This window comes from Lacticaseibacillus styriensis, assembly GCF_030770295.1.
Taxonomy (GTDB): domain Bacteria; phylum Bacillota; class Bacilli; order Lactobacillales; family Lactobacillaceae; genus Lacticaseibacillus; species Lacticaseibacillus casei.
Genome location: NZ_CP132483.1, coordinates 633,851 through 691,179, shown reverse-complemented (window position 1 = coordinate 691,179; position 57,329 = coordinate 633,851). Strand labels below are relative to the sequence as shown.

The 57,329-nt window shown below is 48.5% G+C and carries 59 protein-coding genes, 2 tRNA genes and 1 pseudogene (2 of these 62 running past the window's edge); 31 read left to right on the top strand and 31 right to left on the bottom strand.

What is annotated here, in order from left to right; translation table 11 throughout:
* On the bottom strand, positions 1 to 262 hold the 5' end (the start) of the coding sequence (locus LACSTY_RS03180; RefSeq protein WP_087911694.1) for an AEC family transporter. 725 nt of this gene lie to the left of the window's left edge; only the first 262 of its 987 coding nucleotides appear in the window; its start codon is at positions 260 to 262; its stop codon lies off the left edge, out of view.
* A gap of 4 nt (positions 263 to 266) precedes the next feature.
* On the bottom strand, positions 267 to 1,934 hold the full coding sequence (locus LACSTY_RS03175; RefSeq protein WP_087911693.1) for a malolactic enzyme: 1,668 nt from the start codon (positions 1,932 to 1,934) through the stop codon (positions 267 to 269).
* A gap of 349 nt (positions 1,935 to 2,283) precedes the next feature.
* Between LACSTY_RS03175 and LACSTY_RS03170 the strand changes: the two genes are divergently transcribed.
* Positions 2,284 to 3,168, top strand: coding sequence for a LysR substrate-binding domain-containing protein (locus LACSTY_RS03170; protein WP_087911691.1), 885 nt, complete (start codon positions 2,284 to 2,286; stop codon positions 3,166 to 3,168).
* 79 nt (positions 3,169 to 3,247) lie between these two features.
* Here the strand turns inward: LACSTY_RS03170 and LACSTY_RS03165 are convergent, their stop codons facing one another.
* Entirely contained in the window at positions 3,248 to 4,183 is a 936-nt protein-coding gene (locus LACSTY_RS03165) for a magnesium transporter CorA family protein (RefSeq protein WP_087911690.1), read from the bottom strand.
* A gap of 83 nt (positions 4,184 to 4,266) precedes the next feature.
* Between LACSTY_RS03165 and LACSTY_RS03160 the strand changes: the two genes are divergently transcribed.
* From LACSTY_RS03160 to LACSTY_RS03135, 6 genes are all read left to right on the top strand, one after another.
* Positions 4,267 to 4,623 (top strand): DUF488 domain-containing protein, encoded by a 357-nt coding sequence (locus LACSTY_RS03160; protein WP_010493632.1) that lies wholly within the window; start codon positions 4,267 to 4,269, stop codon positions 4,621 to 4,623.
* Between the two features lie 7 nt (positions 4,624 to 4,630).
* Positions 4,631 to 5,191, top strand: coding sequence for a 5-formyltetrahydrofolate cyclo-ligase (locus LACSTY_RS03155; RefSeq protein ID WP_087911689.1), 561 nt, complete (start codon positions 4,631 to 4,633; stop codon positions 5,189 to 5,191).
* 180 nt (positions 5,192 to 5,371) lie between these two features.
* Positions 5,372 to 6,313 carry a hypothetical protein gene (locus LACSTY_RS03150; protein ID WP_087911688.1) on the top strand — a complete coding sequence of 314 codons (942 nt, stop codon included), beginning with the start codon at positions 5,372 to 5,374 and terminating at the stop codon, positions 6,311 to 6,313.
* Positions 6,314 to 6,567: 254 nt separating this feature from the next.
* Positions 6,568 to 7,185, top strand: a complete 618-nt coding sequence (locus tag LACSTY_RS03145; RefSeq protein WP_087911687.1) for a flavin reductase family protein — start codon at positions 6,568 to 6,570, stop codon at positions 7,183 to 7,185.
* Between the two features lie 21 nt (positions 7,186 to 7,206).
* Positions 7,207 to 8,154 carry an AEC family transporter gene (locus tag LACSTY_RS03140; RefSeq protein WP_049172475.1) on the top strand — a complete coding sequence of 316 codons (948 nt, stop codon included), beginning with the start codon at positions 7,207 to 7,209 and terminating at the stop codon, positions 8,152 to 8,154.
* 31 nt (positions 8,155 to 8,185) lie between these two features.
* Complete coding sequence (locus tag LACSTY_RS03135; protein WP_191978420.1) at positions 8,186 to 8,650, top strand: hypothetical protein; 465 nt, start codon at positions 8,186 to 8,188, stop codon at positions 8,648 to 8,650.
* A gap of 97 nt (positions 8,651 to 8,747) precedes the next feature.
* Here the strand turns inward: LACSTY_RS03135 and lexA are convergent, their stop codons facing one another.
* Together lexA and LACSTY_RS03125 are read right to left on the bottom strand one after the other, a co-directional pair.
* A complete protein-coding gene (gene lexA / locus LACSTY_RS03130) occupies positions 8,748 to 9,374 on the bottom strand; it encodes a transcriptional repressor LexA (RefSeq protein ID WP_049172471.1) in 627 nt (208 codons plus the stop codon).
* Positions 9,375 to 9,500: 126 nt separating this feature from the next.
* Positions 9,501 to 9,695 carry a hypothetical protein gene (locus tag LACSTY_RS03125; RefSeq protein ID WP_010493614.1) on the bottom strand — a complete coding sequence of 65 codons (195 nt, stop codon included), beginning with the start codon at positions 9,693 to 9,695 and terminating at the stop codon, positions 9,501 to 9,503.
* Positions 9,696 to 10,168: 473 nt separating this feature from the next.
* On the opposite strand from LACSTY_RS03125, the gene LACSTY_RS03120 reads away from it, so the two are divergent.
* A complete protein-coding gene (locus tag LACSTY_RS03120) occupies positions 10,169 to 11,335 on the top strand; it encodes an AI-2E family transporter (RefSeq protein ID WP_087911686.1) in 1,167 nt (388 codons plus the stop codon).
* Positions 11,328 to 11,807 (top strand): hypothetical protein, encoded by a 480-nt coding sequence (locus LACSTY_RS03115; protein ID WP_010493607.1) that lies wholly within the window; start codon positions 11,328 to 11,330, stop codon positions 11,805 to 11,807. The genes LACSTY_RS03120 and LACSTY_RS03115 overlap by 8 nt, the downstream gene beginning before the upstream one ends.
* A gap of 89 nt (positions 11,808 to 11,896) precedes the next feature.
* Here the strand turns inward: LACSTY_RS03115 and LACSTY_RS03110 are convergent, their stop codons facing one another.
* Entirely contained in the window at positions 11,897 to 12,259 is a 363-nt protein-coding gene (locus tag LACSTY_RS03110) for a hypothetical protein (protein ID WP_010493605.1), read from the bottom strand.
* Positions 12,260 to 12,496: 237 nt separating this feature from the next.
* Here LACSTY_RS03110 and LACSTY_RS03105 point away from each other — a divergent pair, with 237 nt between their 5' ends.
* Positions 12,497 to 13,528: a zinc-binding alcohol dehydrogenase family protein gene (locus LACSTY_RS03105; protein ID WP_087911685.1), complete on the top strand. Its 1,032-nt coding sequence runs from the start codon at positions 12,497 to 12,499 to the stop codon at positions 13,526 to 13,528.
* Positions 13,529 to 13,565: 37 nt separating this feature from the next.
* On the opposite strand, the gene LACSTY_RS03100 is transcribed toward LACSTY_RS03105, so the two are convergent.
* Complete coding sequence (locus LACSTY_RS03100) at positions 13,566 to 13,865, bottom strand: hypothetical protein (RefSeq protein WP_087911684.1); 300 nt, start codon at positions 13,863 to 13,865, stop codon at positions 13,566 to 13,568.
* Between the two features lie 152 nt (positions 13,866 to 14,017).
* On the opposite strand from LACSTY_RS03100, the gene LACSTY_RS03095 reads away from it, so the two are divergent.
* The 5 genes from LACSTY_RS03095 (at position 14,018) to LACSTY_RS03075 (ending at position 16,132) form a co-directional block, all read left to right on the top strand.
* Positions 14,018 to 14,323, top strand: coding sequence for a SemiSWEET family transporter (locus LACSTY_RS03095; RefSeq protein ID WP_010493599.1), 306 nt, complete (start codon positions 14,018 to 14,020; stop codon positions 14,321 to 14,323).
* Positions 14,324 to 14,495: 172 nt separating this feature from the next.
* A complete protein-coding gene (locus tag LACSTY_RS03090) occupies positions 14,496 to 14,816 on the top strand; it encodes a PadR family transcriptional regulator (protein WP_087911683.1) in 321 nt (106 codons plus the stop codon).
* A gap of 34 nt (positions 14,817 to 14,850) precedes the next feature.
* On the top strand, positions 14,851 to 15,861 hold the full coding sequence (locus LACSTY_RS03085) for a permease prefix domain 1-containing protein (protein ID WP_087911682.1): 1,011 nt from the start codon (positions 14,851 to 14,853) through the stop codon (positions 15,859 to 15,861).
* A 100-nt stretch (positions 15,862 to 15,961) separates the two neighbouring features.
* A tRNA-Ala gene (locus tag LACSTY_RS03080) sits at positions 15,962 to 16,034 on the top strand.
* 25 nt (positions 16,035 to 16,059) lie between these two features.
* A tRNA-Ala gene (locus LACSTY_RS03075) sits at positions 16,060 to 16,132 on the top strand.
* 155 nt (positions 16,133 to 16,287) lie between these two features.
* Here LACSTY_RS03075 and LACSTY_RS03070 read toward each other — a convergent pair.
* Positions 16,288 to 17,394, bottom strand: coding sequence for an alpha-hydroxy-acid oxidizing protein (locus tag LACSTY_RS03070; protein ID WP_087911681.1), 1,107 nt, complete (start codon positions 17,392 to 17,394; stop codon positions 16,288 to 16,290).
* Positions 17,395 to 17,444: 50 nt separating this feature from the next.
* On the bottom strand, positions 17,445 to 18,104 hold the full coding sequence (locus LACSTY_RS03065; protein ID WP_087911680.1) for a nitroreductase family protein: 660 nt from the start codon (positions 18,102 to 18,104) through the stop codon (positions 17,445 to 17,447).
* Positions 18,105 to 18,335: 231 nt separating this feature from the next.
* On the opposite strand from LACSTY_RS03065, the gene LACSTY_RS03060 reads away from it, so the two are divergent.
* Entirely contained in the window at positions 18,336 to 18,716 is a 381-nt protein-coding gene (locus LACSTY_RS03060) for an iron-sulfur cluster biosynthesis family protein (RefSeq protein ID WP_025012277.1), read from the top strand.
* A gap of 118 nt (positions 18,717 to 18,834) precedes the next feature.
* Here LACSTY_RS03060 and LACSTY_RS03055 read toward each other — a convergent pair whose 3' ends face one another.
* Entirely contained in the window at positions 18,835 to 20,127 is a 1,293-nt protein-coding gene (locus LACSTY_RS03055; protein WP_087911678.1) for a sensor histidine kinase, read from the bottom strand.
* Entirely contained in the window at positions 20,124 to 20,819 is a 696-nt protein-coding gene (locus LACSTY_RS03050; RefSeq protein ID WP_087911677.1) for a response regulator transcription factor, read from the bottom strand. The genes LACSTY_RS03055 and LACSTY_RS03050 overlap by 4 nt, the downstream gene beginning before the upstream one ends.
* 206 nt (positions 20,820 to 21,025) lie before the next feature.
* On the opposite strand from LACSTY_RS03050, the gene LACSTY_RS03045 reads away from it, so the two are divergent.
* The 5 genes from LACSTY_RS03045 (at position 21,026) to LACSTY_RS03025 (ending at position 28,600) form a co-directional block, all read left to right on the top strand.
* Entirely contained in the window at positions 21,026 to 21,433 is a 408-nt protein-coding gene (locus tag LACSTY_RS03045; protein WP_010493567.1) for a GtrA family protein, read from the top strand.
* Positions 21,420 to 23,684 (top strand): mannosyltransferase YkcB-related protein, encoded by a 2,265-nt coding sequence (locus LACSTY_RS03040; protein ID WP_087911676.1) that lies wholly within the window; start codon positions 21,420 to 21,422, stop codon positions 23,682 to 23,684. The genes LACSTY_RS03045 and LACSTY_RS03040 overlap by 14 nt, the downstream gene beginning before the upstream one ends.
* A gap of 32 nt (positions 23,685 to 23,716) precedes the next feature.
* Entirely contained in the window at positions 23,717 to 24,694 is a 978-nt protein-coding gene (locus tag LACSTY_RS03035) for a glycosyltransferase family 2 protein (protein ID WP_087911675.1), read from the top strand.
* A 192-nt stretch (positions 24,695 to 24,886) separates the two neighbouring features.
* A complete protein-coding gene (locus tag LACSTY_RS03030; protein WP_087911674.1) occupies positions 24,887 to 27,553 on the top strand; it encodes a cation-translocating P-type ATPase in 2,667 nt (888 codons plus the stop codon).
* An 87-nt stretch (positions 27,554 to 27,640) separates the two neighbouring features.
* Positions 27,641 to 28,600, top strand: coding sequence for an acrylyl-CoA reductase family protein (locus tag LACSTY_RS03025; protein WP_087911673.1), 960 nt, complete (start codon positions 27,641 to 27,643; stop codon positions 28,598 to 28,600).
* 149 nt (positions 28,601 to 28,749) lie between these two features.
* Here the strand turns inward: LACSTY_RS03025 and LACSTY_RS03020 are convergent, their stop codons facing one another.
* The 6 genes from LACSTY_RS03020 to LACSTY_RS02995 all read right to left on the bottom strand — a co-directional run bounded on the left by LACSTY_RS03020 (position 28,750) and on the right by LACSTY_RS02995 (position 37,270).
* On the bottom strand, positions 28,750 to 29,553 hold the full coding sequence (locus LACSTY_RS03020) for an ABC transporter ATP-binding protein (protein WP_087911672.1): 804 nt from the start codon (positions 29,551 to 29,553) through the stop codon (positions 28,750 to 28,752).
* Between the two features lies 1 nt (position 29,554).
* Entirely contained in the window at positions 29,555 to 30,526 is a 972-nt protein-coding gene (locus LACSTY_RS03015; RefSeq protein ID WP_087911671.1) for an ABC transporter permease, read from the bottom strand.
* Positions 30,527 to 30,557: 31 nt separating this feature from the next.
* The gene (locus LACSTY_RS03010) at positions 30,558 to 31,526 is read right to left on the bottom strand and encodes an ABC transporter substrate-binding protein (protein ID WP_087911670.1); all 969 of its coding nucleotides are present in this window, start codon (positions 31,524 to 31,526) and stop codon (positions 30,558 to 30,560) included.
* Between the two features lie 487 nt (positions 31,527 to 32,013).
* On the bottom strand, positions 32,014 to 32,970 hold the full coding sequence (locus LACSTY_RS03005; protein WP_087911669.1) for an ABC transporter substrate-binding protein: 957 nt from the start codon (positions 32,968 to 32,970) through the stop codon (positions 32,014 to 32,016).
* 448 nt (positions 32,971 to 33,418) lie between these two features.
* The gene (locus tag LACSTY_RS03000) at positions 33,419 to 35,806 is read right to left on the bottom strand and encodes a beta-glucosidase family protein (RefSeq protein WP_087911668.1); all 2,388 of its coding nucleotides are present in this window, start codon (positions 35,804 to 35,806) and stop codon (positions 33,419 to 33,421) included.
* An 810-nt stretch (positions 35,807 to 36,616) separates the two neighbouring features.
* A complete protein-coding gene (locus LACSTY_RS02995) occupies positions 36,617 to 37,270 on the bottom strand; it encodes an NAD(P)H-binding protein (protein WP_049171545.1) in 654 nt (217 codons plus the stop codon).
* A gap of 175 nt (positions 37,271 to 37,445) precedes the next feature.
* Between LACSTY_RS02995 and LACSTY_RS02990 the strand changes: the two genes are divergently transcribed.
* From LACSTY_RS02990 to thiD, 3 genes are all read left to right on the top strand, one after another.
* Complete coding sequence (locus tag LACSTY_RS02990) at positions 37,446 to 38,282, top strand: hypothetical protein (protein ID WP_010493547.1); 837 nt, start codon at positions 37,446 to 37,448, stop codon at positions 38,280 to 38,282.
* The gene (locus tag LACSTY_RS02985; protein WP_025013224.1) at positions 38,275 to 39,336 is read left to right on the top strand and encodes a hypothetical protein; all 1,062 of its coding nucleotides are present in this window, start codon (positions 38,275 to 38,277) and stop codon (positions 39,334 to 39,336) included. Before LACSTY_RS02990 ends, LACSTY_RS02985 begins: the two co-directional genes overlap by 8 nt.
* A gap of 134 nt (positions 39,337 to 39,470) precedes the next feature.
* Positions 39,471 to 40,292 (top strand): bifunctional hydroxymethylpyrimidine kinase/phosphomethylpyrimidine kinase, encoded by an 822-nt coding sequence (thiD, locus tag LACSTY_RS02980; protein WP_047107306.1) that lies wholly within the window; start codon positions 39,471 to 39,473, stop codon positions 40,290 to 40,292.
* Positions 40,293 to 40,401: 109 nt separating this feature from the next.
* Here thiD and LACSTY_RS02975 read toward each other — a convergent pair whose 3' ends face one another.
* The 7 genes from LACSTY_RS02975 to mutY form a co-directional block, all read right to left on the bottom strand.
* Positions 40,402 to 41,034 (bottom strand): hypothetical protein, encoded by a 633-nt coding sequence (locus tag LACSTY_RS02975; protein WP_087911667.1) that lies wholly within the window; start codon positions 41,032 to 41,034, stop codon positions 40,402 to 40,404.
* A gap of 187 nt (positions 41,035 to 41,221) precedes the next feature.
* Complete coding sequence (locus LACSTY_RS02970) at positions 41,222 to 41,497, bottom strand: type II toxin-antitoxin system RelB/DinJ family antitoxin (RefSeq protein WP_087911666.1); 276 nt, start codon at positions 41,495 to 41,497, stop codon at positions 41,222 to 41,224.
* 225 nt (positions 41,498 to 41,722) lie between these two features.
* Complete coding sequence (locus LACSTY_RS02965; RefSeq protein WP_087911665.1) at positions 41,723 to 42,247, bottom strand: HdeD family acid-resistance protein; 525 nt, start codon at positions 42,245 to 42,247, stop codon at positions 41,723 to 41,725.
* Positions 42,248 to 42,325: 78 nt separating this feature from the next.
* Entirely contained in the window at positions 42,326 to 42,505 is a 180-nt protein-coding gene (locus LACSTY_RS02960; RefSeq protein ID WP_087911664.1) for a hypothetical protein, read from the bottom strand.
* Positions 42,502 to 43,170, bottom strand: coding sequence for an NAD(P)H-dependent oxidoreductase (locus LACSTY_RS02955; RefSeq protein ID WP_087911663.1), 669 nt, complete (start codon positions 43,168 to 43,170; stop codon positions 42,502 to 42,504). The genes LACSTY_RS02960 and LACSTY_RS02955 overlap by 4 nt, the downstream gene beginning before the upstream one ends.
* The gene (locus LACSTY_RS02950) at positions 43,167 to 43,958 is read right to left on the bottom strand and encodes an alpha/beta hydrolase (protein ID WP_087911662.1); all 792 of its coding nucleotides are present in this window, start codon (positions 43,956 to 43,958) and stop codon (positions 43,167 to 43,169) included. Before LACSTY_RS02950 ends, LACSTY_RS02955 begins: the two co-directional genes overlap by 4 nt.
* A gap of 114 nt (positions 43,959 to 44,072) precedes the next feature.
* A complete protein-coding gene (gene mutY / locus LACSTY_RS02945; protein WP_191981865.1) occupies positions 44,073 to 45,188 on the bottom strand; it encodes an A/G-specific adenine glycosylase in 1,116 nt (371 codons plus the stop codon).
* A 207-nt stretch (positions 45,189 to 45,395) separates the two neighbouring features.
* Here mutY and LACSTY_RS14720 point away from each other — a divergent pair.
* Positions 45,396 to 45,622 (top strand): annotated as a pseudogene (locus LACSTY_RS14720) (hypothetical protein).
* Here the strand turns inward: LACSTY_RS14720 and LACSTY_RS02940 are convergent.
* From LACSTY_RS02940 to LACSTY_RS02925, 4 genes are all read right to left on the bottom strand, one after another.
* Positions 45,616 to 46,092, bottom strand: coding sequence for an Hsp20/alpha crystallin family protein (locus LACSTY_RS02940; RefSeq protein ID WP_010493513.1), 477 nt, complete (start codon positions 46,090 to 46,092; stop codon positions 45,616 to 45,618). The pseudogene LACSTY_RS14720 and the gene LACSTY_RS02940 sit on opposite strands and share 7 nt — an antisense overlap.
* Positions 46,093 to 46,469: 377 nt before the next feature.
* Positions 46,470 to 46,613 (bottom strand): hypothetical protein, encoded by a 144-nt coding sequence (locus tag LACSTY_RS02935; protein ID WP_005684115.1) that lies wholly within the window; start codon positions 46,611 to 46,613, stop codon positions 46,470 to 46,472.
* Positions 46,614 to 46,727: 114 nt separating this feature from the next.
* On the bottom strand, positions 46,728 to 47,312 hold the full coding sequence (locus LACSTY_RS02930; protein WP_087911660.1) for an NAD(P)H-dependent oxidoreductase: 585 nt from the start codon (positions 47,310 to 47,312) through the stop codon (positions 46,728 to 46,730).
* Between the two features lie 47 nt (positions 47,313 to 47,359).
* A complete protein-coding gene (locus LACSTY_RS02925; RefSeq protein WP_087911659.1) occupies positions 47,360 to 48,823 on the bottom strand; it encodes a YhgE/Pip family protein in 1,464 nt (487 codons plus the stop codon).
* A gap of 146 nt (positions 48,824 to 48,969) precedes the next feature.
* On the opposite strand from LACSTY_RS02925, the gene LACSTY_RS02920 reads away from it, so the two are divergent.
* The 6 genes from LACSTY_RS02920 to trpA all read left to right on the top strand — a co-directional run bounded on the left by LACSTY_RS02920 (position 48,970) and on the right by trpA (position 54,690).
* Positions 48,970 to 49,488, top strand: coding sequence for a PadR family transcriptional regulator (locus LACSTY_RS02920; protein WP_010493505.1), 519 nt, complete (start codon positions 48,970 to 48,972; stop codon positions 49,486 to 49,488).
* Between the two features lie 789 nt (positions 49,489 to 50,277).
* Positions 50,278 to 51,303 carry an anthranilate phosphoribosyltransferase gene (trpD, locus tag LACSTY_RS02915; protein ID WP_087911657.1) on the top strand — a complete coding sequence of 342 codons (1,026 nt, stop codon included), beginning with the start codon at positions 50,278 to 50,280 and terminating at the stop codon, positions 51,301 to 51,303.
* Positions 51,300 to 52,079, top strand: coding sequence for an indole-3-glycerol phosphate synthase TrpC (gene trpC, locus LACSTY_RS02910; protein WP_087911656.1), 780 nt, complete (start codon positions 51,300 to 51,302; stop codon positions 52,077 to 52,079). The genes trpD and trpC overlap by 4 nt, the downstream gene beginning before the upstream one ends.
* A gap of 2 nt (positions 52,080 to 52,081) precedes the next feature.
* Complete coding sequence (locus LACSTY_RS02905; RefSeq protein ID WP_087911655.1) at positions 52,082 to 52,681, top strand: phosphoribosylanthranilate isomerase; 600 nt, start codon at positions 52,082 to 52,084, stop codon at positions 52,679 to 52,681.
* Complete coding sequence (gene trpB, locus LACSTY_RS02900; protein ID WP_087911654.1) at positions 52,665 to 53,885, top strand: tryptophan synthase subunit beta; 1,221 nt, start codon at positions 52,665 to 52,667, stop codon at positions 53,883 to 53,885. The genes LACSTY_RS02905 and trpB overlap by 17 nt, the downstream gene beginning before the upstream one ends.
* On the top strand, positions 53,878 to 54,690 hold the full coding sequence (gene trpA / locus LACSTY_RS02895; RefSeq protein ID WP_087911653.1) for a tryptophan synthase subunit alpha: 813 nt from the start codon (positions 53,878 to 53,880) through the stop codon (positions 54,688 to 54,690). Before trpB ends, trpA begins: the two co-directional genes overlap by 8 nt.
* 137 nt (positions 54,691 to 54,827) lie before the next feature.
* Here trpA and LACSTY_RS02890 read toward each other — a convergent pair whose 3' ends face one another.
* The 3 genes from LACSTY_RS02890 to LACSTY_RS02880 form a co-directional block, all read right to left on the bottom strand.
* On the bottom strand, positions 54,828 to 55,157 hold the full coding sequence (locus LACSTY_RS02890) for a helix-turn-helix transcriptional regulator (protein ID WP_087911652.1): 330 nt from the start codon (positions 55,155 to 55,157) through the stop codon (positions 54,828 to 54,830).
* 19 nt (positions 55,158 to 55,176) lie between these two features.
* A complete protein-coding gene (locus LACSTY_RS02885; protein WP_414973778.1) occupies positions 55,177 to 55,503 on the bottom strand; it encodes a type II toxin-antitoxin system RelE/ParE family toxin in 327 nt (108 codons plus the stop codon).
* A gap of 88 nt (positions 55,504 to 55,591) precedes the next feature.
* Positions 55,592 to 57,329: the 3' portion of an AAA family ATPase gene (locus tag LACSTY_RS02880; RefSeq protein WP_087911651.1), read on the bottom strand. It continues 1,388 nt past the right edge of the window; the window shows 1,738 of its 3,126 coding nt (coding positions 1,389–3,126); its start codon lies beyond the right edge, outside the window; the stop codon is at positions 55,592 to 55,594.

Sequence of the window (57,329 nt, the reverse complement as noted above, 5' to 3'; positions counted from 1 at the left end):
GTAAAAAGGCAATCAGATAGCCCAGAATGACGGCACCAAAGCCATAAACCAACCCTGATGACAGGCTTACCAGTTTATCGAGGGTCAATCGTTGCAAGACAGAGATAAAGATTGACGCCGGCAAGGCAATTTTCATCAACAAATCGGAAATAGTTTTCCCAAACTGATCATCAAACCGCCCTTGCCGCCGTAAAACATAACCCAGGACAATCAGTAAAACGATGGTCAGCACGCTTTGAATCGATGTACTTAATGCAGTCACAGTTTTATTCCTCCAAGTCTAGTTCGAGTGAATTCGGCAGTGGCCGATATTCCGGTTTCCAAGTCATGTCAGCAACGGCCTGTTTGGCATCGCTGATCGGTTCTTGATTCAGTCCATTTTTAATGGCGTCTTCCGCAACCGCAATCGCAACCGTCTGACTAAATTGATCCAGTTTCGACACCGGCGGCAAAACCGCTGCGCCTGGCTGATCAGGATCCACAATGCCGCCTAAGCTGTGCGCTGCAGCAGAAATCATTGAATCGGTGAGCAGCTTGGCCGTGGACGCAATCGTACCTAAGCCTAATCCCGGATAAACCAACGCGTTATTAGCCTGGCCGATCGCATAGCTAACACCCTTATACGAAACATTGGCAGCTGGAACGCCAGTGGCAATCAAGCCCCGTCCATCGGTCCACTTAATCAAATCTTCCGCCTTGGCCTCAGCCAGCTTGGTTGGGTTTGATAATGGGAAAATAATTGGCCGTTCCGTATGTGCAGCCATTTCCTTCACAATGCTTTCGGTGAAAGTGCCGGGAACCGTCGAAGTGCCGACCATCACTGTTGGATGCACAGCTTTGACAACTGCCTCAAGCGTCGTGAGCTCATCCGCATTGGCAAATTCACTGCGCGAGCGGGCAAACGGCTTTTGCTCCGGCGTCAAATCGGTCATATCGTCAAACAGCAAGCCTTGCTTATCGACGAGGTAAAAATGCTTCTTAGCCTCTTCAGGACTCAATCCTTCTTCAATAAACGCTTCATACACGCGTGCCGTAATGCCAGCGCCTGCTGTTCCGGCCCCAAAGCTCAAATAAACTTGATCGGTTAGTTTTTGCTTGGAAATATTCATGGCACCCAAAAGTCCGGCTAACACAATGATGCCCGTGCCCTGAATATCGTCATTGAAGGTCGTGATTTTATCTTTATATTGATTCAAAATATCAGCGGCATTGCTGCGGCCAAAGTCTTCAAAATGCAGATACAAATTCGGGAATAACTTCTCGGCAGTTGCAACAAATTTGTCCACAAACTGATGATATTTCTGGCCATAAACGCGCTTATGACGATTACCCAGATAAAGCTCGTCATTCAGTAGCGCTTCATTATTGGTACCCACGTCCAAGACAACGGGCAGTACCTGACTCGGATCGATGCCGGCTGCGGCGGTATAAACCATCAGCTTACCCACAGAAATATCCACACCTTGGGTACCCCAGTCGCCAATCCCGAGAATGCCTTCAGCATCACTGACCACTAACAACCGAATATCGCGGCCATCAGCACTATGCTTCAACGCACTTTCGATGTGATCCGGATCATCGATCGAAAGATAAGTGGCGTTTTGCGGATTCACAAACAACGCACTGTAATTTTCAATCGTATCAGCAATCGTCGGATCATACACAATCGGCATGAATTCGTTAATGTGCTCGGAAAAAAGCTTATAAAACAGCACATGATTTTCGTTAAACAAAGTCATCAGGAACTGCCGCTTGGCCAAATCGGTCGGCTTTGTCTGCAATTGTGCATACGCCTGTTTGACTTGCTGATCCAATGTCTGAACGGCTGGCGGCAACAGGCCATTTAAGCCATATTGGTCCCGCTCTTCCTGGGTAAAGGCTGTCCCTTTATTTAAAAAGGGATTATTTAAGATTTGTTCTGGTGTATATTTCAAAATGCCACACTCCTCTTTTGTGTTAAACATGGGCCAACTCTTTTTAGCTGGCTCGCGCCAATATGCCGTGAAGCAAACACAACTTTTAATTACAAGACCAGACATTACGCCGCGCCCAATCTTATAGTCAAACTTGGCAGGAGTGATAAAATATTTTTATATGCTTTCATGATTATTATTTTCTTTACGTTAACGTGCGTAGGCTCACGCTCACATTAACGCGTTCGCCGGCGCAGAAGCCTATGTGTAAGGACCTCGGCCGCAATGGCCAGACCCGGGCCATCACGGCCGAGGCCACTTACACTCCGGCTTCTAACCGCGCCGGCTCACGCTCACAGGAGGTTGTTGTGTGAACACCAGAGACTTTGAATATTTTCTCGAACTTACCGATACCCGGAACTTTTCGCAAACCGCCGAGAAATTTGCGGTTAGTCAACCGACTATTACTGCGGCGATCAAACGGCTGGAGGACCATTTTCAGGCCCAGTTGATCATTCGCGATCGCCGGCACCACGAAATCAGTGTGACGCCAGCTGGAGAACAGCTTGCCAGTCACGCCGCGATTATTCTGCATCAGCTGGATTTGGCCAAGCAGGACATTGCGTGGGACCAAAAGAGCAAGATTCGATTCGGTCTGCCACCGATTATCGGCAGTTATCTGTTTCCAAAAATTGCGGTCGACTTGATTGCTGCCGGGCTGATGCCGCAACTGGAAACATTTGAAGCGGGCTCGGCCGCACTTCTTGATCAAATTAAAGACGGCAATCTCGACTTTGCCTTACTGGGTGCCAGCGGTCCGTTAGTCGATCCAGAGTTGCACGTCATCCAAATCGATACGGCGCCGTTTGTCATCATTACCGCCGAAAACGATCCGTTGGCACAACAATCGCATGTCTCCTTCGCAACACTTGCTGATCGCCAGTTCATCACCTTGAGTGAAGGGTTCGTTCATACCCGGGCATTTTCCTGGTTTCAACAGCAACAAACCTTCACGCCGAAAGTGGTTTATCGCACCGGTGACGTTCTGCTGCTAAAACGCTTAGTCACCCAGAACGTAGGCATCGGCTTTTTAACCAAAATCGCCATTCACGCCGATGATCATCTCGCATCGCTGAAAATCGACGAACCAAAACAACCAGCCTTCACCATCTCGTTTGTCTATCGCCAAGATCGTGTCTTAACGCCAACCATGAATCGCTTTGCTCAGATTTTGAGCGCACCAAAAGTAGTTTAGTCTTCAAACAAGTAAAAACGGCCGAAAAGAAAGTTGCCTTTCTTCGACCGTTTTTGCTTACCGAAAAGTCTTCGCTCAATTAAAAGTAATCCTTCCGCCACAACCACCAAGCAGCGATTCCGCACAAGACTGCCGTACCGCCGATTAGCCACCAGAACGCCCAATAGGCATTGGCAAATGGCAGCCGAACATTCATGCCGTAAATGCCGCCAACAATTGTGGGAATCGTTAAAATAATGGTCAGGCTGGTCAAAACCTTCATGATCAGGTTTAAATTGTTAGAAACAATGGCACTGACTGTGGTTGAGTACTGATTCAGTAATTTGTTGGTAATCCGAACCATCGTTTGCGCCTCGACGACCTCGACTTCGACATCATGTAGCCGGCGAAGATAGCCATTGGTATTGAAAAAGCGTTCGCCTGCCCGTAAAGTTTTCAACAAGTTCCCGGAATGATCAAGTGCCGCATCAAAGAACACCAGACTTTTCTGCATCGCCATGAGCTGATACAGCTGCGTATTTTTGGCGGCCTTGCCTAAACTGCCTTCAATCTGTTTCGTTTCTTCATTCAACTTGTCCATGTCGAGGACAAATTGGTGTAAAACCCGCCACAGCACTTCTAGCGCAAATTCTTCCGGCTTGGGTGAAAGCTTCTGATCCGCCAAGTCATCGAACGCCTGCAGGGGATGGTCCATGACTGTAATGACCCGATCGGCTAACAAGATCATGGTCAGCGGCACCGTATTAAATTGACGAAACCCCATCTCGTTCGTCATCTCAATCGGGTAGCGCAGCACGATTAACCCGGGAACATCATCAGCGGGATCCAGCCCTTCAACCCGGGCATTTTCATGTTTGTCAAGTGCCGCATCCACGTATGTTTTGGGCAAGCCATACTTGGTAGCCAGCGTCTGCAACTCCTGTGGCAATGGCGACTGGACCCGAATCCAATTAGCCTGATCATCCGTCGCCACCTGCACATTGCGCTGCTTTTGAATTTGATAGCACGTAATCATGTTGACACCTCTTTTGACTAGTATACCGTATCGCTATTTGAACATTCACGACTTGTCAAAACTGGTATGATAATTATGAGGTGATGATTTTGAAAGTAACACTCGAACGCATCTATCAAAAACCGCAAGCAAGTGGCTTCCGCGTCCTCGTTGATCGAGTTTGGCCGCGGGGCATCAGCAAAGTCAACGCTGCCTTAGATTTGTGGGCCAAAACCATTGCACCGACAGCAGAACTGCGAAAATGGTTTGGCCACGATCCGGAAAAATACCCCGAATTCAAAAAGCGTTACTTAGCGGAACTTGCTGCTAATCCTGATTTGCCGGATTTCATCAAGACGCTAAAAGCGCATGAACAGGATCCGATTATCATGTTATACGGTGCCAAAGACGAGACCCATAACCAAGCCGTTGTTTTAAGCGAATTTCTTAAAGATAAGTGAGGTTCCCATGGCCACAAAAGCCGAATTCCGCACCCGCCAGCTGAAACGTCTACAGGAAGCTGCCGCTGAAACCCAAGCAGCAAGTGAAGCACTAATGGCGGCCTTAATCAAGACGCCCGTTTGGCAACAAGCCAAAAGCATCGGCATTACGGTCAGTGGCCCTTTTGAAGTCGCCACAGCGCCGATTATTGCTGCAGCACATGCAGCTGCTAAAGCCGTTTTCTTACCGCGCGTCATGCCAAAACGCCAGATGGTCTTTCTGCCAGATCCCGGCCATGAGCACCTCGTCAAAAGTGCTTTTGGTATTCCCGAACCTGCCTACCAAGCCGACTTGGTTGAGCCGGCGCCGGATCTTTTAATTGTGCCCGGAATCGGATTCTCATTGGCAGACAGATATCGTATCGGTTTTGGCGGCGGTTACTATGATCGCTTTTTAGCTGAATATTCCGGTCACACGTTAACACTGGTTCCGCCAGTCATGGCTTTTCCCCAACCTGACTGGCCAGTCGATCCATTTGATATCCCGATTGAAACCTTAATACTGGCCAACGGGAATATCGTTAAGTAACAATGATACTGAGGCATTGTCTAAGTGGCGCGTGATGCCGAGTGACTAGCAGTCTCGTTTCAAACAACCAAAATGGCGTCAGGCAAGTGCTTGCCGGCAGCCTTTTTGGTTATGCTTGTGTTTCAAACCCGCTTACCCTAATATTGGGGAAAAGCTTTCACCATATTTCAGGAGGCAATCATGCGACGTGAACGTATTCGAAAGAATCGAAGGAGGCTTTACCTCACATTAACCGGCATTGGTGCCGTCGTTATTTTCATTGGCGTTTTCGTTTGGCTTGTGTTACGCGGCGCCAAGGTTCAAGGACCGACAGCTTCGTCTTCCGCCACCAGCATTACCATTTCATCAACGGTCACACGCTCATTTAAAAGCGGCACTTACACCGCTTCCGGAGATGTCACGGATACGAATGGCGATCACCATGATCTGACGGTTTATGTGAAGTTAACCTCGTCCAAAACCTATACGCGCTTAATCATTCTTGACGCGGGAAGCCAACCGCAAATTATTAACGATACTGGCGATGTCAAACAGAAAAAAGGCAAGTTAACGCTCAGCTCGGAGCACGCCAATGTTTATACGTATGCCAGTGCGAAAACTTACAAGCACAATCAACCGACAACAACGGTTGAATATGCCGCAGAAGGAGCAACCGGCACTGTGCATGATTACACGAAGGCCTTGAAAAAGGAGCTCAACAACAGCATCACCTTAAAAGGCAAAACACCGCACAATTATCGTTACCTAACAACCAGCCTGCCGTTGCAACGGTCAAAGAAGAAGCTTCTTAGCCTTGATGATTTCAAGACGAAAGAGACCGCTTCAAGTTCTGAGTCAAGCTCAACGACGAGTGAAACGTCAACTTATCAGCCATCGCAATACAGCGAACCATCTTCAAGAGTTTCGGTAACGCCAACACCGTCTACTGCGCCGAGCGTGGAAAGTGAACACAGCCAAGGCAATAGTACCGGACAGTCCAATGGTAGTACCGGTAATAATGGTACATCAAATAATAATGGTACTGAAAATAATAGCCAACCAACGCCGAGCAGCCAAGCCAGTAGCCAGGCACCATCCCCGACTCAGCCAGCTAGTTCTTCCACCGGCAACAGCAATTCCTAACAGGGGTACATTTCCTTCAACTGATCAATGAGCAATGTTTGGGATAATCTTCTCTAACATTGCTTTTTTATTGAACTTTTGGCTTTGAGGCACCGAGTACACACTGCCAGCAGCCTTCGAATTGTCCCTAACCGAAGCAAGCGTTGCATGGCTTTGACGCCACCCCGCGCCTGCGCTAAACTTGCAGTCATGACGTGCCTTTTAGGATCCCCATCATTTTCATGATTCTTATTCACCAGCCACCGGAGGCTATTATGATCAACTTATCTGCCAATAAGCTATCACCTCGCGAGCAATACAAACTGCTGTCTGGCAGCATCATTCCCCGCCCCATCGCGTGGATCACGACGCAAAGCACGGCCGGCGTCATCAACCTGGCGCCATTTTCATTTACAACCGGCATCTCCAATCAGTTGCCATTGTTATCCGTGTCCATTTTGCGTGATGGCGGGCAACCAAAAGACACGGCGGTGAATCTTTTGGCTCGCCATGAAGCGGTCGTGCACATGGTGAGCCTCGATCTCACCAAAGCGATGAATCAAACCGCTGCCCGATTAACCCCTGATCAAAGTGAATTAAACTTAATTGATCTGCCGTTAGTGGCCAGTACCGAGATTCAGGTACCCGGGCTGGAAGCCGCGCGCATTCGCTTCGAAACGCAACTTTACCAATATGTACCGATTCGTGACCGCGCCGGGGTGATCATCACCGATCTCTTTATTCTGGAAGTTCGGCAGTTCCACTTTGCCGATACGGTGCTCGATTTGCCAAGCTTACACATTAATCCTGCCGCTTTAGCACCGGTTGCCCGCCTCGCCGGTCCTACTTATGCCGAACTTGGTCAAACTTTTACGTTACGGCGGCCAAAATAATTTATAAGGAAGTGTTGGTATTTGACCGCATTTATCTCAAGTGTCTTTGGCGTTTTGGAAATTCTCATTTTGATCATTCTCGGCTATTTTCTGACTGCCCGCGGCTGGTTTAATAACCACTCGAGCAAGGTAATTGCCAAAGTTGTTACCCAAGTTGCCTTGCCTGCTTATATGATCGTGACCATCGCATCGAAGTTCACGGCCGGCATGCTGCTGCGGTTACTCCCAAACTTGTTGTTTCCGGTCTTGTCCATGATGATGCTTTTCGCGTTGTCCTTTTTGGTGTGTTACCTGTTAAAAGTTCCAAAGTCGCGAAAAGGCACATTTAAGTCCATGTTCTTCAACTCCAACACGGTCTTTATCGGCCTGCCAGTTAACTTGGCCTTGTTCGGTCCTCGCAGTTTACCTTATGTCTTGGTCTATTACATGGCCAACACGACGATTTTTTGGACCATCGGCGTCTACCTTATTCAAGGCGATGGTCCCAAACCAGCCCGCTTTAACCTTAAAAAGGCTTTGGGGAAGGTTTTCTCCCCGCCTTTACTGGGCTTCATGCTAGGAATTGTGTTGGTCTTGCTGAATATCAAGTTGCCGACTTTTTTGATGTCTGATCTGACTTATATCGGCGATTTGACGGTCCCGGGCTCCATGTTCTTTATCGGCATCGCCTTACACGAAGCCGGGTGGAGCCAACTGCGTCTCAGCAAGGAAGCACTCGGTATCTTCAGCGGCCGCTTTCTTTTTGCCCCACTGTTGATGACGGCACTGGTCGCCTTTGCACCAGTACCGACGCTGATGAAGCAAATCTTCATCCTGCAATCCTGCATGCCAGTCATGACCAATGCGCCGGTGGTTGCGAAACTTTATGACGCCGATGCTGACTACGCTGCGATCATGGTCACGGAAACCACGCTTCTATCCATGATCGTCATTCCCATCGTCATGACCTGCATTCAATTCATTCACTAGGAGACCGCCATTGAAAAAATTAGTCTGGCTCATGTTATTACTTATCTTGAGTGGTTGTTCTCAAGGCACGCCGACTGCCAAATCATCATCAACGCGATCGGCCACCAGTGAACAGGCATCAAAGCCGGTAAAATCCCGGAAAAAGGCAAAAAAGGCCGTGCCTAAAGCAACCTTGTCCACCTTGGTCGGTCACGCATTTGTCCAACAGGATGATCAAAAGAAAGCGATTCGCGTGTTGTCGTCAACCAGTGGCTATTACCTCGAAACGCTGTCGAACCAAGACGGTGATTTTGAAAGTACGGATCAGGGTATTTTTGCGGCCCAACTGACTTTAAAGGGGCGAATCTTCACCTTCACCGGCAAAGCCCAACCACAGGCCGCCAGCAACACGGTTCAATTCCAACTTACCAAAAAAGGATTATTGAAGCAGCTTCCGGATGGTCCATTTTACAAAAAGGTACCAAAAGATGACCTTGATCAGCTTAACCGTCCTTAATGGTGTCAGTTGCCGCCTCAACAAAAAAGCATTTACCACGCACACTCGATTGAATGTACGCGGCAAATGCTTTTTTAGCTGGCTTTATTAGTAGCACTTATACAAGCGCAGGACGATACAAACTCACAACAATACCGAGAATCGTCACATCCGGGAAAAACATGTCTTCCATATCGTCATTTTCCGGATGAAGGCGAATGCCGTTCTTTTCTTTGTAAAAGCGCTTGACAGTGGCTTCATCTTCTTCGGTCATTGCTACGACAATCTGCCCATTTTCGGCGTCGTTTTGCTTCTTGACAATAATCTGATCGCCATCAAGAATCCCGATCTTGATCATGGAACTGCCTTGAACCCGAAGCATAAACAGCTCATCGGCCGAGTATGGTAGGTCATCCGGCACCGGGAAATAGTCATCGATATTCTCGATAGCGGTAATCGGCACCCCAGCCGCAACGGTACCGACAATCGGAATGCCTTCTGCCTGAACGCCGATATAATCGCGTCCTGCTGCAGTCACTTCAATCGTGCGCGGTTTGGATGGGTCTTTCGCAATTAATCCAGCGGCCAACAGCTTCTCTAAGTATGCTGCGACGGTGCTAGACGAACTAAGGCCAACTGACTTGCCAATCTCGCGAACCGTGGGTGGATACCCATGATCCTCGATTGCGTCATAGATGGTTTGTAAAATCTGTTTCCAACGTTTTTGACTCGCTTGTGTTGGCATCCGCTCACCGCTCCGTTCTCATTTGTTACAATCAGCATACCAAACCGAACGAACGTTTGCAATCATTTTCGCCGCCGTTACTCGAAAAAATCCGCAGTCATCATGGCTGCGGATCATTTCATCAAATTAGTTATGCAATAATGGCATCTTATGCATCTGACGCCGATCACATCTGCTCTTGATGACTGCATAGAAGAAGCTTAGGAAAATATCCAGAGCCATCAACAAGATGCCGGCCGTCGCATAGTTGCTAAATAACAGCAATGTTGCGACCAGGGTCAGAGTTATTAATGTCCATTTAGCCCCGCGAAGTAAATTCATAAGGGGTCACTCCTCTCCGTATCGGTAAAACCGACATTGACTCACCGTTTTGGTTGTGACTTTATCATACCTGATTTTTTTGATTTGTAAAGCTTTTGTATATGTAAAATTTACATTTGATGCCCTTATTTAGGCATTTTTAATATTTGTAACGGCTAATCGGTGTTTTTGTAAATTTATTGTAACGGCGCCGATACCTTCTTCGAACCATTTTAGTTAACCCTAGCCTCGAAAAATCATGGCTAGTCTAGTATCATTGTTATACAGAAGCATCCGACGTCTGGCGGGTAGAAACTTCGAAAAAATGACTCACGTGCACTCAGCTGACTTGTAAAAAACTACAACTGCACGTCGAAGCTTTCTTGGTTCACCACAGATCTCATGCTCGACTTGTCGTCTTTTGTAAAGGTTACTAATGACACCGCTGATTAAATCGCGTCATAACCTTTAACGTCCTTAGAGGAGGATCGCCTGTGAAACGTACCGACTCATGGTTCTACCGCCGCTTCATCAACAACAAGTTCATGGTCTTCTTAATTGACCTGCTTTTGGCCCTGCTGGTTATTTTTGTTTTTACCAAAATTGCTTGGGTGTTTCAGCCTGTGGTCGATTTTCTCGGTATCATCGCGCCGCCGTTCATTTTTGCCGGCATTCTCTTCTACCTAACAGTTCCGATCATTAATCGCCTTGAGAAAACCGGGCTGCATCGCGGTTGGGCGATTGCGTTACTCTTCGTCGTTTTGATCGGTCTTCTCGTCTGGGGGCTATTGCGCTTCATTCCGGCGGTAAGTAACCAGATTACCAGCATTGTCGATTCGGCACCGCAAATTTTTACGGAAATCGGTAAATGGCTGGATGACTTGAATGATAAGCAAAATGTTTTATCGCAACATGACCTGAACAACATTGCCAGCGAAGTCCAAACATTCTTCACCGGCAAACAAGGTGCTTTCGTCACCGGTACCATCTCGCAGCTGCAAAATCTGATTGGCATTGTCGGCAATGTTGTCATCACGATTTCGACAGCACCGATCATTCTCTTCTTCATGCTTAAAGACGGCGACAAGTTCACGCCGATGGTGCTGCATATTATCCCCACCAAGTTACGTGGATCCGTTAAACAAATGCTGCACGAGATGAATGAAAAAGTCGGTTCATATGTTCAGGGCCAAATCACGGTTGCGCTGTGCGTGGCCATTATGTTCATGATCGGTTATTCGGTGATTGGCCTGCGTTATGGCTTGATTTTCGGCTTGCTGGCGTGCCCATTGAACCTAATTCCTTACTTTGGTTCGGCACTGGCAATGATCCCGCCACTTATCATGGGCGCGTTGACGTCGCCGAAAATGATTCTCGCGGTCATTGTCGTTTTCTTCATTGAATGGCTAATTGAAACGCAACTTATTTCGCCACTGGTCATGGGCAGCAAGCTTGAATTGCATCCCATTACCATCGTGGTGGTCCTGCTCACGGCCGGCAATCTCTTCGGTTTAGTCGGTGTCATCCTTGGCATCCCGGGTTTTGCCGTTTTAAAAATTGTCGTGACCCGATTCTTCAGTTGGTACCAGCAGGTTTCCGGTTTGTATGAAACCGACAGCCCGACTGATGATGTTGATCAAAAAGGAGTCTCTCATGAATAGTTTTAATGTCTTACTGATCGGCTTAGACATCGTGTTGATTGCCCTCGCTGGTTATTATCTATATTGGCAACACAAAATTAATTTTGCCTCACGCTATGCGGTTTCGCAACTTGTTTGGGCGGTGTTGCTTGGCTTTTGGTTCATGACAACCCGCGTCAACAACATGCCGTATATTGTGTTCATTTCAATCTTCCTAGTGTTATCCATTATGGCGGGCACAGGTGGCTTGGCCCCAACGCGACTCATTGCAAATGGGTTGCTGGCCCGGGTTATTCCGTACACCAACATGTCCAGTATCACGTTGACACCTGTCAGTCTGCCTAATGGCCAGGAATGGGTCGTTGCGGTTTTCGCCCTTAGTAAGCGCCGCATGGTCCGGCTAACGTTTCAGGCAAGTCTTCAGAACCTGATGACTGAATTGACAAAAGTACTTCCTAAAACAGTCCCGGTTACTGTGCAGCGGATGAACTAATCGCGAACTAACCATTGCTGACACTTAAAAAACGCTTCGGAAAATTTTCCGAGGCGTTTTTATCATTGATCAGCCGGGACAAAGCCCGTTTATTCATCTAATTTTCTAATGGCCAGCAGTGCGACCAGTGCTAATGCCAATCCAGCGCCAGCAATCAACATCTGCCATGGCGTTGTCGTATCGAGGAAGAAGTAGTCAATGAGCGCCAACATCAGCGCCGCAAACAAAAGATCGACCCAGAATCGGCGCCACCGAGTTGTCGCCGCCGCATCCAAAAATAACGCAATACCAATCAAGGCAGCCAAAACAATGCCGAAACTAATCGTTGCAATGGTACCAATGACATCATCCGGCCGCATCGTATACCACGCGAAGAATGCAAAACCTGCCGCTGCCAAAACCAAAACAACGATCAAGCCGATCAATTCACGCTTTGTACTCAATTTTTTCACGAGCTGCCTCCTTCGCCATTGAATGTATTTTTCACAAGAGCGTGAGCAGGAGCGTTTAGAAATCGGAGTGTAAGTGGCCATTTAGGTTTGAGGTCCTTACACGTAGGTTTCTGCGACTGCGAACGCGTTTTCTACAATATCCTGCATATTTTACCAAACAACCACTGCATTTCCAACTCTCTTAATAAAAAGGTTACAATAGCAACAGATAACCGATCAAACGAAAGGACGATTCAGATGCCAAAAAACATTGCCATCGGCTTCACTGAAGGCCTACCCATTACTGCACCCAATAGTTTTCAAAGCTTCACCCTACCAGTACCGACACCGGAACCCAATGAAGTTATTGTACAAATGGCTGGGGTCTCGGTTAATCCGGTTGACATCAAACGCCGCCAAACCGCACCACGACAAAAAACGCCACAGATTCTTGGGTATGATGCAGTCGGCACCATTACCCAAATTGGCTCTGCCGTTGCTGCCTTCCACGTTGGCGATCGCGTCATCTATGCCGGAACTACCCGCAAGCCCGGCAGTGATCAACAATTTCAGGCAGTTGACGCCGATCTGATCGCATTAGCGCCAAAACAAGCACCCACGGCTGACCTAGCAGCACTGCCGCTTGTCGGTTTGACCGCGTGGGAATTGCTTTTTGAAAAAATGGGCTTCATCCCGGAATATAATGCCAACAAAAGCCAGCATTTGTTGATCATTAACGGTGCCGGTGGCGTCGGTTCGATGCTGAGTCAACTGGCGCGATGGAGCGGGTTAAATGTTTTGGCAACCAGCAGTCCTAAAAATCATGACTGGTTGCGGGCCCACGGCGTTGCAACGCCACTTGATTATCATAAAGATCTTGTGAGTCAGGTTCACCAAGCTGGCGTTCAAACCGTTGACGGCGTTGCTTTGCTTTATCATCCGGAACCGTATCTGGCCACCGCCAGCCAGTTAATTCGCGCTTTTGGCCACATCGGCTGCATTGTCGGTCCCCAAAGCGGTCTTGATCTGGCCGTTATCAAAGACAAAGCAGCTAGTTTTGACTACGAGTACATGTTTGCCAAAACCGACTTTGACTACCGTGTTGCTTCTCAAGGTGCGATTCTAAGCAGACTTTTGACATTGTATCAAGACGGACAGATCAAAGCTTCGGTGACCAAAGAATTTACCGGCATTAATGTTGCCAACCTAAAGGCCGCCACTCAACTCGTCGAAGAGGGTCATATGGTCGGCAAGGTTGTTTTAACCGGAACCTTCAGCGCCGAAAACTAGTTTCAAAACGCTAGACAGGCACCAGTTAAAGGGGCTACTACTTCCGGAAACCTAATGCGTGTTGCAACGCAATCTTGGCCCCTTCCGAGTTAAGTTGCCTCGGATCGTAAATAATGGAGCCATCGCCCATATAATAATGGAACCGTTGTAACACAGCGCGATTGCTAACAGTACGCAACCGCAATTCGTCATTAATCGCCGCCAATAGCTTTTCACTCCAAGACGCCGCCATCATTTCGGGAATATCCCGTTCGGTCACAAATCCCTTATCCATGATGGCATCGGCGCCTTCTTGTTTTTGCACGCGTGTGACCGTATCTGCTTCTTGTTCTGCCATGATGTTCCCTCATTTCATTCATTTTCAGAAAAAATCTAAAGCTGCCAACCTAAGTCAGGCCGCCTATTTGATTCTATCACACGTTAATGTCTTCCTTGGTTTTCACGTTCGATCGTGTTACGGTTATTTTATTCCAAAAGGAGGCATTTTTGATGCAAGCTGACAATGGAAAATATCACAGTGGTATTGACCCCGTTAAAGCAAAGCGACTGAATCTCCTCAGCAGGCTGGCAACTTTTACCTGTATTTTAATGTATGTTTCGTACATTCCCGAAATCATGGCTAACTTTTCTGGAACACCGGTGAATCCGATTCAGCCGTTGGTGGCAATGATCAACGCTACCCTGTGGACCGGTTATGGCTGGATGAAACCTGCCAAAGATTGGCCAATCATCATCGCCAATGTACCCGGTATCCTGTTTGGTTTAATCACCTTTGTCACGGTTTTTGTTCACTAATCAAGTAAATCTGACGACACCTTCTTGATATGAAGGTGTTTTTTGCTTTACCTAATGGTTGCATCATGTTAATATTACTCCAACAGATGAAGTAATCAGCCAGCAAAATCAAGATCAGTCTCATCTGTATTCTCGCGCACACCAGTATAAAACTCGCAAAAGGAGGAGCGCCGTGATCAGTAGTGATGCCATGCGTGGTTACAACGACGCACTCGTCCTTGCCATTTTGCAACAAGGTGATTCCTATGGATACAAAATTGGCAAAGAAATCCGCGAGCGCACCCATGACCAGTATATGATTCGTGAAACCACGCTTTACGCCGCCTTTACTCGCTTGAGCAAAAACGGCTATATTGAAGCTTATCCGGGTGATGTTACGAACGGCAAACCCCGCACTTATTACCGAATCACCGCCAGCGGCCGTGCTTTTCTTGCTATGAAGGTCGAGGAATGGCATCAGGTTAAGCATGTGGTCGATTTATTTTTGAACTAATTGCTTGTCAAAATTGAACCTTGGAGGATCGCCCATGGATACAATTACAGCTTATTTAGACAGTCTATTTGCTTCTTTTCCGGATAACCCGAAAACGCGCCAGGCCAAAGCCGACATGCTTGCCAATATGCGCGATTATTATCGTGATTTGTTGCGCGAGGGTAAAAGCGAAGAAACTGCAATCGGTGCCGTCATTCGTGCTTTTGGCTCCGTTGATGAATTACGAGAGGATCTAGGACTAGCTCCTCAGACTGATCGAGCAGGCACCAATGCAACTACAGAGCCTGATAACGCCGTTTCTGAAAGGGAGCTCAGCCATTTTTGGCACATTGCCGACCGGTTTGCAACGCAAATTGCTTTCGGTGTTTTGCTTTGTTGTATCAGCGTCGCCTTGCCCGCCTATACAACGGATTCCTCGCTTGAGGTCTTCGGCATCATCGGCATGTTTCTGCTCGATGCTGTCGCAGTGGGGCTTTTCATTTGGGCCGGCACCATGTTTAGCCTCCAAAAGAAGCGGCTCAATGGCCGGCCCTTGTCTGAAAGCGCCAAAAGATTTGCCCAAGAAACAACCGATACGTATCAGCGGCAATTTTCTGCGGGTTTAATCGTGGGCATTATGATTTGTATTGTCGCGTTGATCCCACCGATTCTGTCCACTTACTTATCACATTTTATCAGCGACGATGCCGGTGGTGCCTTGTTCCTCATCATTGCTGGACTAGGAACCTACTTAATTGTGTATGTCGCCATCAACTATTCGCAAATAAAGCGCTATACTGACGCGACAGCTGTGCCGGATCCTGAGCCACACCTTCATCATAGCCATCGCGATAACTTCCATACGTCACAGCACCACCGCAATCAACGCGCCCGCCAAGACATCGCGCTTTTCCGCCAAGTTTACTGGCCCCTTATCCTAGTGACCTACTTCTTAGTTTCTTTTCTTTTTCACACATGGACCTATTCTTGGGTCATCTTCATCATCGGCGGTGCATGCCAAAATATCATCATTTCACTAATCGCTCGGCGAGATGAATCCTTGTAAAATTCGCCGTTTATGGCAAAGTTGGCGAACCTCTGTCATGTATCAAGGACAATCCTCTTTACACAACCGCAGAAGTTCAGTACAATTGTCTTTGTGTTTTGGGTCCATAGCTCAGTTGGGAGAGCGCCTGCTTCGCATGTAGGAGGTCGACGGTTCAAGTCCGTTTGGATCCATTAGCTTTGAAGCTACTTAATTAGCGGGTCTTTAGCTCAGCTGGGAGAGCGCCTGCATGGCATGCAGGAGGTCGACGGTTCAAGTCCGTTAAGATCCAGAAAAAGCGCCACACATGAAAGTTATGTCTTTCGTGTGTGGCGCTTTTTACATGGTGTGAAATTTGCGATGGGTGCGGGCTCTCAAAAAATGGCAACGCATGTTCATCTAAACGTGCTTGCTGAGGCCTAATCGTAAGGGGGCCACCCTAATCAATTAAGCAAACCGCGTCTTAAGTTTCATCCGTTTGACGTCTTCAATCGTTTGGCATCCGGTTAGCTGCATGGCAATATTAATTTCCATTTTTAGATGATCGGCGACTGCTTTGACGCCTTGCCAGCCGCCAAGCGCCAAGCCATAACTGAATGGCCGACCAATGCCGACAAGATCTGCGCCAAGTGCTAGGGCTTTGAGCACGTGCGTTCCACGCTGAACGCCGCCGTCAAAGATAATCGGTACCCGATGATCGACCGCAGCTGCAATCGCCGGCAATTGTTCAATCGCCCCGGGTGCTCCGTCGAGTTGGCGGCCGCCGTGATTGGAGACATAGATGCCGGCAGCTCCTGCAGTTATCGCAGCAGCCGCGTCATCAGGATGCTGAATGCCTTTGATAATAATGGGTAAGCCTGAGTAACTGGCAAGTTTGTCGATAAGTGCCAAATCCAGTTTTTGCATGGATTCTTTGAACAATCCGCCTGCGCCAACACCGGTTTGACCGCTATTATAGCCTTCTAGATTGGCTAGTCGGCCTTTCAGATGATAATGATTCATGACATCTTTTTCGCGATACCCGCCTAGCGTTGAATCCGCTGTCAAAATAATTGCTAATGCACCGGCATTTTTGGCTTCATCGAGCAAATATTCGCAATATGACCAGTCTTTGGGCATATATAACTGAAACATATAAGGCGCACCATCACTGACTGCAGCGGTTTCGGCAATGGGCTTGGAAGCAAAAGTACTTTGCGACATCATAATACCGGCTTCTTTTGCGCCTTTTGCCAAACCCAGTTCACCGCTCGAATGGGCCAGCGTGTTTCCGGCAATGGGTGCCGTCAGTAACGGCGAAGCCAGCTTAGCCCCCATGAAGGTTGTTGACTGATCTGGTTTTTCAACGCCTTGTAAGACACGTGGGAGCATCTCCACATCTTGAAACGCGGTGGTGTTCCGGCGCATTGTATAGCCATCATCGGAACCTTCACTAATGTAGCCAAATTCGCCACGACCGAGCACCTTCTCTGCGCGGCCTTCCAGACTTGCCAGATCCAACACGTCAATCGCGTTTACTTCACCGAAAGGATCGGTTTTAACTGCATCGATCATTGTTTGTTCCTCTTTTCCCTTGAGATCGGATCGTATGGTTTGTCAACGACTTATGCCAAGTAGTCAATTAACTGATTGACATCGTAACGGTCGGTTTTCAGTGGCTTTTCCGCTGCTTTCCCAATCGCAATCGCCATAACCGGCACAAACCGTTTCGGATCCAGTCCCAACGTTGGAATGATCGTTTTAAAGTCATAGCCGGACCAAGGATTAGCGTCATAGCCGTGAGCACGCGCCAACAATAGCAATTGCATGCCAACCATTGCACCATCAATCGTTGCATCCAGGGTCAGGAACTCTGGTGAAGCATGTTCATAAAGCGGTAAGAATGTATTGAAAATTTGGTCAAGTTTCTCTTTACTGATCTTGCCGGCCTTGTAAACTTTAGTCCAAACATCGCGATAGACTTCATGTGACTGCGTGTCCCCTGCAATGAAAATAATCGCAGAACTCGTATCAATTTGCGGATAGTTGAACTTCATGGCCGCCTTCTTCAACTTTTCTTTTGCTTCCGGTGTATCGATAATGACAAAGTGCCATGATTGCAAATTGCATGCCGAGGGTGCGGTGGTTGCTTCTTTGATCATCTCCTGCAATTCATCCCTGCTGATTTTGACGTTGGGATCAAACTTCCAGACCGAATGGCGATCAAACATCACGTTGCCCAAATCATTGTTCGTTAACTTTGGTGCTGCTACTGTATCTGTCATTTTGAATTACCTCATTTCTTATATAAATATATTAATCGCTTTCATCGAAATAATATAGTCCATAATCAAAGGATTCTCCATGCTATGAGGCGGATAACTGAACATCGACAACTTCTCACCCACCACCCCAAGTAACACCGCATCCACAGCGTCATTGAGCCAATTACCGAGTCGAATCAGTTGCTTTTGCTTCCTAATCAGCCTATGTTTACGGCGAAGGGAGTTGATTGCATGCAAATTCATTTTGACGAAGGTGCCATCGACAAGATCAAGCCTCATTTGGATCCGGACAAGAAACTGCTTTTGACCTTTGAAGACGGCGTTGGCCCTTATTCACAGCACGCTATGATTCATATGCAGGTGCAGTTTTCACTGAATGTTGTCAAAGCCAGTGATCCGGCAACCGACTATGATACAAAAATTGATAGCAACCTCGGGCCGATTCTGATCAAGGGTTACTCACAAGAAGATTTAAATGCGAATATGAATGTTCACTTCAATAAGACACTTAATACGTTGATTTTAAGCGGTGATGGCGGCGATATTGATACGAACATGGGCTTTATCGATTTCACGGAAGCCAATGGGGTTCGCAATAATCCTGCCCGCTAATCGTCGCAACAGTATTTTGTCACGCGTTGTTAAAAAGTAATTGAAATTTAAAAGCAGCCGTTCCAAAAGCTATTTCAAGCTTCGGAACGACTGCTTTTCGTTTGCCATCATTTGACAACTAAGCCCCACGCGGTTTATTAGGTAGCGTCACAACAAATAACGCACCGTGGGGATGGACGTCTTTGACTTCAATGTGACCATGATGAATCGTCACAATCCACCGGGCGATGGCCAATCCCAAGCCACTGCCGCCGGTTTGCCGGCTGCGCGAAGCGTCTTCGCGATAAAAACGTTCGAAAATTCGGGATTTGTCGGCATCGGCAATATTCGGCCCTGAATTGCCGACAATCAGTTGCCAGTCCCGCGGCGTTTGCGTGACTTCGACCCAAATCGAATCACCTGCCTGCGTATATTTGAAGGCATTGTCTAGCAGAATCACCAGCAATTGCTTGATCCGAGCTGCATCAAACCAGGCATGGCCATCTGACGGCAGCTTGGTCGTAAAGGACTTGTCCTGACTTTTGGCAATGTCATGATAAGACGCCAGCTGTGGCGCTAAAGCCTGATCAAAGTGCAGGTCAGTTAACTCGATCTCGATGGTATTGCTGTCAGCCTTGGCGATCGTCAACAAATCATCGGTCAATTGCCGCAAACGCTTGGTCTCGCCTAATGAAGTCGCTATTGCTTCGCTTTCATCGATAATCGTGGCTTGCGGTTTTGTCAGCAGAGATTCCTGTTTGCTTTGAATCACGGCCAGCGGTGCCCGCAATTCGTGGGCGGCATCCGCAACAAAATCCTGTTGCCGTTGCCACGACCGCACAATCGGCCGCATTGCCCGCGTCGATAACCAATAAGATAACCCCAATGCCAACGCCCAGAATAAAATAATCGTCACAATCAAAACCTGCCGAAACGAGCGAATAGCTGCTTCCTGGGCATCGGTGTTCTGCAAAATCAATACATAATGCCCGGCATACTGCGGATCCGCGGCTGTCTGCGGCACTTTAACCAACAATGTTCGAAATGTGCCAGTCGAGGTCGCTAAAGTCTGTAGTTTGTTAAGCGCCTGCCGATCCAATTTCAGTTTCTTGAAATACGCATAAAAACGTTCGCCAAGCATGGCTTGATTAATGATTTTGCCTTTTTTATTGAAGACGACCATATTCATCCGAAACGAAATCGGCCGACTCCCTCCCGGCTGCCGTGGGGCGTTGGGGGTGGTCATCCCTGTCGCTGGTTTGATGATCATGGTCTTTTGCTGCTCTAACGTATGGTCAATGTCTTGATAAACCGAGCGTTCATACAGAAAAAAGACGATCAATCCCAGCACCAGGAAAAGTCCGGCGAAACTCAGCAGCTGACCGACAAACAAGCGCCGCTGCTGCCGCTTAATTCCTTTATCTGCATTCATTCACGGCCCTCCGGTTCTTGAAAAATATAGCCAACATTGCGAATGGTTTTAATCCAGCCGTCAACTTTCAGCGGTTTTAACTTTTTGCGTAAGTTCGACATATAAACTTCGACCACACTCACAGCGGTTTCAGAGTCAAAGCCCCAAAGTCGATCGAAAATCTGATCTTTCGTGATAATGGTTTTTTGATTCTGCAGCAAATACACGAGCAAGTCGAATTCCTTACCATTTAACGAAACGGGTTGCCCATTGATCAGCACTTCATGGCGATTTAAATACACTTCGTATGGCCCAGCAGTTAAGCCATCATCATCAAAAAAGTGTCCAGTGCGTTTCAACAACGCCTTGAGCCGCATAATGAGCTCTTCGCGGTGGAAGGGTTTAGTAAGGTAATCATCCCCGCCTAATTCAAACCCGCGCAACTTATCGGCAAGTGCATCCTTAGCCGTCAAAATAAGCACCGGCGTTTTCACCTGTTTGGCGCGCAACTGTTTAAGCAAGTCGAAGCCATTCAATTCCGGCAGCATGATATCCAGAATAATCGCATCAAACACGCCTTCCTCCGCCTGATACAAACCATCCGCCCCGGTTAACGCGGCTTCAGGGTCGGCAAAGTCTCGAATGAAGTCAACGATGCTTTCATTCAAATCCGGATCGTCTTCTATGACAAGAATTTTTGGTTTAACCGTCATTTCTATACTCCTACCTTTGGTGAGCGTGAACTGGTGCGGTTAGAAATCTGCGCCAGTAGCCGCATGATACTTCAATCACTTCAACCACTACTTCAGCCTAACACGCCAACCATAAAACCTTCTTAAGAAAAAATCCGACCGCCTTTAAGGTTAATTTATGCTGCACATCGCATACTAGTCCCATTCATCAGGAAGGGAGCGATACGATGCGCCTAAAGCTGAAACAATTCATTAGCTTCGGTCTCGTCGGAGGGATCAACACCATTTTGACTTATTTGATCTATCTGACATTATACCAATTGATCAATCCGACCGCTGCAATGGGTGTCGGTTATGGGTTAACGTCCATCTTGGGACTTTTCCTCAATGATACCTGGGTTTTCAAAGTCAAAGATCATCGCCAGCTTAAAAGTGTAGCGCCGCGATACTATTTCTCTTATGGCCTCACATTTATTTTAAGTCTGGTGCTGACCAGCTTCTGGAATGATGCTTTGGGTTTACCTAAGCCTTTAGCACCGATGTTTTCGCTTATGGTTACTGTCCCGACGAACTTCCTTTTAAGTAAGTTCTGGGTATTCCGAGAAAAGGGAGTTACGGCACATGAAAAAAATTAGACAATGGACGGTTGATTGGTGGCTCATTGGCATTTTAATTCTCGCAGCGTTTCTTTACGCGTGGAACATATGGGAAGCAGGCAATGCCAATGATTATTACACCGCCGCCATTACCAGTATGGTTCAAAGTTGGCACAATTTCTGGTACGGGGCTTTTGATCCCGCTGGCTTTATTACAGTTGATAAACCACCGGTCGCACTGTGGTTTATGGCCATCTCCGCCAAGATTTTCGGCGTTCATGGCTGGTCAGTTGTCCTACCATCCATTTTGTTTGGCATCGGCAGCGTTGCCTTAATCTACAACATGATCAAGCCACGCTTTAATGCCTGGGCAGCGCGACTAGCCGCACTGGCACTCACTTTGACGCCGATTGTGGTTGCGGATTCGCGGACAAACAATATGGACGCCACCCTACAATTCTTCCTACTGCTTGCTAGCTGGTGCCTCATGAAGGCCATTAGCATCCGCAAGCCATGGTTGGTGGTTGTCAGCTTTGCCTTAATTGGCGTCTCGTTCAATATTAAAATGCTTCAGGCCTTTATGATTTTGCCGGCCCTATTGCTTTTTTACTGGCTCGCCTCGAACCAGAAACTTTGGCGCCGCCTTGCCACACTGGGCATTGCGGCTGTCGCCATGGCGGTTACCACATTAGCCTGGCCAATGCAGGTTGATTCGACTGCTGCGAGTCAACGGCCGTATGTCGGCAGTTCTGAAACCAACTCGGAAATGGAATTGGCTTTTGGCTATAACGGTACCGAACGCTTACTAGGTCAGACAACCGGTACTGGCGCAGCTTTCCCAGGCATGGGGAATAATTCCAAGTCCAAGACCGGTGGCACCCCACCGACTGGCACTAAAGGTAAAACCGGGACTGCGCCAACCGGAACCAAAGGAAAGTCCGGAACCCCACCAACTGGCGCAACCGGTAAGACCGGCAATCCACCAGGTGGCAAGTCAACTAAAGGCACGTCCGGTCAACCAGGTACCGGCAACACCCAAGGCGGCACCCCACCAACCGGCACGAAGGCTAAAACCGGAACCAAGACCAAAACAACCACGCCGCCAACTGGGACTAAAAAGCAGCAGGCAACTGTCAAAACCAAAAAAGCTACCGGCGGGAAAATGCCTGCCAACTTCAAAAAAGGTAACTTTAAAGGCGGACCTGGTACAGGCGGCGGTGCTCCGGGCGGCCGTAAAGGTGGTGGCGGTGGCGGCGGTGCCTTTGCCATTGGTACTGCTGGCCCGTTACGCTTGCTCCAATCCGACCTTGGCCCGCAAATCAGTTGGTTAGTCCCAGCTGCTTTAATCGGCTTCATCAGTGCATTTGCCTATTATCTTGATCGCAAGCGTAAATGGTATCAAACAACCTCTCAGCAAAATCATTTACTTTTCTGGATGGGTTGGCTCGTACCAGTCGCCGGTTTCTTCTCAATTGCCAGCTTCTTCCACCCTTACTACATGATTATGCTCGCACCGCCGATTGCTGCTTTGTTCGGCATCGGGATTGTCACAATGTTTAAGCAATTCAAGCTGGGCTTCAAGCATTGGCAAAGTTGGTTATTGCCACTTGCTATCGTGACAACGACCGGACTCCAGGCTTGGTATGTCAGCTTGTACTATCAGTGGCAGACATGGCTGGTGGTTGGTGCAGGTCTAATTGGCTTAGTGCTTCTTTTCATCGGCCGCACCAGAAGTTGGCGCAAATCAGCCCTGGGCGTTGCCATTGCCGCTATTTTGGTAGCGCCGGGCTTCTGGTCACTTACACCGACGCTTGCCGGTTCATCAGCTGCGATTCCGTCTGCCGGTCCTTCACTTCTGACCTCCGGCGGTAACAGCGGCGGCATTGGCAGCGGCAGTGTTGACAGCGGATTGCTGAAGTATGTTGAAAAACATCAAGGCAGCGCCAAATACCTGTTTGCTACCAGCAACGCTAGCACGGCCGCGCCTTACATCATTAAGTCCGGCAAAGCAGTCATGGCGATCGGCGGATTTAATGGTACCGACCCTGCCATTACCCTTAAACAATTCAAAGCCCTCGTTAAAAAAGGCGACATGAAATATTACCTGTCCTCAGGTCGCTCGGGCAATTCCAAGATTGAAGCCTGGGTCACCAAAGTCGGTAAAAAAGTTTCGTCAAGTAAATACAGCAGTCAAAGCACCGCAAACGCCAAAGCCCCAGGTGGTATGGGAATGGGCGGCGGTATGGGTGGCGGCACCCTGTATGAGCTTGACGCCAGCATGGTTAAGTAACCCATTAATATTTTGAAAGGAGAAGATGCGCTATGCGACAAGAAAAGGATCCCTTCATCTCGATCGTTTTGCCAGTTTATAACGAAAGCGCCGGTATCGGTGAGACGATCAAAGAACTGGCTAATTACGTCCGTGCCAGACCGGAACGATATGAGCTCATCTTTGTCAACGACGGCTCGACTGACGACAGCGCCGATCAAATAAGAGCTGCTGTGGCCAAAAACCCGACTATTCGGCTGGTAGATTTTTCACGCAACTTCGGCCATCAACTGGCAATTACGGCCGGCATTCGTTACGCCAGCGGTGACGCGGTTGTCGTCATGGACGCTGACTTGCAGGATCCGCCGCGCGTGATTCCCGAAATGCTGGCGCGCTGGCGGGAAGGCTATGATGTTGTTTACGGTAAGCGCCGCAAACGCAGCGGTGAAACCTGGTTTAAAAAGTTGACCGCCGAAACGTTTTATCGGGTGTTGAAAGCCGTCACGAGTATTGATATTCCGGTTGACACCGGCGACTTTCGACTCATGGACCGTCGTGTTGTCAACGTTTTAAAACAAATGAACGAACAAGATCCGTATGTTCGCGGCATGGTCTCATGGGTCGGCTATAAACAAGTCGCCGTAGAATACGATCGGCAAGAACGCACGGCTGGTAAAACCCACTATCCGTTGCGGAAAATGCTGCACCTTGCCATGAATGGCATTACCAGCTTCTCGACTGTTCCTTTGACGATTGCCAACTGGTTAAGCGGCTTCTTCCTCTTAGTAGCCGTTGCCACCACCTTCGTCAGTCTTCTACTCGGCCGGCTCAGTTTATTGACTTGGGTCATTAGTGCCACCTTCTTTGTCGGCGCCGGCGTGACCTTCACGATCGGACTACTTGGCAATTACATCGGCAGAATGTTTGCCGAAAGTCGCCATCGACCGCTTTACATCGTTGCCGACACCTATGGCTTCAAAACCCAAGCAGCGCAACAGCCGCATTATCGTTATCATGCGTTGCAAAACTAAAGAAAGCTCTATTCACCATTGATAAAACAGGACTGCTGGTCATCACTCGGCAGTCCTGTTTTTGTGAGCGTGACCCAGCCCGGTTAGAAACCGGCGTGCCGATTCAAAATTTTACAGACGACACTTTGTCATGTTACGGTTATTATAAGTAAGTAATGACATGACCCAACCAACCCAGAAAGGACTGAGTGTATGCCAACAACGACCAAAGCCTTGACACTTCTGACGCCGAGCGATTTGGCCGCTGAATTTGACACTAGCCTCACAACTGGTCTGACAACTGACACAGTTATTGAGCACCGGCAACAAGATGGTCCCAATCAATTGATCGCTGCCAAAAAGCCTAGCTTGTTTCGGCAAATCGCCCATCACCTCAGCGATATCACGTCATTGATCTTGCTTTTTGCTGTCGGCCTATCCGCTTATCTCGCATTGACGACGGACAGTAACTGGACCAAGACGATTGTCATTGGCAGTATTGTTATCTTAAACGTTGTCATTGCCTTATATCAGGAACACAGCGCCGAAAAAGCATTGGCTGCGTTAAAAGCCATGACTGTTCACACTGTTACCGTGATTCGCGATGATAAAACGCAAACCATTCAAGCGGCGGATTTAGTTCCAGGTGACTTAATGCTGCTCAAGGCCGGCGATGCCGTTGCTGTAGATGCCCGGCTGATTGAAAGTCAGGAACTTGAAGCAGACGAAGCCGTTTTAACCGGCGAAAGCGAATCTGTTGCTAAATCAGCTGCCCCATTAGCTGAAGTTCCTGAAAATCTCGGCGATGCGGCCAACTGCATTTTTTCCGGCACCGCAATTACCAGCGGAAAAGCAACCGCGATCGTCACGGCGACGGGGATGAATACCGAACTGGGAAAAATTGCCTCGCTATTAAACCAAACCAAAAAGCAGGTCACTCCACTCGCTAAACGGCTCGACGCACTTGGCAAACGGCTATCATTAGTTGCAGTTTTAGGCGGCGCGTTAACCATGTTATTAGCCATGCTGTATCATCAGGAAACTCTGGCAGACAGTCTAATGCTTGGTGTCAGCTTAGCCATCGCGGCAGTTCCGGAAACATTGCCGGTCATTGTCACCTTGAGTCTGGCACACGGTGTTCAGAAAATGGCCAAGCGCCGCGCGATCATTCGTCAAGTTACCGCAGTCGAAACCATCGGCAATGTCAACGTCATCGCCTCGGACAAAACCGGTACCTTAACGCAAAATAAGATGACCGTGACGCATTTTTGGTCATTCGGGCAGCCTAATATTCAAAAGGCGACGGCCGAACCGCTAACGACCGACACGCGCCGATTTTTGTCATATTTGGGATTGGCAACAAACGCGCAATTAACTAATCAGGATGAACCCGACATCGGTGACGCTACCGAGCTGGCCATTATGCGGTTGCTTGCCCACTATGGCTTAAGCCGTGACGAACTTGAAACCCGTTATCCTCGCATCGCGGAGGCCCCTTTTTCATCAGCTAAAAAGACCATGGCGACGTTACACCGCACTCCGGATGGCCACTATCTTGCTATTATTAAAGGTGCCGTGGATCGGATTGCCTTTTCTGCACCAAACTGGCAAACTGAAGCCGCTTCTGTCCATGATCAGATGACAGGCCAGGCGTTGCGCGTTTTGGCTGCCGGCTACCAAGAATTCACAGCCGATCCCGGAGCTGATTGGGGGAATCAACTTACAGAAGTTCAGCCACTGGGGCTCATCGGACTGATCGATCCCCCACGCCCGGAAGTTCCGGCTGCGATTCAAGCTGCAAAAGATGCCGGGATTGTCACTGTGATGATTACGGGTGACCACCTTGACACTGCCACCGCCATTGCCCGGGATATCGGGATTCTTGATGGCAGTCACCGCGCGATTACCGGTCACGAGTTAAACCAAATGAGTGATGAAACCTTAGCCGCCACCATTCACCAGATTCGCGTTTTTGCCCGCACGACCCCGAGTGACAAAATTCGCATTGTGAAAGCCTGGCAACAGCAACAAGCCGTTGTCGCCATGACCGGTGACGGGGTCAACGATGCGCCAGCGCTGAAAGCTGCAGACGTCGGCATTGCGATGGGCATCACCGGAACTGACGTGGCGAAAAACGCGGCCGACATGATTTTGACCGACGACAACTTTGCTACGATTATCGACGCGGTGGCGCAAGGACGAACAGTTTACCAAAATATTCTCAAAGCCGTTGAATTTCTGATTTCCGTCAATTTCGCCCAAATTTTCACCATGCTAATCGCCGTTTTAATCGGCTGGGGCGCCGTAATGACACCGGAACAGCTGTTGATTGTCAACGTGCTTGCCGACGGGATTCCGGGATTCTTCCTGAGCCGCGAACTGGCTGAACCCGGCATCATGCACCTCAAGCCGATTCCTAAAGAAGCCAGCATCTTTGCCAATGGCCTCAGTAAACGCGTTGCTGTACGCACGGCGACTTATGTGGGACTGATCCTTGGTATCTACGCGATCGGACGCTTCGTTGTCAGCCCTGATCAACCGGTTGTCGGCATGACCATGCTCTTCCTGACTTTGGCGATTGGCTCCATGCTCGACGTTTTCCCGATCAAAACGCGTGCGCGGCTCAACCGGACTGCTTTGACCAGTAATCCGATTTTAACCGTCAGCCTATTGGGGACCATGGCGATCATTCTGCTGCTAGCAATCCTTCAACCGTTTCAACAAATCTTCCAGCTGGCTCCTTTAACGCTCAGCCAGTGGCTTATTGTGTTCGTAGCCGTCTGGTTACCAATGTTGATTGTTGAAAGCTACAAACGTTGGCAACATCGACACGAACTAGCAGCTTGGCACCAACCGAATCTGGTTAGCGACAACGAATAACGATCGTTTGGTTATTACGAATGAAACTGCTATGATTTAGTTAATAATTGAGCATAGATGTGATTCTTATTACGGGGGGGTAGCTCGATGCAGTTCTTTCAAGCATTCATTCATGATGGCCAAAAAGCGACACTACAAACGATCACCACAGATGATCTGTCCGCGGGCGAACTTTTAATCCGCGTCGCTTATTCAGACATTAATTATAAAGATGCCTTAGCTTACCAGCCGCACAACCAAATTATTCGGCAATACCCGCAAACTCTCGGTATTGATCTCAGCGGCACGGTTGTAGCTAGTCAGGATCCGCAATTTAAAAAAGGCGATCAGATTCTGGCTACCGGCCATGGCTTAGGCGTCAGTCAAGGCGGCGGTTATGCCCAATATGCCCGCATCCCGGCAAGTTGGGCCATGCCACTACCGCCGAACATGACGCTTGAAACGGCCATGGTATTCGGCACAGCAGGATTAACAGCAGCATTATGCATCAATGCGTTGATGCAAGCTGGCATGACGCCAGAACAAAATCCCAAGATCTTAGTAGGCGGCGCAACAGGAGGCGTCGGCAGCATTGCCCTACAACTGTTAGAAAATGCCGGATTTTCAAATCGAATTGCCGTTGTGCGCACCCCTGATCAGCAACAGCAAGTTCGCGATCTCGGTGCAACCGCAACCTTGGCATTAGATGAATTACCCAAAGGCAAAGCCCTGAGCCGCCAACAATTTGATTATGCCATTGATCCACTCGGCGGCAGCTTCACCTCCAGTCTACTGCCAAGCATGCGCTATAATGGTGCGGTCGCGTTATGCGGCAACGCGACCGGTACTTCCCTACCGCTAACAGTCTTTCCGTTTATCTTGCGCAACATTAGCCTGCTAGGCGTGGATTCCGTAAGCGCACCAACAGCCCAACGGCAAAAAGCATGGACGGCGCTGGCAAAATTGAAACCTGTTCCTTTCCAAAAAATCAGCCTAGCCGACCTGCCGCAAGCGTTAAACGACCACTTTACGCACCATCCAGTTAGAACGGTTGTCAGTATGACTTGAAAATATTTAGAAGAGCAAAGTCAGCTATCTGTCAAAATTAAAAGGCACCTGGACTCCCAACGATAGACGTGTTGGGAATTCAGGTGTCTTTTCAATTAAGCCACTTTTTTAACACTCACTCACTAACTAGCTGGTTCACATCCAAACCATTAACTTAACAAAACCGCATCATCAGCAAATTCCTGCCCGCTGCGTTCTTTGAACAGCGTCAACAAGTCTTCAACTGTCAGATTTTGCTTTGCTTCACCGCGGACGTCCACAGCAATTTCGCCATGGTCCAGCATGATCAGCCGGTCGCCATATTTCAAGGCACTCGCCATGTTATGGGTGATCATCAACGTGGTGATCTTCTGTGCTCTCACCATCTGATCGGTCAGCCCCATGACGGTTGCGCTGGTTTGGGGGTCAAGTGCCGCCGTGTGTTCATCTAGCAGCAACAGCGCCGGCTTTTTCAGCGTCGCCATTAACAACGTGACCGCCTGACGTTGGCCACCGGAAAGCAGGCCCATTTCAGCACCTAATCGCTTCTCCAAGCCTAGCCCCAGTGTCGCAAGTTTCTCTTGAAAGTGCTGGCGATCGCGCCGCTTCACACCACTCGCCCAAAAGTTGCGCCAATCACCGCGTTTTTCCGCCAAAGCCAGATTCTGTTCAATCGTCAACAACGAAGCCGTGCCTGATCGGGGATCCTGGAAAACCCGGGCAATTAATTTAGCACGCTTGGCAACGTTTTGGTAGGTCACGTCTTTGCCGTCAATGAGAATCTGTCCCTGATTGACTGGCAAGGTACCGGCAATACTGTTAAGTAACGTGGATTTGCCCGCGCCGTTACCCCCGATGATCGCCACAAACTCGCCACGTTCCAGGCTCAAGTCAATACCCTTCAATGCGTGGTTTTCATTGACGGTTCCCTGTTCAAAATACTGATGCAAACCGTGTACTTCAAGAACTGCCATCTTACCGCGCCTCCTTTTGCTGTTCCAGCGGCGAAACGGTCATCGTTTCTGCCGCCTTTGATGTCGTTGTCTGACTTTGCTTGACCGGACGCCGATTGCCATGCCGCACTTTTAGTTGGAAAAGTTTCTTCTTCAGTAATGGCAAGGACAGGAAGACCGTCAACATAAGTGCGTAGAAGAAGCGCAAGTAGTTCGGATCCACGCCCATGTCCAATACCACCGCAATAATCAACCGATAAATCACAGCACCGACAATGATCATCAACAACCGGGCCCACAGCGGGACGCCGCGAACCAGAATCTCCGAAATGATAATGGCAGCAAGGGCGATGACAATCGTGCCAATCCCCATCGATAAGTCGGCATAGCCATTGGTTTGCGCCATGAGACTGCCCGACAAGGCAATGAGCCCGTTGCTTAGCATATAAATGATGATCTTCATGGCGTCATTGTTAATCCCATTCGCCGCCGCCATATCCTGATTGTTACCAACTGCGGCCGCCGCTAATCCCATTTCAGTATGGAAAAAGAACACCAAGATGCCGATGACCATTGCTACCACGATCGCCCCAACCATGATGCCGATCGTCGTCGCGTCACCGCTGTCAGTCAAATTGAAAACTGTTTTGACGGTGCCAATTAAGCTGATATTCGCCTTGCCCATAATGAACAGGTTCACCGAATATAAGCCCGTCATCGTCAAAATACCGGTTAACAAATCCGGAATATGCAGCTTGGTGGTCAAAAATCCGGAAACTGCCCCAGCTGCAGCGCCACCAACAAATCCCATTAGTGTTGCCACAATCGGCCCCGTTCCCGATACAATGGCATGGGCGGTAATCGCTGCCCCTAAAGGAAAGCTCCCTTCTGCTGTCATATCTGCAATGTCTAAAATACGAAAAGTCAGATACACGCCGATTGCCATAACCGACCATAATAATCCTTGGGCGATACTCGATGTCACAATGTCCATAACGAATCCCCTCGTTTTTTAAATCGTTTATTTATTCTGCTTCTTCTAACATGGCTTTTGTCAGCCCGAATTGCCGCATCCGTTCCGGATTGATCACCAATCGCGTCTTGGATGGCTCTTCGACTGGCAGATCTTTAACCTTCTTACCCTTCAGCAACTGCACGGCTAGTTTGCCGGTTTGCTTGCCAAGATCTTCGTAGTTGATGCCCACAGTGGCAACTCCGGCCAGCTTAACCATGGTCGCGTCTGCCGGAACCACGGGAATTTTTTCTTTGGTGCTGACTTTACCAATCGTCGCCATGGAAGCTGCCATCGTGTTGTCGGTTGGAATGTAGATGACATCACTTTGTTTCATCAATGCCGATGCACTTTGTTCAACGTCATTGGTTGTCGCTGCCGTTTTTTCGACAGCCGTCAGCCTCAGCTTCTTAATTGCGGCTTTGGCTAACTTAACTTGAACTTGCGAATTTTGTTCTGCGGCGTTGAACAACAAGCCGATCTTTTTGGCCTTCGGAAAGACCTTATGAATAAACTTGATCTGGCCCGCCACATCGACTTTATCGGTGACACCGGTGGCATTTTTATTCGGTTTCTCTGGATTAGTGACTAATCCAGCTGACTTAGGATCAGTGATCGCCGTAAACAGCATTGGCGTTTTGGTATCCGCCTTTTGCAACGCTTGAGCAGCGGGAGTCGCAATGGCCAAGTTAAGATCATTCTTGTCGCGGGCGAGGCGCTGGCTCATGGTTTGAAGATTTGATTGGTCGCCTTGGGCATTGACGTAATCCAGCTTGATCTTATTGCCTTTGTAGCCGGCTTTTGCAAGTTCGTCTGTGAAGCCTTTGCGGGCCGCAGTTAAAGCTTGCTGATCAATGAGTTGTAAAATGCCGACCTTCACCTGACTCTTGTCAGCAGCGGCTTTGGTTGACTTGCCGCAGCCAACTAACGTCATGATGGCTAGTGCGGTTGCTGCGACGGCAGCGATTCGTTTGAGTTTCATTTTTTTCTTCCTCCTGAGATGTTTGGTGAATTGACGTGCTGGTTTGGGCGGGTGGTTCAGTATCCGCAGCACGACTGTGAGCAGACTGGCTCAAATTCTAAAAAGAGACCCACCACTGGAGTTCCTCATCCGTGTGGTGGGCCTCTTACTTTTTTCCCGGGAAAGAAAAAGCCACATGGATGAATTCGTCCATGTGGCGGTTAATTGCAAGTGAAATACTCACGGCCATCATGGATACAAACCTGATTGGCTTGTATCCATGAGATACAAACCATTATCCGAAATAGCCGTAATAGTACGCGTGATTAAGTTGTGTTGTTTTGCTTTGTCTCATGATCAACACTCCTTGTGTCCAGAGGTTTGTTCCTTCTGGCTTGTTTCTAAGAGTATCCTCATAATTTCATCTTGTCAACACATATTTTCACGATTATTTTGACCATCTCAGGTTTTGCTCGGTTTAAAATGTCAAAGAAGGTTGTTATACCGGTTACTTCGGTAAGTTAACTTCTTGTTTCACCACTTTTAACATGGCGTCATTTTTCACGGTTTTAACATTGGCCGGTTTTTCGACGGCGAGTTTTTTGACCGAAGTGCCTTTCAGCAGTTTGATTGCCATTTTCGCGGTTTGTTTGCCAAGATCGCGATAGTCAATGCCTTTGGTGATTGTGCCACCATCTTTGACCATGGTGGATGCTGCTGGCACGACCGGAATTTGTTTTGCCTTAGCAACTTTGCCGATTGTCGGCATCGCCGCAGCCATCACATTATCTGCCGGTAAATACAGTGCATCGACATCTTTGGCTAGGCTTTCGGCTGCCTGCTGAACATCATTAGTCGTGGCGGCTGTCTTGATCTGGTAACGCAGGCCCAACTTCTTGAGATGTGCTTTAGCTTGTTTGATTTGGTACACCGAGTTGGGTTCGCCTGCGTTGTACATCAGCCCAATCGTTTTGGCTTGCGGAAATGTTTTGTGCAGTAAGTCAATTTGGTCGCTAACGGCAACTAAATCGGTAACGCCAGTAGCATTCTTGTCCGGCTTCGTCGGGTTCGTCACCAATTCGGCTGACTTTGGATCCGTGATCGCGGTGAAGAGCAACGGGGTCTTCTTGTCGGCTTTTTGCAACGCTTGGGCGGCTGGCGTGGCAATGGCGAGATTCACGTCATTCTTCCCGCGCGCCAGCCGATCGCTCATGGTTTTGAGATTTGCCTGATCGCCTTGCGCGTTCACATAATCGATCTTGATGCGCTTTCCTTTATAGCCGGCCTTGGCGAGTTCCGCCTCAAACCCTTTGCGTGCCTCGGTCAACGCAGTCTGATCCATTAATTGCAAAATGCCGACTTTAACAGTTTCTTTGCTGGCAGCTTTCGATTGCTTGCCACAACCCGTTAAAGTCACGCCAATCAGTGCCATGCCAGCCAATGCGAGTAAAAGATGTTTTTTCATGATAGTCCTCCTTGAAGTGACGTTGCGTATTTACCCTGTGACAAAACCGTGAAGACCTTTTTTAGCAGATGACTGGGTACACGCGGAAGTTTGGCCTTAACTTGTCCTCCCCATAAACACATTCACTTAATAAAAAGCGGGCCAGTCACATTTTTCCCATGCGACTGGCCCGTGTTTTCGGTATAGAAAAGCCGCATGGATTATTGTTCATCCATGCGGCGTTGTTGACACATTTAATGTGACAGCCTTATGGATGCAAACCGTTGCTTGCGCGGTTTGCATCTGACTGCAAACCGCTATCCAAAAAAGCTGCCAAAAAAGGTATTCAGTTGTGTTTGCCGATGATTCATCACGGTCAACACTTCCTTCGGTTTTGTATGGAATTAAGAATACCGAATGGAAGATACGTTCGTCAAGAGAAATTTTTAATCTTTTTACAATACGTTTGTTATCTAAAAATCATTTTAAGATACTGATGATTGGCGGCCGCTACCAATCGATCTACCATACTTAGTCTAAGTGCGCCACTTGCTTGTTGGGCCAACCGAATAAGCGGTGTGTCCAACACGATCGCCTGCTGGAACTTGGCCTCTGGACCGTCTTTGTCAATGTAATCCTTGGTACGCATTTTAATGACCGTCCGTGCGACCAAGCGCAGCAGCCACGAATATTTCTGCATTTCCCGCGGCGTATTCAGACGCGTGAACTCACCAGGAACAAACTCATGATGCGGCGGTACCTTTTGACCGGTGAGTTGTTCAAAATCATGAACGGTCGGCTTGCCAGACGGTGTGGTATACCAATCAGGGACATTTTCAAAATTCGTAAAGGCCTGTCCGTGAACTTGAACCGGCAAGACACTGACAATATCCGCAGAACTTGTCCCGATTGCCACGGCTTTTGCAGCATCAGGCAGTTCCCATGTCTGGGTTTGTTCATGCCATTCTTTGAACGCCTGTGCCGGAAGTGCTAACGTAACCGTCACCGTTTCACCAGCTTTGACGAACACTTTTTTGAAAGCTTTCAGTTCTCTGATTGGCCGCAATGGACGCACGGTTTGTTCCTGAACGTAAGCCTGAACCACTTCTGCGCCATCGCGACTGCCGGTATTCGTTAGCTCCACCTGCACCGTAACTGGCTGGTCATCGGTGACGTGATTATCAGTGAGGCGTGCATTTTTAATCGCAAAAGAGGTGTAGCTTAGGCCAAAGCCAAACGGAAATGCCACCAGCACCTGAGCCTTGTCGAAGTAACGGTAGCCAATATACGTGCTTTCGATGTAAGGTACGGAACGCGTGCGGTGATCGTAAAGCTCCGCAGATGGTATATCCGCATAATGAATCGGGTAAGTTTCGGCCAACTTACCGCTTGGATTCACTTGCCCGGTTAACACCCGACCAGTTGCCGCGCCGATCTGTTCACCGCCTAAATACAAATCCAAAACCGCCTGTACCTGATCCAACCATGGCAGCTCAACCGGTGCGCCGGCGACCAACAGAACGACCACATGCGGATTAATTGCAGCAATCGCCTGCAGCAAATCATTTTGAACTTTCGGCAAGGCCATGTTTTGGCGATCAAAACCTTCAGACTCATAGTTATCTGGCAATCCGGCAACAAAAATGACCTTGTCGTGGGTGTGGGCCAGTTCCAGTGCCTGAGCGATTGCTTCCTCATCGACTTGATCGTCCAGTCGATAGCCCGCCGCGTAATCATAAGCGATGCCAGCTTGCTTGAGTCCAGTCAAAATCGGCACCTGTTCCGCCGCCTTAATATGCGATGAACCGGCACCTTGGAAGCGGGTCTCTTTGGCCAACTCGCCGACCACGGCTACTTGCTCATTAGCAGCTAAAGGCAAAATCCCGTCATCATTTTTCAACAGTACAATGGCGCTTTCCGCGATTTTTTGGGCCAACTGTGCGTGCTGATGTAGCAAGTCCTCACGGGAGCCAGTGAACTTAGGTCGCTGTTTACGCGCCATTTTGACAATATTGGCAGCGGCGCGATCCAGACTGGCAGGCCGCAACTCGCCGGTCTGAAAAGCCTTCAACGCCTCTTTGTCAAAAAGGTGCTGATCCCCGGGCATTTCTAAATCCGTACCAGCATTCAGCGAAGCGACCTTATCGTTAAGTGCCCCCCAATCCGTAATGACCGCGCCGTCAAAGCCGAACTGGTTGCGCAGAACCTGTGTCATCAAATAATGATTATCACTGGCATAGCGACCATTTACTTTATTGTAAGAACACATAACCGATTCCGGATGCCCTTCAGTAACCGCAATGCGAAAGGCTTCCAGATAGATTTCGTGCAACGCAACCGGATCAATCATCGAATTAGACGACAGGCGGCCATTTTCCTGATTATTCGCCGCAAAATGCTTCAGGCAAGCCGCAACCCCTTGCCTTTGAATGCCTTGAATCCAAGCCGCACCAAGTTTCCCGGCCAAAAACGGATCCTCGCTAAAATATTCGAAATTTCGGCCACACAAAGGATTGCGCTTCATATTCACGCCCGGCCCCAACACAACATCAACGCCCAGACTCCGTGCTTCGAGTCCGATCGCCTCACCCATTGCGGCAATGAGTTCAGGATCCCAAGACGAAGCGCTGGCACTAGCCGTCGGAAAACTAGTACTCGGCACGCTGTCATTGATGCCCAAGTGATCGGCTTCCGCAGCTTGATAACGCAAACCATGCGGCCCGTCACTCATCCGAATGCTAGGAATACTGTGCTCAGGAAACGCTTCGGAAGACCAGAAGTCTTTTCCTGAAGTCAATTTAACTTTTTCTTCAGTAGTCAGACTATTAAGATTAACTGGCGACACTGAATGATCCATTAAATTACCCCATTTTTAAATTTCTAACTGGCATCTTTGTCTTCCTTAAATCTTAACGTTTTTCGCCCAAAATTTCCCGTTAATGGCCTCATTTTTGGGGAAAAAGGCCAGCGAAATGTCACGTTTGCCAAGGCTTATCGAATTAATTGACTATTTTTGACGGAAAGTGACAATCTGCCGCTTATTCCCAAATAAACGCTGGTGGTTGCCAAAAAACCAGCGAAAAAACACGTGTTCTAAAATTTTGTGTCAGATCGTCATAAAAAGTTCACATTTACGGATTATTCTTTTAACCGTAGCAAGGAAGTTTACCCCCTTCTTACTACTACCCCAACCCAACTTTTTTCATTTTTACTCCTCCAAAGTAAAAATAAGTCAGTACCACCCCCAATGGCACTGACACGGGAACCCCGCGCACCCCCAATGCGTGGGGTCTTTTTTTGTTGAGCGCGAACAGGAGCGCTTAGAAATCTGCGTGTAAGTGGCCTCGGGCGTGATGGCCCGGGCTTAGGCCATCGCGACCGAGGTCCTTACACGCAGATTTCTGCGACTGTGAGCGCGTTATAGAACACGAAACTTTGACTACATACTCGCCCATAATAGAAAGCATTCCCCCGTTAACGCGGCTTCAACCATTCGAAGCCCTTACAAGCAGTCCCCACGCCAGCAACCGCCTTACAGAACACAACAGTCCACCTACATACTTACAAACCAAAAAACACGACCCCCCGCCCAACCGCCGGCCACACCGCCAACCATCGAACCAAGGATCGTGTTTTGTTTTACTCACCCAAACAACCAACCACACCATCATGCATCCGCATCACGCACCGTAATCCGATCCTGCAATGCAGTCGGCCGTTCCAGCTGATCAAGAATCGCTAACGCCATATTTCCCGTGGTAATGTGGCTCTGTCCATCTTCGCCAACCAACAAGGTATCCTTACCGGCAACATAACTCGTGGCCGGCCCAGTCGGAAATGCCTCACTCGCTGAAATTCCGATCCAATTAACATTATCGGTCATCTGTAAGAAACGATATTCATAATACTGATACTTCGCACCGTCATACCACGGCTGGCTTGCAGCACTCTCAGGAAAATCAAGAATCATGGGATGATCCGCGCCCGGCATCGACAGACTCGCACTCCCCAGAATGAAAACCGCTAAAGTGTCCGTATTCCGTAACAAACTAATCAGGTGAGTCGCAAAATCCAAATGTAAATAACCCCGCCCGGAGCCCCATGGCACACTCAGCGCATCCACAACGGCATCAACGTTATCTAAATCGGCTTCCGTCAATTCAAGCGGCGCCTTCACCAATGTCGGGACATTTTGCCCAAGCCGACTGGCCGCTTTTTGCGTATCCCGAACGACTGCCAACACCTCATGGCCACGCCGCTGCGCCTCGGCAACGATCGCGCTCCCAGCCCGGCCAGTCGCACCTAAAACAGCTATTTTCATCTTCATACCTCATTTCGTTTACGCTTACCAACCAGATTTGATTTCATTCTAGCATGCATTCGATGAAAGCGGCTGATTCAGCCTTCTCTGTGGCAAAAATGAGAATAAAACTTCCTTATATGCCTGTTTATGCGGTACACTTAAAATAACCGGATAGAATGTGAGAGGATATTAAATGTCAATCGAAACGAGTCTAACTTACCAAAAAAAATTCTTCAGTGATTTTACCGATGCCTGGCATAAAAAATCACGCTATCGCTTATATCAGGGAATCGATGCAACCGCCGAAAACTTGCGGCTAGACATCGAAGAAGCCCCTGGTTACATCCTAGCCTACGACAAAAGCGCCCAAGCCGAGTTGCACGACTTTTTGCAAATCGGGTTCATTGATTTTTTGCGTCAGCACATCCCTTTTTTTGAGGTCAACGATCAAGGAACCGTCTATTTCGGGAACTGGTATCACCGCCGTGACTTCGGTCATATCAATGTTATTTTACGCGCCATCACCCAGTCGACCGATGAGCAACGCAAAATTCTGCCGCAATTAGAAGCCTTTTCCGCTGATCCTGATCATTATTTAGATCGACAACTAGACGCGATGCGCAAGGAAGTGTATCGCGATGTTGATTCGCTGCACACGCAAATCGATAATCTCGAAGCCGAGGCTGCGCCGGAACGCGACCAACCTGCCCAAGGCGGTAGCGGATTCCGCGGCTTGTTGAAGAACTTCATCGATCCAAACGATGACGATGATCCTGCACCGACATCCCGAACTTCAGCCGCAGACGCTTCACAACTCAAAGCCCGCTTTGACAAAGAAAAGCTGGCTGCTGATGACACCTTCGACAAGCGCAAACGCGAACTGGAAGTTTCTGCAGCCATCACGCGCTATGAATATCAGGCCGTCATGAATACTTACAGTTCCGTTGCTGAATTTGAAAATGTCCTTGCCAATCTAAAGGACGATTTCATGCAGTCATTAAAGCTTGAAGGAGGCCGCACGAATGCTTAATCTGAATGACACACATCTGGCTGCCTTAATTGCCAAGCCCCTATCTGTTTCCCAATTACGGCAACAAATTAGTACCGCTTATCAAACCGAAACCGACCGTCTGGCTGATTCCCCACTATGGGGCGCCAATGACGACGCTTTGACGGCATTATTAGCCAGCTACACCGGCCTCATGCGCGATAAGCTCTATCAGACGTTGCAAAACATGGCGTCAATTCCGGCCAACTTTTTGCAAACGTTGTGGTTCAAAGATACAACGACCGATTCACAGCATAGCGAAATCACGCTCATTCAGGCAACCGAAAACGACAATAACACCTTATTGACGATTGTGAATCCTTTAAGCGCCGATGCGACGCTCAAAGCGGTCAATCTGCCAACCTTATTGCAGATAACCGCAAGCGACAGTCATGCGTTGCCGTACGATGACGATGAAGTCAAGGCACTTTCTGCGTTGACCAAGGCACTTAACCAAGGCGGCTACCAGTTCTCATCAATTGATGAAACAGTCTTACAACCTGTCAATGGGCTACACTTCAAGACCCGTTTCGACAACCTCAAGCCATTAGTTGCCAAAAAGACGGTTGTCAAAGCAGGCGCCTTTAGCATTAATGTCACCTTAGATCTTGAAAGTAAAGTGCTCGATTATCAGATTCTGGATGAAGACGGCCACGACTGGAAAGATCTGGGTTCGGAAGATGTGAAAAGTGATCGCTTCGAATGGGCATCGACGACAATTCCGGAAGAACTGGTCAATCACCATCTCAAATTAGTCGTGCGGGTTGCTGCCGGCAATAACTCTCCTGCTTTAGACGAACTATTTGTCATTGCGTCAAACAATGCGATTTTAATGCGGCAAGGCAAACAAAAAGGTGTCTACGAATTACCGCTGCCAAATCAAAAACTCTTTACAGTTCTGATTGATCCTGATAATAATATGGTTTATCTGAAGTATCCGGATCCGGAAACTCAGGTAATTGAATTAAACCGGCAATATCCGTTTATTGGCGAATGGCTCAAAGCTGTGTTGCCGCAGAAACGGGCGTTTAATTAAGGTTAATCATCACAAATCAGGCAGCTTAACGTGTTCGCTGGTGATGAAATCTACGTGTGAGGATATTTCGGTTACTTACACTCCGACTTCTAACCGGGCCAGCTCACGCTCACAATTTGTTGGGAGGTTTTTCCATGGCTAATGAATTTCCGCAAGTAATGACGATTGGCGGTACAGATAGCGACGGCAGCGCCGGTGTTCAAGCCGATTTGCATAGCTTCTTTATGCGCGGTGTGTATGGTGCCACCGTTTTGACCGCTGCTGTTGCCGGCAATTCCTATGGCATTCAGGACAGCATGGTAATGCCATTGCCGTTCATCGATGCCCAATTCAAGTCGTTGGCCGCTGACCTGAAAATCCGCGCGGCCAAAACCGGGATGTTGGCTGATCGCGCTTTGGTGCAGGATATTATCAAGAACTGGCAGCAATATGATTTTGGCGCGTTGGTAGTTGACCCGGTCATTATCACCAAACATGGTGCCATGTTGCTGGAACAAGACGCGTATGATGCTGTCAAAAATGATCTCATCCCGCTGGCAACTGTTGTGACGCCGAATCACTACGAAGCCGAGCATCTTACCGGCATGAAACTTGATACGGATGCCAACATCGAAGCAGCCGCGCATCAATTGCAAGATTCCGGAGCTAAGAATGTCGTTCTAAAAGGCGCACACGATAATCCTGAGCAAAAAGAAGTTCGCGACTTCGTGTTGCTGGAAAGCGGCAAAACCTTCTGGCTGAGCGAACCTTACCACAATACCGACCGGGTCAATGGCACCGGCGATACACTGTCAGCCGTCATTACCGCTGAAATCGGTAAAGGTAACACGATCGAAGACGCCATTCGCATTGCCAAACGCTTTACGAACCAGGCGATCGGTCATCCCATTGCCGTTGGTCACCAATATGGACCGATCAATCATTGGGCCAATCAGATCGTTTACCCGCAAAACTGAACAACGCACAGAACTGCAAAACAAAATCGGTGCAGGAAACCCAGACAGTTTCCTGCACCGATTTTAGTTTGGTCAACCACCAATAACCGCTAAATATCACCATCAGCCATTAGTTATAGACAACCTGGTCTTCATCAATCTGTCCAAAGTTTTCGTCTAACGCCACTCGCAAAAGGACAGGTGCTGTTTTCGAATACCCCGCCACATAAACTTCACGATGACGATCATTGTACTTCGGCACCAGCTGATTGTCCGCAATCGTTGTTTGAATCCGCTTCAAAGCAGCTGCGCTATCGTCCAGCGGCGTGTCGCTGAAACTCTGAATCTCAAAACCCTCGGCCAACTGTTCAAAATGCAGCTGTTTGGCGATGGCGGGATCAAAATCAAGTTGCGCCAATGCATCCGTAAATTGTGCCTTTTCAATAAACAACGGTTGTTTGAGCCATATCCGGAAAACATGGCGATTGCTGATTTTGTCACCGCCTGACCAAACCGCCTGCAATGGATAAGGTCGATACGCCTTAAAATTCGGGATCTTAATGCCAACGTTAGGACCTTCGCTGATTTGCTTGGCTACTGCCGTGACAGCCGCTGCTAAATCGGTAAACGTTTCATCGGCTAACCGATTCGGCGCAACCCCCATTGCCGTGATATAACTCCGCGTCGTCAATTTAACAAAACTTGGCGTTGCCGAACGTGAATATTCGTCCTGTTCGACTTCCTCCCAATTAAATTCGCTCATTTCATTGCCCCTCTCTGTAAGCGCTTATCACATTCCTGCCACAGAGTTTAGCGATGTTGGCGGTGAAACACAATTAATTTGTTTGGGGCTTGAGTTGGTGCTGTTTTGGCCGATGTTGAAATCAAAGGGTAAAAACGCCGCCTGTTTCATCCACGCACACCTTGTACATTAATGGTTACTTCAATGGTTACTTCCCATTCTCCGATAACTGACGAGAATGGATATCCTGACTGCTGACCACCTTTTGGAAACGCCGACTAAGTTCTGCTTGATTGGCCTCACTATAAAATGGATCCTTGATCTCAAAAGGAAATCCACCTTCAGCAATACTCTTCTTGATGAAAATGTTTATAGCTGTTGCTAAATCAAGGCCTAGGCTTTCAAATATTCCTGCAGCTCGCTGCTGATCGGCTTGGCTAACCTTAACCGCGATGGTCACTTTCTTTTTCCCATTATCTTGCAAACCTTTACCTCCACGTTGTTCCCCCCTGATACACATACACTGCACAATGCTTATTAGACTACAATAACAAATGCCAGTCGTAAGTGATACTGAGTTGATGAAGAATTCTGTTTGTGAGCAACACCCACCCCGATCATGCATGTGCATGCCACAATGGCTAATAAATTCTGATCGTAAACAAAAAGTCGCGGACATCATGATCCGCGGCTTTTCTACACATAGGTTTTATTTTTGCTTACTACCAAACAACTGCAAAATCCCCATCACGACTAGCAATCCGCCAAACAGCGAGAAGACCATCATCACAGTTCTGAATGGATTAATCACCATGACCGCCCCGATAATGATGAGGGCAACGCCATAGACGATGGTTGGCCACGGTGCGACATTCACGTATTGCTGCTGATGACGGGCGCTCATAATTTTATTGATGCCATAAACGATCAACACGATGCCGATGATAAACGGCCCCATGCTCATCAGTGGCATGACAATCGCCGGCAAAAGCAGTGCCACTAGCAGATAGATGATGCCTGTGAAAAGTGACGTGCCATAAGTTCCGGAGCGCTTTTTAGCCGAGAAGCCGTCGACCAGCTTGGGAATGGCCGCAACAATCAACACCGCAGCCACGATCCATAGAAAACTACGATAGACTTGGTGGGGTTCAATTAAAATCCAGGCCCCGATCAGAATCATAAGCAGGCCGCGTAACCACGACCACCGTTGAAGACGATCAAACATTGCTTGCATATATCCGATGCTCCCTTGTTTTGCTAGTTAAAGCATAGCATATTGCCCGGCAATGCCCCTCCGTCGTCAGACTGAACTTTACCATTGCTCATGATTCCAGCTACGGCCGTCGATTTCTGCTTCCAATTGTTCGCGGCGTTCGGCTTGCTGCGCGACAAAAGTTTGTAACGCCGCAAAGAAGGCCGCCTTTTCATAAGATACCGCATCTTTTTCATGCTGGGCAGCCGTGTTAATCAGCCACTGTTCATCGGTCGTCACTCTGATTCACCTTCCTTCAACTCGTGTAACGTCAAACGCAAGCGGTCGATTTCATCGGTTTGCGTAGCCAGTTGGTCAGCTAGCATGGTCGTCTTGGGGTCTTCCTGCAACCGATCGATAAACCACTGCGCCTGCGCTTCAAAGTTATCAGGATACTGCAACGTCAAATATTGCTGGTAGCGGATCAATAATTGCTGGTGTTCCGAGTCATTTTGGTTGGCGAATCGGGCAATGGCCAATGGCGTCAACAGCTGCAAGCCGGTCTTTTCTGCCAACGCAGCATAAGGTGCCAAAAATTGGCTCAAACTAAACCCTACCTGGCCGCCAAGTTGATAGGCCGATTCCGGTTGGCTAAAACTCACCACGAGGCCCAACGACTTTCCTTTCAAAAGGCCGCCATGTGCGTCATAAACGAATTGCTTCACCCAAACTTCTGTCAACCACTGATGCAAGCTTGCCGGCGCCATGTACCAATACAACGGAAACTGCAAGACAATCCGGTCAGCTTCCTGAATCATTTGCTGCTCGGCAGCGACATCAAACGGCAAGTTCTCATCTAGATGGTGCCACACAACTTGCGACAAAGAAGCGGCACTGGCTTTTAGAAACTGCTGTGTGTCGCTTTTTTCGATATTCGGATGGCTAACAACCACTAGTGTCTTCAATTTGATCCCTTCAGTAAATGCTGTGCTAAGAATGCGACCGTGCCCGGCCACGCTTCGGCAAGATATCCTTCCGCATGCTGGCCGCCGGGGATGACCTGCAATGTCACCGGCACGCCCAACGTTGCGGCTGCTTGGCCGAGCTGATAAATGCCGCTCACTGGAATGATCTCTTCCTGTGAATTAGCCAGATACATCGGACCGGCCTGCGCTGTCAAGCGTTCAAACGGTTCAACTTGCGGAAACTTGGTCTCATCTGCATCCACATAATTCAAAATAAACCACTTGTAAAATGGATCGTTCCGGCCGCCTTGATCGATTTTAGCACTCGCCGTGTTCACGAAATCGGTTTTGGTATCAGGTTGCGCCACGACTTTTGGGTGTGCCGCAAACCACTGTTGGATGTCAAAAATCCCCGACCACGAAACCATCGGCACACCTTCAGCCAAGCCAACGTCAACCGATAAGGAACCGCCAGCACTCGATCCGAAAACGCCGAGCTTTTTCGTCTCCACATGATCACGCAGCCATGAAAAAGCCGCTAAAACATCATCACGCGCCGCTGGGAAAAAGGCTTCCGGTGCTAACCGATAGTTTGGAACGGCAACCGTGTAGCCAAGCGCAGCAAAGCGTTCGGCCATGCTGCCTTCCTTATTTTTTTCGCCGCGAAACCAACCGCCGCCGTGAATATCAAGAATCGCCGCATCATTTGGTTTTTCCGGTTCATAGAAATCGAGTTTCTGTAAAGGAGCATCGCCATAAGCAATATCTTTGGTGACTTTAACTGTCAAAATAATCGCCTCTCAATCATCACGATGACCACAGTATAACGCCCTTTTCGATAAAACAGCTAAAAATTGGCCCGCTTCAGCTTGCTGCTAATCGCGACATGAATGGCCTGGAATCTAATCTGAATCATCCAATCCTAGCGCCTGATTCAGCTTCTTCTGGACGGTCGGCAATGCTATCTTCCCGAAATCTTTAGGCGCCACCCATCGTGCAGGGATAAACTTCAGCTCCTCAGCCTTGGCATCGGCCCCGATTAACGTCATCTGCCAGCGTTGGTGGGTAAACGTATGCTGAACCTGTTTGACGCCAAGATCGGCAAACGTTAAGGACAAGCCTGATGACGCCCCAAAAATCCGGCTCACTTCATCTAGTTGATCGCTCATCATGGTTGCTTCGAGATCCGCCATATCAATCAATGGGAACATCCATAAATCTGCCAACATCCCGGTGCTAGGACGCTGCTCGAATAAGTAACCAGCATCGGAGCGTATTACTAAAGCAAAATAGCGATGCACAACTGGTCGCGGTTTTTTCGTTTTAACCGGATAATCTGCCACAACGCCATCACGGTAACTCGCATCAAAATCACGCACAGGTGAGTGTTCGGGATCCGGGTGACTGGCGGACATATAGCTTGAACCCAGATCCATCACGGCTTGATTGAAATCACCAGGACGATCTTTTGGAATTAATGGGCGAATCAGATCGTAAAACACTTGGCGCGTTTGCGGCCGCGCGATATCGGCGTCCACTTTGAACAAGCGGGCAAATACCCGAAACGCATTGCCATCAATGGCAGGCACAACTTCGCCGAAGCTAATGGAAGCAATCGCGCCGGCTGTATAAGGACCGATGCCTGCCAATGTTTGTAACTCGACTGACGTCTGCGGCCATTTTCCGCCATAATCGTTCACAATTTGTTTCGCTGCCTGCTGCAGGCGTCGCGCCCGCGAATAATAACCTAAACCTTCCCATGCCTTCAAAACCGTGGCTTCCGGCGCCGCGGCTAGTGCCTCGACAGTTGGAAACTGTGTCATAAAGCGTTCGTAATACGGAATAACTGTCTGCACCTGCGTCTGTTGGAGCATTAATTCGCTCACCATCACATGATAAGGGTCGTGGTCTTGCCGCCACGGCAGCGTCCGCGCATGGCTATCATACCAATCTAAAAGTGCCTGTTGAAACGCCGCTACTTTTTCTGGCGGCCAATCCATTAATTTGTTGTTTGTCATCATAGGGATTAGCTTACCATGGAGTTTGGTGTTGGGGAACTGTTTGGTGGCTGGATGGGGATTGTTCTATTTGAGGCAATGGAATGGTTAAGTTTCGCTTTCTATAACGCGCTTGCCAGCCCAGAAACCTGCGTGTAAGGACCTTGGACGCAATGGCAAAGACCGCCATCACGCCCAAGGCCACTTACACTCCGGTTTCTAAGCGGGCTGGCTCACGCTCACAAAAAAATCACCCCTACGATCATACGTATCGCAGAGGTGATTCCTTTTTACGGTTCAATGATCACTGCAACTGCTGCAATTCTCATCGATTCGTTTTGCTTACTACTGGGTTTTGCCCATCAACGACAGTGGTGCCGCTTCTGATCATGCTTGCGATGCAGTTCGTGAGTCTTGAGCCGCCTGACGACAAACACTACTCAATCCATTACTGAATTTCAATGTTGTGACCAGACTCCTTTGATTCAGTCAACTTTGGGCATGTGATGTTGAGAACACCATCTTTGTAGCTTGCCTTGATGTTGCTGTCATCAACGTTTGGCAGTTGATAGCTCCGACTCATCGTGCCATAGCTGCGTTCGGACATCATGACGTTGCCGTTCTTGTCGGCGTGATCTGTGATGTCATCCTTGTGAACATTGATGCTCAAAATGCCATCATGGTAGTTCAACTTGATGTTGTTCTTGTCGATCCCAGGAACATCAACATGAACTTCGTAAGCGTCCTTGGTCTCCTTAACGTCAGTCAGCAATCCGTTGACGGCCGTGCTGGCAATGGAAGGAGTTGCCCAATCCATCCAGTCAGATACCGGGCCGAAGAACCGACGTGCCAAGTTGTCAAAGAACGGATCATTAACATCATTCATCAACTCATTATTACGACGATTCATAACTTCATTAGCCATAACAGATAACTTCCTTTCAATCAGAGACTTTGGGGATTCAGGAGAACGATCTTAGCTCCGGAGCCTTTGTTCCTTCTCCCTCGCTCCACCTATAGTTATACCACAAATTAGCACTTGTGAACGCCGAGTGCTAAAGTTTTTTGAAAAAAGTTTGGTTTGCAGTTGTTATGGGGCGTCATCATTGTGTTTTCGGGTTGTGTATTTACCTATACCTTTGTTGGATCGAAGTGCCTGTATTTTTGGCGGCAAGTGATCTTGGCGGCGTTCGGTGTTGGTTCTATTGTCTGTAAACATAGTTTGGACTGTTGTTTTCTATAACGCGCTCAAAAAAAGACCCTAAACAAATTCTTGTTTAGGATCCGTGACTTAGCTAAAAATTAGTTTTCATTTTCAAGGCGTTCTGCTTCTTCGTCAATCGTTTCGAAACCTGACTTCTTAGGCTTCTTTTCAGGATGTTCTTGGCGCTCCTTTTCGACCTTAGCGATCAAAGCTTTCTTCTGTTCTTTGCTCAATGATGCCATGTGATGTCGCCTCTTTTTGGTGTGAGTTAGAAGGTTTGACCCTTTCAACTTCTGTTATACCACTTAAACGCCTCCCTGACACACCAAATTTTAATCTAACTGCGGACAAGAGCATCAAAAGGCCTTTTTATCAATGGATTGCAAGTAAAGCCGCCGTTGTCCCTCGGTTGAATTGGTAATCCCGCCGAAATTCGACCACTGAACATGCCGGATCCCTAGCTGCTTCAGAGTCGCTCCAATCAGCACTTTTTTAACCGCATTGCCGCAGAAGAAACGTAGGTAAAAAGTCGGCGATGTTGAGGTGGTTAAGATATATCCTTTTTTGATATTGGTTAGCGTTCCCTGTACCCCACGTTTGGTCACCACGTGCGTCAGTCCAGGTCCTTCTTTCATTACCTTGTCGATGAAGCCTTTGAGCATCCCCGGAATATCGTTCCACCAAATCGGCGTGATGATGATGAGTGCCTCTGCAGCCTTGATCTTCTGCAGATATTGTGTGACCAGCGGATCGTGAGTCTGACCGGCGTGAAACAACTTCAATTCTTCTGCATCATACGCCGCATTGAACTCATCTCGATACAGGTCAATCACATCAGTCGTGTCACCCTGCCGTTGCAGTTTTTCCTGCACTTTTTCTAATACGGCATGGTTGAAACTGCCGCTGTATGGATGCGTATAGATAATTAAAAATTTGGTCATTAGGATCTATTCCTTTCTGCGTCGAAAAAACTGGCTACTTCCGCAAGTCACACCGTCACAAGCTCTTCAGCCAAGTCAACAAACTTTCCTCGCCGCCGGTCCCATTCCAACTTACCCATGACAAGAATATTGATACCGACTGTCACGGCAACCATAACCAGCAAGTCCTGGGACATGCTGCCACCGATAGAAATCCCTTGGCGCAATGCATGGATCCCATAAGTCATTGGCAAAAACGGACTGGATATTTTCGTGAATACGTTGGCCGTTTCAAGCGGATAAACTCCCGTGGACGCCCCTAGCTGCAGGATCAAAAGGATGGTCACCAAGTATTTACCAAATGCCCCTAAAATGACGTTCAGCCCGAAGACACACGTGATGAAAGTGATGGCGGTCACAGTCATTGCCACGACCGTATTCACTACCGAAAGCGGGTTGAGGCCAAGCCATTTCAAGACAACCACGCCCAGAAGTGCAACTTGGACGCCCACCAAGGCTAGTAACAAACTGTATTTGCTCCACCACCAAGCCATTGCATGAGTCGGCCGTTTCTTCGGCGAATACATGTCATACATAAAGCTCAGCGAGATACAACCCACGTATAAGCCGATCGAGATGGCGAAAGGTGCCATACCGACCCCATTAGTCGGCGTGTTGGAAACATCGACCCGTTTCAAGTGCGCCGGGGCAGCTAAGAGCGAAATGTTCTTCGCTTTTGTAGATAGCTTTGGTGTGGCTTGTTTGGCTTTTTGCAAAGCGGCTTGTAGACTGGCGGTTCCTTGTGCCAACGTTTGACTTGATTGGCTGAGTTGGGTTCCGGAGCTCGTCAGCTGACCCACAGCAGAACGCAATTCAGCCGTGCTTGCCGTGTTAGGGATTCCTTCAGCTAGCTTCTGGATTCCTTGCGTCTGTTGCGCAATGCCTTTAGCCAAGGATGTCTGTCCAGCAGCTACTTTTTGTTCTCCCGCCAGTAGCTTGCTTGTCCCTGTGCCACTGGTCGTCATGCCGGCCAGTAAATTACGGTAGTAGATGGATGAAATTTCCTTATTGAGGTTGGCTTGAATCGCCGTTGCGGTCCCTTTGGCAATCTGTCCGGCAAAATAATCCTGGCCAGTGTTGACCTTATAAGTGAGATTCATGGCGGTCGGTTTGGTGCTGAGCAATGACCGCGAAGCCCGAGAGAAGTTCTTAGGAATGTCCAACACTAGATAATACTGGCCGTTTTTCAATCCCTTCTCTGCTTTGGCAGCCGTTGTCACCTCATATTGCAAAGAGCCCGAGCTGACCAAGCCTTTGATCAGGTCTTTCCCCGCATGCACCGATTTCCCGTTTTCTTTAGTACCTTGGTCGTTGTTCACGATCGCTGCAGGTAGATTGTTTGTATTTTGGTAAGTATTCCACATAGAAGAAAGGTAGACACCAGAGTAGATCGCTGGGATCAAGGTGATGAAAAAGAGAACTACCATTACCATTGGCCGTTTAAGGACGGCTAACCATTCGCTTTTGAACATTTGCATGCCTCCATATGTTTTGCGTGTGTATTTACGTCGTTCATATGGATGACAATACTACCCGTTCGTGTAAGTGTCAACCATTAATATTGTTTTCGTTAATATGCTTGTGGTACAGTAAGGGCATCCACTAAGGAGGGATTCCCGTGAACAACGAACAAATTATTCTCGGTCTGCTCTATAAAAAAGACCGTACCGGCTACGAACTCAATGAAGTTTTTAAAGATATTTTCAGCCATTTCTACGATGCTTCGTTTGGTATGATCTATCCGACACTGCGGCGACTAGCGAAAAACGGCCTAGTATCTAAAAAAATGGTGGTCCAAGCTGGCCGCCCCAACAAAAACATCTATTCAATTACCCCAGCAGGCAAAAAAGAATTCGAAGCTTCTCTGACCACCCCTACGCTGCCAGACACACGCCACTCCGACTTTCTCATGCGGCTATACTTCGGCGAATACGAAAAGCCAGCTGACCTGACCCGCATCATGCAGGAACAAGTCAACTGGCTAAAAGAACAAATTGATAAACTACAGGATCGCTTGCAAGAATGGCCCAACATCACGCCTCCGCAGAAACTTTCCTTCACGATTGGTATTGCAGAGTATGAAGCTCAGTTAAAGGTGCTGCAGCGCGAACTAACGCCAGCAAAATCCACCGACTGACGCTCCGTGGGCAAGGCTTATCAATCCATATTGGATACATTCAAGATGAAGATCTAAAAAACTTTATTAAAATCGTTGACATTTTTCCGGAATGAATCTAATATTCAAATCAATCATTAATAATTCGTCCATGAAAAACCGATGATGTGGAGATCAAGATCATTGTGCGCGCACAGAGAGTTGCCGTTGCTGAGAGTGCAATCGAACGCAGATGATTAAATGGACCACGGAGGGTTCTCCCGAAAGTTCGCGAGTACGGAGAAACGTCAAGGCATACGTCAGTTGCCGGAGGGATGATAGTCCCTTGCTAAGCGTGATGAATTGGGCACTTTAGACAAAACTGTGTGGGTTATTTGTCGAAGACTCAATTGATCAAATTAAGGTGGCACCGCGGAAAATCCGTCCTTAACTAGAAATAGTTATGGGCGGATTTTTTATGAGCGCGAACAGGAGCGCTTAGAAATCGGAGTGTAAGCGGGCTCATCCCTAAATGGCTGGGCTTTGGCCATTTAGGGATGAGGTCCTTACACGTAGATTTCTGCGACTGAGAGCGCGTTATAGAAAACGAAATCCCAACACCATAATTGCCCACAATAGAACGACTCCTTGTCAACGCGGTATTTGCCCATTGCTACCGAGGCTCTCACACACCAGCTCTTTCCACCCCAACACATAAAACTCAAAGGAGGTTCCCCCAAATGAAACCAACCAAGGAAATCAAACGATGGCGATTTTCACAAGTCTCACACACGCAAAAAGGAAAATACAACCAAATCTGGAGGGACCATCATGATTAAACAAGCCATCGAAAAAGTCGTTAACCATCAGGATTTAACGTTTGAAGAAAGCCGAGCTGTTTTGGATGAAATTATGAGCGGCGCGGCTTCTGAAGTGCAGACTGCCAGCTTATTAACTGCTCTGACTGCCAAGAGCCCAACCATTGACGAAATTGTCGGTGCTGCGGCATCGCTGAGAAGCCACGCGCTTGCCTTCCCTGAAACCGAGGACGTTTTGGAAATTGTCGGGACTGGCGGGGATCATGCCAACACATTCAATATTTCAACCACCAGCGCCATTGTCGTTGCGGCAACTGGTACCAAAGTCACCAAACACGGGAATCGCGCGGCTTCATCTAAAAGCGGGGCTGCCGATGTCCTTGAAGCTTTAGGCTTGGATATCAATGAAACCCCGGCAGTCAGTTACGAGAGCCTTCAGAAAAACAATTTAGCTTTCTTATTCGCACAAGAATATCACAAATCTATGAAATACGTGGCACCGGTTAGAAAGCAACTTGGATTCCGAACCATTTTCAACATTCTCGGTCCGCTAGCCAATCCGGCGCACCCAACCCGCCAGTTACTCGGCGTTTATGATGAGACATTGCTGGAACCATTGGCTAACGTGCTGAAAAAACTTGGCGTCACCCATGCCATGGTCGTTCACGGCCGCGATGGACTCGATGAAATAACGACTGCCGACGAAACTATCGTGGTCGAATTACGCGATGGCCACCTGACGAAGTACACGATCACTCCTGAACAGTTTGGCCTAGCGCGCAGTCAACGTGCCGATCTAATTGGTGGAACGCCTGAAACTAACGCCCAAATAACCCGAGACATTTTAGCCGGCAACCCTGGCCCACACCGCGACATCATCTTACTGAATGCCGGCGCGGCACTGCATCTGGCGCATCCCGAACTATCCGTGCAGCAAGGCATCGCATTAGCGGCACAAACCATTGATACCGGTCAGGCACTCGAAGAACTCCATCGCCTGCTAGCCTTCTCCGCCAAACGTAAGGACGTGGTGGCATGATTCTAGACGATTTAGTTCTTGCCACCAAACGTCGCCTAGTCCGCCACCAACAGCAACAATCTTTGGCTGATTTAAAACGCATTGCCGAAAATCAACCACTCACTTTAAAAAAAGACTTTCTCACCATTTTAAAACAGCCCGGCCTACACATCATTGCTGAAGTTAAAAAAGCCTCGCCTTCTAAAGGGACAATTGTCAACGATTTTCCCTACATGACCATTGCAAAAGCCTACGATCAGGCAGGCGCCGACGCCATTTCCGTCCTGACCGAGCCAGATTACTTTGGTGGCAATCTTCGCTATTTAAACGAGATTAGTCAAGCTGTTTCAGTACCCACGCTACGTAAAGACTTTACGATTGATCCTTATATGATTTATGAGGCCAAGGCAAATGGTGCCTCTATCATTTTACTCATCGTCGCAATCCTTACTGACCAACAGCTGCGCGATTATCGCCAGCTTGCTGAAAGCCTCGGCATGCAAGCAATTGTTGAAGCCTACACAGCTGACGAAGTAACGCGGGCACTGCGATCAGAGGCAAAAATAATCGGTATTAACAATCGCAATCTCAAAAACTTTCAAGTTGATTTTGCCAACAGTCTAAAACTTCGCGCCATGGTACCTGATGATATCCCTGTGATTGCGGAGAGCGGCATCAAAACCCAAGAAGACGTCAATCAGCTGACAGCGGCAGGGTTTGACGCCGTATTAATCGGTGAAACTCTTATGCGGTCACAGCAGAAGCAACAATTAATCGCAGCATTCAAGGAGGCTTAAAAATGGCCAAAGTTAAAATCTGCGGTCTCATGCGTCCTGATGACATTTTCGCGGTCAACGCCGCCGGAGCCGACTTTGCTGGTTTTGTTTTTGCTGGCGGCCGCCATCAGGTGACGCTTGAACAGGCATTGTCACTGCGAAAGCTCTTAAACGATGACATCACGGCGGTTGGCGTTTTCGTTGATGAACCAGTCGCCGCTATCCTTGCTGCCTATCAATCCGGCGCAATTGACGTTGCCCAACTCCATGGGCATAGCACGCCGACAGTGATCAACCAACTTCAGCGCGCCGGCCTGCAGGTCATTCAGGTTTTTGAACGGCAAAACGTTGACCTAGCGTCTCCTGCTGATTATCTCATGGTCGATAGCGGCAAAGGCAGCGGGCAACTACTTGATTTATCAGCCATTCCGCACATCACTCGACCACTCATTTTAGCTGGCGGTTTGACCCCACACAATGTCAGCCGGGCAATTCAAACCGTGCATCCAACCATCGTCGACGTGTCCAGCGGTGTTGAAACCGGAGGCCACAAAGACGCCAACAAAATTCGTCAGTTCATCCAAAACGCAAAAGAGGAAATCACCTATGACAACATTAAATAAAACCACTCAACCACCATCCCGCACCGGCCGCTACGGCAAAGACTTTGGCGGCCAGTATATCCCGGAAACATTGATGACCGAACTGGAAAAGATTACGCACGCATTCAATACATTAAAAAACGATCCCCAGTTCAAAGCGGAACTCAATGACTTATTAGTGAATTACGCCAACCGGCCATCCCTGCTTTATTACGCCAAGAACATGACCCAAGACTTGGGCGGCGCCAAAATTTATCTAAAACGTGAAGATTTAAATCATACCGGTGCCCACAAAATCAACAATGTGATCGGTCAGGCATTGCTCGCTAAACATTTAGGCAAAACCCGATTGATTGCCGAAACCGGCGCCGGCCAACATGGCGTTGCTACTGCCACCATCGCTGCTTTGATGGGCATGGATTGTGAAATCTTCATGGGAAAAGAAGATACCGATCGCCAAAAGTTAAATGTTTATCGCATGACCTTATTGGGGGCAAAAGTCCATGCGGTCACAACTGGGTCGATGGTCCTCAAAGATGCCGTTAACGCGGCACTTCAAGAATGGGCAAGTCGTAGCGATGACACTTTCTACGTACTCGGCTCCGCAGTCGGTCCGGCGCCATTTCCGGAAATGGTGAAACATTTTCAAAGTGTTATTTCTAAAGAATCCAAGCAACAACTACAAGCCAAAGAAGGCCGCTTGCCGGACATGGTCGTGGCCTGCGTGGGTGGCGGCAGCAATGCTATCGGGAGTTTTGCCGATTACATTGATGACCCTTCTGTCCAACTAGTCGGCGTTGAAGCAGCAGGTAAAGGCCTGGACACCGCGCGAACCGCAGCCACAATCGAACGCGGATCTGTCGGCATTTTCCACGGGATGAAATCCTTATTCATGCAAAACGAAGATGGCCAAATCGATCCAGTGTATTCCATTTCTGCCGGCCTTGACTACCCCGGTGTCGGACCGGAACACGCCGCACTCGCTGAAGAAGGTCGCGCCCAGTATGTCGGGATCACTGACGACGAAGCAGTACAGGCATTTGAATACATCGCAAAACAAGAAGGCATTGTTGCCGCCATCGAAAGCTGCCACGCCATTGCCTACGTAGAAAAGATTGCTCCCACCATGGCAAAAGACCAAATTATTGTTTGTACCTTATCCGGACGCGGCGATAAAGATGTGGCGAGCATCGCCAAGTATAAAGGAGTAGATGTTGATGACTAATTTAGCCGCTGTTTTTAAAAATCATAAAGCTTTCATTCCATTCATCGTTGCTAACGACCCGGATTTTGACACCACTGTCAAGAACATTGTGGCACTTGCACAAGGCGGCGCCGACATTGTGGAATTAGGTATCCCCTTTTCCGATCCGGTTGCTGATGGTCCGGTTATTCAAGCGGCAGGCTTACGGGCTTTTGCAGCTGATGTTCACACCAACACCGTTTTTGAGATTGTTGAAGCCGCACGGAAGGAAACCGCTGTGCCGATTGTCTTCCTGACCTACTTAAATATCGTCTTCAAGTATGGCTACGACGCCTTTTTAAAACGGTGTGCTGAGCTGAGTGTCTCGGGTTTAGTAATTCCCGATCTGCCTTACGAAAGTCGCGACGAAATCGTTCCGATTGCCGATAAATATGGCATTGCGATTATTCCATTGATCACGCCGACTTCCGGCAACCGGATCGAAAAAATCGCCAAAAGTGCCTCAGGTTTTATCTATGTTGTTTCATCTGTGGGTATCACTGGCGAACGCGACGAATTCTACGAAGGTCTAAAAAACTTAGTTGCAGAAATCAAGCGTTACACTGAGGTTCCCACTGCCATTGGCTTCGGCATTCATACGCCGGAACAAGCCCAAACAATGGCGGGACTTGCCGATGGCGTCATCATCGGCAGCGCGATTGTTGATATTGTCGCCAAGGAAAACCAACAGGCGCCGATGGCTATTAAGGCGTTCACCAAACAAATCCGCACAGCCATTGATAGCCCAAAAACCTCCGCAGTATCAAGCAGTTCGATCGCTAGATGACTTTGACTTCACCTGCTTACCAGTTTGCGGGCCGTAAAAAGACTCAGCTATCCCAGCGAGCAAAACATAAAAAATCGTGAAGCTTCACACGGGCTTCACGATTTTTTATGTTCGACACTATGCAACACACCACTAAGTCAGTTCTCTTGGGATTTCGCCCAGTCAAATCGTTTAACTTGAGCAAGGTCATCGGTCTCAGCCTGTGACAACCGATAATTGAAGTCAAGTTGTAAAAGCCATCTAGCACTAAGACCAGTGGCTTGCTCAATTTTCCGCGCAACATTGATACTCATATACGCATGCCGATTCAAAATAAATGAGAGCTGCTTTTGCGAAACGTCAATGTGCTCCGCAAACTCAGACTGCGTAATATTGTGATACGCCATCAATTCCTTCAACGCATCAGCTGCCGAAGTCATTGGCACAATGTTCATGGGTACTGAATCATTAAAGTCTACTTCAAACATAAGTGAAGGACCTCCTTCTTTAGTGGTAATCTTCAATGCCTACAAAAACAACTGCCACGATTTCTGCAGTATCCACAGATTCTTGATATTCGTCATCAAATCCAATAAATAGTAGTCGATAATTAGCACTGATATCAACCGCAAATATTCCTTGCCGATCACCCTTCAACGCGTGAAGCCGTGATGGTGGAAATCTGGACACGTCATCCAACGTTGTCGCCGCTGCAATTTCATCAATTCTCGCCGCAATTCTTCTACCGACACTAGTTCCGAAAATTCGATTTCGTATACGCGGATCTGTTAATTGTCTTTCCAGTCTGTTGTTCTTCGCCCTAGCCTCCATCAACACCCTAACCTTCTTATGGCATATTACCATGAAGGTATATTCCTTTCAAGTAAATTTTAAACCAAAACCATTCCACAGCAAAGCGCAACTAAGCCATATGCAGCACTTTCAGCCGACTGCGCCCGGTTCCTGCCGGTTGTACTTGAAGCTGATCGGGAATATTATCGCGTAATTCCGTGACGTGGGAAATAATGCCGATCAGCCGCGATTCGCCTTCCAATGATTCAAGGGCGTTCATGGCCACATCAAGGCTATTGGTGTCCAAACTGCCGAATCCCTCATCAACAAACAACGCATCAATGTTGATGCCGCCGCTTTCCTGTTGAATCACCTCGCCTAATGCTAATGCCAGACTAAGGGCTGCAATGAAGCTTTCGCCGCCGGACAGCGTCTGAACCGCGCGCTGTTCGCCAACCTGATCATCATAAACATCAATCTCCAAACCGGAATGAATCTTTTGCGTACCCAGATCGGTGTGCAGCACAAACTGATAACGCTGATTTGACAGAACCTGGAGGCGCGTGTTGGCAACGTTCAGAATTTGCTGAAGATAGGCTTGCAGAACATACCGCTCCAAACTCAGCTTCTTCGGCCCATTGCCGTTCATCACCGTGGTTAACGTCTGTAAGTCAGCATATGCAGCCAAAGCAGCTTGATTTTTTGCCAAAATGTCCGCAGCCTGCTGCAACAGCCTCTTGGCCGTGTCATGCGCCTGCTGCACTTCAATCAACGCGGTCTGGGCTTTGGTTGCCGCAGCCTCGGTCAAAGCAGCCTTCTCTTCAAGCTGCTCAAGCGCCGGCTCGTGCTGATCGCCAATGGTTTTATTGCTGGATTCCAATAACGTCTTTTGCTTCAAAACCGCATTGTTATAGTCTTGAGTCTGCTGTTGCAAAATCGGCAACTGATCCAATTGCGCTTTTAGTGCAATAAATTGTTTGGACCCATCTGCGCCAAAATATTCCGTCACCGCTTGTAAAAATGCCTCCGCTGCTTCCTGATGGTCTTTTTCCAGCTTGGTGATTTGCTCCGTAGCGTGGCGCTCATCGGCATGGAGTCCGGCTAGCTGGCGATCCAAGTCGTTTACTTTATCTTGTGCGGCTTGTCGGTTTTTCTGATAGGTGTTAACCGCCTGGGCCAGTTCCGCTGACTGTGCGGTCACGGTTTCCAAATCATTGGTTCCCTCAGGCAGCGCCGCTTGCATGGTCGCCAGCGCGCTCGTAGCTGTAGCGGCCTCGAGTTTGACAGTATTAAGCGTCTCCTGAGCAGCCTGAACCTTTTCCGTATCCTTCGTGACAGCGGTTTGCAACGATTTCAAGGCTGTCTCAAGCGTTGTTTGTTTTGCCTCAGCTGCTGCCAGTTTTTTCACGATCTTGGCAGTCTCAGCTTCAAACGCACCCAATCGAGCTAAAATATCGGCATTGTCAGCATCAGAACTCATGAAACTTGGCTGCTGGACCAATTTTCCTGCAAAGTCACGCTTGGCGACGCTTGCTTTTTGGTTAGCCGTTATCCGCTGTTCTTCAAGACTCTTAAGCTGCGTCTGCAGAGTTGTCTCTTTTGTGGCAGCCTGCTGACGCGTTTGTTCCGCCTGCTTGATGGCCGCCTCAGTTACCAATGGTTCGGTCGTGGCCACAGCTGGGTGAGGATGCTCAAGGCTGCCGCAAACTGGGCAAGGTGTCCCTGGCTCCAACTTAGCCGCCAGCCGAGCAATTTGCTGCTTGATTTGCGTTTGTTGCAGGTCGTTTAATTGCTGCGCCGCGGTTTTGCTGGCCTCTGTGGCTTTTCCCAGCGATGCTTTGACTGTTGCCACCTTTTTTTCAAACGTA

Coding starts and splice junctions, on each gene's coding strand:
- LACSTY_RS02930 (WP_087911660.1), bottom strand. CDS start 47,312: ATGACCAAATTTTTAATTATCTATACGCATCCATACAGCGGCAGTTTC.
- LACSTY_RS03070 (WP_087911681.1), bottom strand. CDS start 17,394: ATGATCGATGCAGTTAAAACCGATCCTTTCGGTGAAGTAAACGCGATT.
- LACSTY_RS03015 (WP_087911671.1), bottom strand. CDS start 30,526: ATGGACATTGTGACATCGAGTATCGCCCAAGGATTATTATGGTCGGTT.
- LACSTY_RS03005 (WP_087911669.1), bottom strand. CDS start 32,970: ATGAAAAAACATCTTTTACTCGCATTGGCTGGCATGGCACTGATTGGC.
- LACSTY_RS02965 (WP_087911665.1), bottom strand. CDS start 42,247: ATGCAAGCAATGTTTGATCGTCTTCAACGGTGGTCGTGGTTACGCGGC.
- LACSTY_RS03055 (WP_087911678.1), bottom strand. CDS start 20,127: ATGAATGCAGATAAAGGAATTAAGCGGCAGCAGCGGCGCTTGTTTGTC.
- lexA (WP_049172471.1), bottom strand. CDS start 9,374: ATGCCAACACAAGCGAGTCAAAAACGTTGGAAACAGATTTTACAAACC.
- LACSTY_RS03020 (WP_087911672.1), bottom strand. CDS start 29,553: ATGGCAGTTCTTGAAGTACACGGTTTGCATCAGTATTTTGAACAGGGA.
- LACSTY_RS03160 (WP_010493632.1), top strand. CDS start 4,267: ATGATTTTGAAAGTAACACTCGAACGCATCTATCAAAAACCGCAAGCA.
- LACSTY_RS03040 (WP_087911676.1), top strand. CDS start 21,420: ATGAAAAAAATTAGACAATGGACGGTTGATTGGTGGCTCATTGGCATT.
- trpD (WP_087911657.1), top strand. CDS start 50,278: ATGATTAAACAAGCCATCGAAAAAGTCGTTAACCATCAGGATTTAACG.
- LACSTY_RS03025 (WP_087911673.1), top strand. CDS start 27,641: ATGCAGTTCTTTCAAGCATTCATTCATGATGGCCAAAAAGCGACACTA.
- LACSTY_RS03115 (WP_010493607.1), top strand. CDS start 11,328: ATGAATAGTTTTAATGTCTTACTGATCGGCTTAGACATCGTGTTGATT.
- mutY (WP_191981865.1), bottom strand. CDS start 45,188: ATGACAAACAACAAATTAATGGATTGGCCGCCAGAAAAAGTAGCGGCG.
- LACSTY_RS02975 (WP_087911667.1), bottom strand. CDS start 41,034: ATGAGCGAATTTAATTGGGAGGAAGTCGAACAGGACGAATATTCACGT.
- LACSTY_RS03145 (WP_087911687.1), top strand. CDS start 6,568: ATGATCAACTTATCTGCCAATAAGCTATCACCTCGCGAGCAATACAAA.
- LACSTY_RS03050 (WP_087911677.1), bottom strand. CDS start 20,819: ATGACGGTTAAACCAAAAATTCTTGTCATAGAAGACGATCCGGATTTG.
- LACSTY_RS03035 (WP_087911675.1), top strand. CDS start 23,717: ATGCGACAAGAAAAGGATCCCTTCATCTCGATCGTTTTGCCAGTTTAT.
- LACSTY_RS03000 (WP_087911668.1), bottom strand. CDS start 35,806: ATGGATCATTCAGTGTCGCCAGTTAATCTTAATAGTCTGACTACTGAA.
- LACSTY_RS03065 (WP_087911680.1), bottom strand. CDS start 18,104: ATGACAGATACAGTAGCAGCACCAAAGTTAACGAACAATGATTTGGGC.
- LACSTY_RS03030 (WP_087911674.1), top strand. CDS start 24,887: ATGCCAACAACGACCAAAGCCTTGACACTTCTGACGCCGAGCGATTTG.
- LACSTY_RS03010 (WP_087911670.1), bottom strand. CDS start 31,526: ATGAAACTCAAACGAATCGCTGCCGTCGCAGCAACCGCACTAGCCATC.
- LACSTY_RS03165 (WP_087911690.1), bottom strand. CDS start 4,183: ATGATTACGTGCTATCAAATTCAAAAGCAGCGCAATGTGCAGGTGGCG.
- LACSTY_RS02995 (WP_049171545.1), bottom strand. CDS start 37,270: ATGAAAATAGCTGTTTTAGGTGCGACTGGCCGGGCTGGGAGCGCGATC.
- LACSTY_RS03085 (WP_087911682.1), top strand. CDS start 14,851: ATGGATACAATTACAGCTTATTTAGACAGTCTATTTGCTTCTTTTCCG.
- LACSTY_RS03105 (WP_087911685.1), top strand. CDS start 12,497: ATGCCAAAAAACATTGCCATCGGCTTCACTGAAGGCCTACCCATTACT.
- LACSTY_RS03135 (WP_191978420.1), top strand. CDS start 8,186: ATGTTATTACTTATCTTGAGTGGTTGTTCTCAAGGCACGCCGACTGCC.
- LACSTY_RS03060 (WP_025012277.1), top strand. CDS start 18,336: ATGCAAATTCATTTTGACGAAGGTGCCATCGACAAGATCAAGCCTCAT.
- LACSTY_RS02940 (WP_010493513.1), bottom strand. CDS start 46,092: ATGGCTAATGAAGTTATGAATCGTCGTAATAATGAGTTGATGAATGAT.
- LACSTY_RS02990 (WP_010493547.1), top strand. CDS start 37,446: ATGTCAATCGAAACGAGTCTAACTTACCAAAAAAAATTCTTCAGTGAT.
- trpB (WP_087911654.1), top strand. CDS start 52,665: ATGACAACATTAAATAAAACCACTCAACCACCATCCCGCACCGGCCGC.
- trpA (WP_087911653.1), top strand. CDS start 53,878: ATGACTAATTTAGCCGCTGTTTTTAAAAATCATAAAGCTTTCATTCCA.
- LACSTY_RS02925 (WP_087911659.1), bottom strand. CDS start 48,823: ATGTTCAAAAGCGAATGGTTAGCCGTCCTTAAACGGCCAATGGTAATG.
- LACSTY_RS03155 (WP_087911689.1), top strand. CDS start 4,631: ATGGCCACAAAAGCCGAATTCCGCACCCGCCAGCTGAAACGTCTACAG.
- trpC (WP_087911656.1), top strand. CDS start 51,300: ATGATTCTAGACGATTTAGTTCTTGCCACCAAACGTCGCCTAGTCCGC.
- LACSTY_RS03100 (WP_087911684.1), bottom strand. CDS start 13,865: ATGGCAGAACAAGAAGCAGATACGGTCACACGCGTGCAAAAACAAGAA.
- LACSTY_RS03095 (WP_010493599.1), top strand. CDS start 14,018: ATGCAAGCTGACAATGGAAAATATCACAGTGGTATTGACCCCGTTAAA.
- LACSTY_RS03150 (WP_087911688.1), top strand. CDS start 5,372: ATGCGACGTGAACGTATTCGAAAGAATCGAAGGAGGCTTTACCTCACA.
- LACSTY_RS02935 (WP_005684115.1), bottom strand. CDS start 46,613: ATGGCATCATTGAGCAAAGAACAGAAGAAAGCTTTGATCGCTAAGGTC.
- LACSTY_RS02890 (WP_087911652.1), bottom strand. CDS start 55,157: ATGTTTGAAGTAGACTTTAATGATTCAGTACCCATGAACATTGTGCCA.
- LACSTY_RS03125 (WP_010493614.1), bottom strand. CDS start 9,695: ATGAATTTACTTCGCGGGGCTAAATGGACATTAATAACTCTGACCCTG.
- LACSTY_RS02905 (WP_087911655.1), top strand. CDS start 52,082: ATGGCCAAAGTTAAAATCTGCGGTCTCATGCGTCCTGATGACATTTTC.
- thiD (WP_047107306.1), top strand. CDS start 39,471: ATGGCTAATGAATTTCCGCAAGTAATGACGATTGGCGGTACAGATAGC.
- LACSTY_RS02985 (WP_025013224.1), top strand. CDS start 38,275: ATGCTTAATCTGAATGACACACATCTGGCTGCCTTAATTGCCAAGCCC.
- LACSTY_RS03045 (WP_010493567.1), top strand. CDS start 21,026: ATGCGCCTAAAGCTGAAACAATTCATTAGCTTCGGTCTCGTCGGAGGG.